Raw genomic sequence first — 57,671 nt, 5'->3', positions numbered from 1 at the left:
CACAGCATTTACTGGCCGAAGTTGGTTTGGACAAGCGCGAAAACGTTTATCCAAATCAACTTTCTGGCGGTCAAAAACAACGGGTGGCGATTGCCCGAGCCTTGGCGACCGACCCACAGATTATTATCGCGGATGAGCCAACAGGTGCTTTGGACGAGCAGAACACCCAGGAAATCTTAAAATTACTGGATACGATTGCTACTAAAGGTAAACTGGTGATAGCCGTCACTCACTCACAGGCCGTTGCTGATTATGGAACTCGGATTGTTCATTTGGACCACGGCATTCTTGACCGGGATGAAATACTGAGGAAACCATACAGCGTGGTGACTCAGAGTTCCACGTTAAAGGGCCGGCACTTTCGTTTTCGTACAATCATCCAAATGGCGTTGAAGCATATGCAACGAAACTTTGGCACCAATTTATTAATTACGTTGGGAGGCGCGGTTGGTATCTTCAGCGTTGTGCTCATGTTGGCACTCGGCCGAGGTATCGGAGGATACATTGGTCATGAAATCAGCGGAAACCTGAATCCGACGACCAGCGAGGTGACGCATAAAGCCAAAGATGGAAATGACGCGGCAGTTCAAATGACTCCCAAAGATGTTTATAAACTGAAAGGCCTCCCTCACGTCACTAAAGTCGAGAAGGGTTTCTTCATGCCTAGCGTCCAGGTTCAGTACCACGGCCGCAACGTATCGACCTCATACTCCCAGACTTTTAATCGAACATTCTTGCGCAAGAACCTCATCAAGGGGCAGAATCCGACGCGTACCAACACGATTGTGCTCAGTCGTGACATTGCTAAGAAATATAACAAGCATCACTACCAAGCACTACTTGGTAAAAAAGTGACTGTCTACGTCAACGCGACTGACATGCACCAACGGCCTGTCCTATTAAAGAAAAAGGTCAATGTGGTCGGCTTCACAAAGTCTAGTAATACAGCTGTACTTAGCTGGCAAACAGTGGCCAAAATGGCTAAGGACCAGAACGTGGAGCTCAAACCGACGTTTCTTGCCGTTACCGTCAACCAACTCAAAGATGTCAAATCATTTGAAGCTCAAGCAAAGAAGCTTAATTATAAGTTGACCGGAGTAGGTTCGTACATTAACACAATCAACCAGTATGTCACCTTAGCTTCCTACGTGCTCGCGGGGATTGCCGCGATATCACTGATTGTTTCAGCTATTATGATTATCGTTGTGCTCTACATTAGTGTTGGCACGCGAACCAAAGAAATTGGAATTCTACGGGCGTTAGGTGTCCGCAAATCAGATATCCGAACACTATTCGTCTCCGAAGCCATGATCTTAGGCATTCTGTATAGTGCTTTCGGACTCGTTTTAGCTGAACTATCGGGACTCGCAATCAATATCGTCGCCAAAAACTTCGTTCACTACAGCATCATCCAAGTCGTCCCCGGCTATATGATCTTTGCCATTTTAACTGGGGTAATCATTAGTCTGGTAGCCTCTTGGGCGCCAGCACGTAAAGCTGCTAAGCTGGATCCGATTGAAGCATTGTCGTACGAATAACATCAGTGCATTAGGCTGTGACGAAGGTAATTTAATTTGGAAATCTTTTTTAGTTAGTTTATGTTTTAGTTCAAACTAAAGGTTGAAAGTTGAATAACATACAATGACCCCGGCATGCCGGGGTTTTATTGTATAAAAATAGACATGAGCTTACTCATATCCTTATAATTAAGTCGCCAAAACCAATATATAAAGGAGTATTCATGTCCATGACTATTTTACAACATTCAAACACTTCAGTTCACCATTCGTTTCATAAATTTTCTAAATTGGTACACTTATCTGATATTTTGCGTTCCGCAAATATCAGTAAGACAAAAGGTGTTAGGGTAACTGTCTTATTAGAGTGACTTATAACGGCTGTTTTTAAATGTTATTCCATTTTTCAGAGCCGATAAAAGTAAATTATTTACAACAAAGACTGTTAGAAATTGTTTAAATAATTCCGCACTCTAACCGTAGGTTGGAGTGACGGAAATACTTTTTTGCCAATTAACTTTGCATTAATGTCATCGTCAAAAAAGAAGAATCAGTTAGGTGTTTTTAAATGCTTTGATAAACGTTCCTTGGCATATAAAAATCGTGATCAAGCACAACGTAAGATGAATGAAGTAGCTCTTGAACTAATAGATTTTGCTGTAAAAAGCGGCATAAAAGCTAAGTATGTTCTTTTTGATAGCTGGTATAGCTTCACCTCGTATGTTCTTGGAATTACTCCAACACGGCCTTTTTGCAGTGGGAATGCTCAAAAAAACTAAAAAAGTATGATGGATTGTATGGCCCTTGGCTTTCGTTGCATTTGCTTACGATGTTCTCGCCCCAAACCAGCGAGAATATATCGATGATCGAACGATAGGCGATATAATTTATGATTATAGACGAAGTTTACCTGATATTGCATTCGTTGATGCACTAAATTGGTTGATAAAGTCGATAATGGTCTAGTTGGTACTTTTGAAATGGATTCCTCAGTGTTGAATCAAATTTTTGACAAATTTATAAAAGGATTACCTAGTGGCCCTATCAGGCTAATAGATAATCCTTCACATTGAAAAAAAACTGTTTTTTTCCACCACACCTCAAGTGTCTTAAGAGGTGTGATCTATTTTCGTGCTTTCAACCTTTAGTTCAAATAAAACATTTCACTTTAGCCGATGATTTCGACAGTAGCACTAGTAATTCCATAAGAAGGAATCATGCTATTTGGCATTGCCATATCGATTTGATATGGATTGTCATAGGCGAATGTTCCGGTATCGTTAACAGTTCGATAATAGACATCCCCTTGAGCTGTAGTAATCTTCAAACGTGACCAACGTGGAATCACACTCAAATTTGTAGCAACTCCTGAATAACCCATATCTGACCCTAGAACTGCTGGATCATAAAAACTAATTTTAAATGTACCAACATTTCTACCTGTTGATTGCATTTCTACTGGTGGCTCTGCGGCCGCTTGTGTGATTGCTTGTTGTGATTCTTCGATTTGTTCTGGTTGTGAAGTTTGGAATGGTGCATGGTCAACAGTTTGGTCATCATTGGACTCAGTTGTAACGTCTCCCATATTTGGATCCTTTTCACTATTTTGAATACCAGGCATGAATTCCTTATTGTCTGATAATGATACCTTTTTATTTAGTGTATTAGCATCATCATTAACAGCTTGTTTTGTTTCCAAGTTAGTTAATGTTTTTTGAAAATCTGTTGTATTACTTACCTCGTTTGTCGATGAATCCGCAGCATAGGCAACTGAATATCCCATTCCCCCTGTGATGATCAAACTGATAATAAGTAGTGCATCTAATTTAATTTGCTTTAGCAACTAATCTCTCCCCGGTTGTATGTTTACCAAAAGCAACTATACAAGATAAATATAACAAACAGATTACAGGAACAATAAGAAAATTCATTCGAGCCGAGTTTTTGTAATAGCTTTGTAATAAGTATCAAAAAAATCTAAATATATTATCAATAATTAATCAAAAGAAGATATTTTAACATATTGTGATACTTCTATCAATATTTTTGTAACCGATTTCGTTAAAATAAGAAAATATTTGTTTGCGAGAACAAATATTTGTTGAATAATTTTTTTTGTGATAATTTAGAAATATCGAAAGTAATGGAGGTATTTTAAATGTCAAAGAAAATTGCTGTAATCGTAGGTAGTTTACGTGAAGGCTCATTCTCAAAACAGATTGCTAAAAACATGATGAAATTGTTCCCTAGTGACTACGAACCAGAATTCGTGGAATTTGGTAATTTGCCACTTTATAACGAGGATATTGATACACCTGAAAATGTCCCTACAGAATACACAGAATTCAGAAACAAGATCAAGGACGCTGCTGGTGTGCTATTTGTAACTCCTGAATATAACCGTTCAATCCCTGGTGGTTTGAAGAACGCTATTGATGTTGGTTCACGTCCCTATGGTGCAAATGCTTGGGAAAAGAAACCTGCCGCAGTAGTCAGCGTTTCACCTGGTGCTATCAGTGGATTTGGTGCTAATCATGCCCTACGTCAATCATTAGTATTCTTAGATATGCCTACATTGCAACAACCAGAAGCATATATTGGAAATGTTACAAAGATTCTTGATGACAATGGCAATGTTTCTGAAGGAACAGTTGGCTTCCTACAAAGTATTGTTGACGCTTATGTTGAGCTGTTGAATAGATATTAAAACAAGAGTTTATTGAAGTATGCCGTTTCCAGATCTGAGCGTATTCATTATGCTGCGCGGAACGGCCTGAGCCAAAATGCGGTCTCAAACCTCGGTTGAAGCCTCGCAAAAACCGCGAGTCTTCAACACGTCCGGTGGTGTAATTGCTGAAGCAATAACGCCACTTTCGCTGCATATGAATACGCTCAGCTCTTCCAACTAATTTTTTGGAAAGAATTGATTTCTGATTATTTTAAACAAAATCAACTAATAAAATAATAAAATCCAGATAACCTTAGAAGTTTTAACAACTCCTTTGATTATCTGGATTTTTATTTATATTTTTGGACAAAATAACACGAACAAAAAATCAATAATCGTAAGGGCTGAGAAATATTTGTAGGCAGTGAAAATATCGTTAATAATTTACTGTTAAGAGATAGATTCGCACAGCTCGTGAATATTTTTCAGCTCTGTAGACGGCATATTTAACTAACACTACATGTTACTTAGCTAATGATAGAACATGTGTTGCACCATTATGTCCGTTGGTTAAAAGACTAACGTTCCAATATCCATCAACTAACTCAACTTGCAAATTCTTATCGCTACTTAGTAACCTATATCCATCATCTTTAATTTTGAAGGTAGTTTCCGCTCCGATATTTTGACTGGGATCAGAAATTCCGAATAATTTTTGATTACCATTATCAATCTTTGTAACTGAAATTGGATTAGTGAATTCCATACCATCAACTTTTTCATCACTGGCATTGAAAATATTAATACCAGTGGTTGCACCATTCTTAACAATTTGGGCATCATTAGTATTCTTAATGATCCTAGGAGTTGTGATGTTGTTAAATTCATTCAAATCTACATTAGGATAGATTACGTAATTATAAGTATCATCCTTTTGAACATGGTCCTTATAAATTTCTAAGTAGGTTCTGATATATTCAGTTCTACTTTCAGCGGTATTAATTTCTGACCAAGCGCCTTGACGTTCTACTAATCCTAAATTGAGATTTTGAGGAGTAATAAACTTATAACCAATTGATTCGTCTGGCTTATCAGATTGTAAGTATATAGAAGAAACTTTTTCTAATTGCTGAGGATCATTCAATTTTGGTTCATAAATTTTGCCATCAACATAGATTGTATAATTTGAATTATCTTCCAACTTACGATTATCAATCACTGTCAAAGCCTTATTCTTCGAAGTATTGTTAATTGCACTTCCTAAGGCCACTACGCCATCATTCATCAAGAACCATGATTTATGAGCTGTTAAATCACCATCATTATTTATGAAATCCATTGCAATAGATCCAACGTTTCCGATTGAACCAATATTCCCAAATGCCGAACCGCCGACAAAACTCTTCGTTGATGCCTTAGCGCCAGCAGCATTCTTTTGAACAGCATCAGTTTCTGTAGTACCAGGAAGTTTATACGGATCAACTGTCGCCCAATAATTATCGTTATATTGATTCAAGTCATTATTATAAACGAACAACATCCCGTCACCTGTATACCAACCATGCAAATTCTCGTTGTTCAATGATTCATAACGTTTGATTCGACTAGATGACATATTGATACCAATTGCAAAATTTTTAGCACCATTCTTCAACAAAACTTTATCCATTGTCGCAAAATTATAAAGATTAGTATTTTGAAAATCAGTAGCTTCAATCTTATCATCTTGCATAATCTTAGAAATCAAATCAACATCTCGATAACTCGTTAATTGTTGAATATAATTGTCGTAGTTATTTCCATAGCTCAACCAATACTTGATCAAACTCTGAAATTTGGCTTGCTCAGCTGTTGGATAAGTGCTGATAACTCGCGTAATTGATCTGATTAAATCTGCTCCGGAATCATTCGATTGAAAATAAGGACGTGATATTGCTCGACCACGGACCATATCCATGGAATTACCTTTATAAACAAATGGTGCGAATCCCTTTTCGACCCAAAACTTGATTGAGTCCATCGAATCATCGCTCAAAGCATATGGTGTTCCTTGAATTACTGGTAATAACTGTGAAACACCATCAATCAAAACATTTCCATATGAAGCATTATACCCAACATTTTCATGTTGAATAAATGATCCATCACGATAAAATCCTTCACCATCGTCAACAAGTGGAAAGACCTTTTCCAATGCCTTGACCGCCTTTTTTAAACCAGGTTCATCTTTTTCAATCAACGCTTGAATAATCTTAACTTTGGCAATATCAACTTGGTTAGCCCCTGTTGCTTCGGCTTTAGATTGTGGATAGACACTACCACGGAAATAATCTGGATCTGGAACAAAGAAAGTAATTGCATCCATCGAATTTTGAATCTGTTCTTTAGTCAAATGTGGTTGCATAATTGTGGCAATATTATTAACAAAAAGTGGCGTTCCAATTTCCCAGTCCCACCAGTTACCATAAGCTTTGATATTTTGATTATATTTATTAACATTTAACCAATTGAAGCCGTCTACAACATCTTTCGTCATTAGAGGATCATTGTAATATTTTGAACCCGGATTAGCCGTGGCAATTGCTAATGATTCCAAATTACGATAATCAGTTGTGATATGTGCCGATGTCGTTAATTCTTTAATTCCATTCCAAAGATTTTTACGTTCGTCACTCTTGTCCATAGAATCCCAGAGTTGAGCAACATTCTTATCTTGTTGTGAACCCATTTGGTTCATCTCTTGATTGGAGTTGTCATAATAGCTGTCCCCAACGACAACATCTTTCCAAGACTGTAACATTTGATCATAGTTATCTGGGCTTGTTACATCTGATTTGGGAGAAGCCACTTTAGCAGCCGTCACCGCCGTATCTTTTTTTACTTGAGTCGCTGTGGTGGTTGTTGCATTGGTAGCGATATTTTCTTTTTGAGGAACCGATTTAGTCTGAACTAATGCATTATAAGTGGTAATTGGTTGATTATTTTGAAGTGCATTATTAACACCTGATGTTGAAATCTTTTCGGTGGTAGTTGACTGACTTTCAGATACTTTATCTGTAACAGATTCGTTTTGAATATTTTCTATCTTATTGTTATCCCCATTATCAGTTGTTGCGGCATCCACATTATTAGCTTGTAAAGCCAACACGGACAACGTAGCACTAATAAAAATCATATATCTAGTCTTCATAAATAGAATTCTCCTTCATATTCTAACGTGCAGACCAACTATGCTATCCTCAGAACTGAGAAATATTCACTTAAACAACACTAATTTATATTTTTATTATTATGCTTCGAAAGCTATTGAATAAATAAATTTCTAACTAGTACTGCACGTTATTCTACTAAAACTGTCGATTGATTTTTAAACCTGCTGAATCCTCAAAACACAATTATTTATCCCCTCTATAAATCACCATCCCTATTAATTTTGGAAGATTGCTGGACGAATAAAATCAATTGTTTTATAATTTTTGGTTCAATTATCATAATTAATTAATTTAAACGATACTAATATTTTGATAAATTATTTATTCAAAAATGCCCACAATCCCCAATTACTTTTATAATATATCTCAATGAAAGCGTTCTTACAATCAATAAGAAAACGTTCATTAACCAAAAAAATAAGAGTCATGATTTTAATTAATCATGACTCTTATTGCATTATTTATTAATATTAAATGATTTTAAATATAATAAAATTTGTTAATCAATTCTAGTATTTTTGTCAAAATTATTATCGACAAAGACGCAATATTACTAAAATTTCAATTTCAATACCAACTTCAAAACGTTAATGGCCGACTTCTGTAAATCTCCAAGATACATATCGTTGTTGTCATTCCACTTACCAGTCAACAAAATGTGGTTGTCATCAACAATCTGGGCCTCGCCACTATAAATCCAATTTTTGACACGATCATTCAATCTTGAATCACTATCGACTCTAACTTTAACAATCACGGCACCATCGGCATCAATGATAAAATCATTCCACATTTCAGTTTCAACGAATTGCTTCTTCAATAAATCATAATCCGTTCTGATTTTAACTTTACCGTTTGAATCAAATTCCGGTCCAAAATCACTGACTGCACTCATCAACTCTGACTTCGAATTTCCGGGCATAATCAAATCATTTCCCGCGTGCATGCTCTTCTTAGGGTCGGCAGCACTGAACCAATCAGTCATAACCGTTCCTTGATAATTCCATTCATCACGCAAAACGTTCGTCAACAGGTTAAAATTAGCTCCTGAGAACACACCATTAACACGATTATATGATGACATAATTGCCACTGGGTGACCAAATTTGACAGCAATTTCAAAATTACGTAAATAAATCTCACGCAATGCTTGTTCACCAATTACACTGTTACCGAAATTACGAAAACTCTCTTGATTATTTCCCAAGAAATGTTTGAGTGTCACACCAAGTTTGTCATGTGCTTGTACACCTTTAGTTTCAAAAGCCGCCATCGTTCCTGAAAGATATGGATCTTCAGCGAAGTATTCAAAGTTACGACCACCGAGTGGATCACGATGAATGTTCATCCCGGGAGCTAACCATAGATCAACCCCAAACTCTTTCATTTCAGTTCCGACTGCAAAACCAACTTTTTCTAACAAATCTTTGTTCCACGTTTGAGCCAAAGCCGTTCCAACTGGCCAAGCCGTAGCATAGTGAGTAATTGTCTGTTGATTTCTTTCAAATACAGGGTCAACTCGAATACCGGCGGGACCATCAGCCATGACTACTGACGGAATCTTCTTATTAGTGTTAGTCCCAGTCTGTCCAGCTGCACCCGGCACAATATCAGAAGAAATTCCGACCATGTTATTTTTACCACTCGACATCTGGCCTTCAACCAAATCAACTAATTCTTGCTCCGTCAAACTGGCTATAAACTCTGCCAATTCAACATCACCGTCAGCGACATCTTGTAATGACTTTCCCTCAGCATTACGAACGTGTTCAATTACTTGATCCAATCCCTTTCCAGGTAAATTTTCACGTTCAGCTACAAAGGTTGTCACATCCGAACTTTCTTGATATTGAATAAATTCTGGTTCCTTAAAATTTATGGCTTTCAAAATAAAGAATGGCACACCACTCGCTTTTTTCGAGACTACCTTAGGCTTTAATAAAGTTGTCGGATCAATTCTTGGTTTAAGAACATTCTCAACTTTCTTTAAAACTACTTTTTCATCTAATTTAAAACTAGCAACCACTTCTGTCTGTCTAGAGCTGCTACCAACACGAACTAAATAGGTTCCTGGCACCAAGACGTAGGCACCCAATTCAACATCGAAAACACTCAAATCAGTAATTGGAACTTCAAATTCCAAGGTTTGTTGCGCATGAGGACGTAGATTAGATGTCTTACTGTATTCAACTAAATCCTGATATGGAACGGGAATTTCTGTTTGTGGTTTAGACACATATACTTGGACCGTCTCCTGACCAGAAAAACTTTCAGTCATATTCTCGACATTTACTTGTAAACGAATCCTTTTTTCATTGACGTTAACCTTTTGGGTCTTGATGAAAAAATCTGCATAACTTTTACCATAACCAAACTCAAATCTAGGCTTAATATCAAAACTATCGAAATAACGATAACCTACAAAAATTCCTTCGATATATTCAGGATTGGACATTCCAAAATTTTCTGAAGTTGGATAGTCGTGATAAGAATTGGCCCATGTATCTGTCAACTTACCAGAGGGACTTCTCGTACCATCCAAAATATCAGCAACAGCCTTCCCTGTCACCATGCCAAGTTGTGAAACTAAGACAACACTGTCAAGCATTGAACATTGATCGATAAAGCTCGTATCCATCACGCCACCAACGTTTAACAAGACAATACTGTGATTGTAATACTCACTCATCCGCTTAATATTGGCCAATTCGTTGTCAGTCAGTCGAAAGTCGCCCTTATAATCACGGCGGTCATAATTTTCACCAGAGCTACGAGAAATTACGTAAATACCAGTAGTTGCATCGTCAAATTCAGCAATTTCTGGATCCTTAAAATTAAAAGCTGGCGCCAACAACGACATTGGATCATCTTTCAACTTATCTTCATAAATACTACGTTCTTTTTGATAATACCGTTGTAAACGAATCAACCAAGACTTCGAAACAATGGTAAAACCATCGTCTTCTAATCCTTGCATAATGTTGATAACATTACGTTGATTTACATCGCCTGAACCAGTACCGCCCTTAACAGTAGCAAAGGCCCCATGTCCATAAAGCGCAACAGTCTTATTTCTCAAAGGTAAGGTTTTATTCTTATTTTGCAGTAAAACGATAGCTTCCTCAGCTGCTGTTTTAGCTAATTCTTGATTTTCAAATTCACGTTGTGAAATATCGCTTTCCATCTGATCTCTCCTTTGGTGGAAATATAATTACCTTAATTTTACACTTTTACAGCCCAAGGGAGAACTTCACCGAATCAGAAAAGCAATTAATTTATTTTCAAATTTAAATATTCTGCTACCTTTTGATAATATTTGATATATAACATCTCACTGAATTTCCACCATGTTCCGGCCAACAACATACTTCCAAAAATATCACTGGCAAAATGTCCTCGTAAATAGACTCTGGCAAAGGAAATTATTAATAGCCAAATTACACATAGAACGCCTAAAGCAAAACGTGCCTCTTGATTTTTAACATATGGTAAGACTAAATAAATTACGATCAAAATCAACATTGTCATTCCAAAAATGTGACCGCTGGGAAAACTATAACCAGAATCTGGAACAATTTTATCGGTTGGACGTGCTCGGCGAACCAATTCTTTGACGATAAAAGCTAATGCATCCCCACCGAGAAAAGTTAATGCGGCCCAAATTCCATCAACTTTACGTCTTTTGGAATAAAACAGAACAGCAATAAAAATTGCTAGCAATAGTGAAACTATCGGACTACCAAGAAATGAAATAACCACGAAGATCGATGTTCTCATTGAGTTAACCATTGGCGTCATAATATTTTGAATTTGACTGTCAAAATTCATTAACAATGAATTCTTGGATGTGACTAAAACCTCTAAGATTAAAAAAACTGCTAAATAGAAAGTTGCGAGGACGGAACGACTTTTATTTTCTTTAAACATCATGATAAAAACTTCTTTCTTTCGATTATTCCCAAGTAAATAACAACTGCTAAGAAACTGACAATTGCTCCAATTTTCAATCCTGGGACTTGATACTGTAATTCAATTTGATGGAATCCCTTTGACAGCTTCAAATAACTGAGATTACCCACAGCACGTTGCAATGGAACCTTTTTGCCGTCAACATGAACTTGCCAACCTTTATCAAATGGAATACTCAAAAATACTCCTTGATTGGACTTTGAAATATCAACTGTGCCTAAAATATGACTAGCGGAGATTTTGTATAGGTTCATCTTATGTTGCTGTAATTTAGTGACTGACTTGTCAAAGGTATTTTCATCTAAAGTTGCTAATTTCTTGATTGGAATCTGCTTTGAACTGTTGATCGTCAACGTTTGATTCTGCTGAAACTTGCCTAAATTAATGACATCTCCGGTGCCAACAGAACTCGAATCAATCTTCTTATTATTAACACTCAGAGATTTCAAACCTTTAGGTTTTAATAAATACAGTTGACCGGTCTTTTGAGGCTTGATTGTTAAACTTTTTGTAGTCTTACTTTGAACTGCTGGCGTGACAAAATAACCTTGTACTTTATCTGTCAACGATTGCCAAATTCGTTCTTGATTTTGCAGAGCATTATTACCTAACGTAACCTTAAGTAATGACTGATCTGCGACTATTCCAAGTGAGAGTGCTTTATGTTCAAACAAATCATAATCATGTTTTGACATATGGAGTCGATATTTAACTGATAACAAGGCATCGGTCAATTTGGTCTCCCCAAGCGCACTGATACGGCGACTATTCAAACTGTAATAGCCTAACTTACTTAACATTTGGCGTGTTTGATCATTTAATGTTGAACTGTATAAACTGACACCGCGACTATTAAACAAAAGCGCATCATTGTAATTATTGTATTTAATATCAAAAGCACCATTAATCAATGATTTTTCATTATCAATTCGATAGAAACTACTATCAGATTTTTGAATCTTTTGGAACCATTTCTTCTCAATCCGATAATTTTTTTGATAAGAAAGCTGATCACCAAATTTTGCTCCGGTTAATCCAAAATTAAAGTTAACCAATAGCTCTAAGCAAACCATTATTACTAATGCAGCCTTGATAAAATTTGACCGCTGATAAAAGGCTAGTAATAAACCACTTACAGCAATAAATCCCAAACTTATCGGCAAAAATTTCACGCTCACATACTGTCCATCTCTGATAGCAAAGAAATATCCAATCGTTACCATTGCTAAAACTAAAATGGTTGCCAGAAAAATCTGACTGTAAAAATTCTTCTGTTGAAAAGCCTCATATGCCGCAATAATTGCTATAAAAGCGAAGAAATAAACATTACGGAATGGAAAACCTGCTGGCTGCTGAAACATATGCCATATTGTGTTGAAGGTTCTCACAAATAAACTTAAGAATAATACTAATAGTAATAGTCCTGTACTTTTCTTCTGCTGACGTGAAATATTTCGATTAAAGAAGAAAAGCAAAACTAAAATTGCTACTAAACCTGTTGCATAAAAACTAGGATTGTGAGAAATTCTCTGCGTATAGTCACTTCCTGCCACGCCCAACTGATTGAATACTGATATCCCAAAAGTTGGTGTAGGTAAAAAGCTCGCTAGTTTCAACTGTTGCTTACTTGTCTGCATCATTCCCAATAACGTTGGAATCAAAATCACAGCACTCATCAGGCCACTTAATACAGACGACAAGAGATATTTCCCAATCTTTCGACCTTGAAATTTTTTCTCTAGTAAACAGAGATATAAAAAGTAACAGACTGAAAATAAACAAGTCATGTATCCCAAGTAATAATTTGTCACAATCGTTATCAATAGACTGAAAACATATAATTTACTACGACCTTCATAAAAGAGCCTGCGGATACCCAAAGTAACTAATGGCAACATAATCAAAGCATCCAACCACATCAGATCGTAGAAATATAATGCAACGAATCCTGACATCGCAAACGCAGTTGAAAAAATCAAATTACTTAATTTTGGCTGATAAACCTTTTTCAAAAAATAACTCATGGTCAAACCAATCGTTGAAATCTTTAGCAAGATGATGACATCAATCGCTGTTGTGATTTGATTGGCTGAGAAAAAGACGAGCAACAAATTAAATGGACTTAACAAGTAATAGGCCATCAGAGGAAAAATATTATCACCCAATGACAAGCTGAATGAATAAAATGAAAAATGACCACTGACTAATTCATTGCGTAAATACGTTAAAAAGGATAAATATTGTGTTCCGGTATCACTTATCAAAAGGTTCTGATTACCAAATGGTGTCAGATGCAAATTAACAAAAACAAGCGTCACAATTATAAATGGAATCAAAAAGGCTATGGGATAATATGAAATTTTTTTTATTTTATTTAGATTCATCCCTAATTTAGCCCTCTTTTGCTGTTCAAATAATTTTTAAAACTAATAATCATGATTGGTACAAGTGAAATTACTACGATCATCAACATGATCAATGAGAAATGATTTTTAACTATTGCAATATTTCCGAAGAAGAATCCGGCGCCTATGCACAATAGCACCCATGAGAATCCTCCGATAATGTTATAAGTAAGAAAGTTCTTGTATTTCATCTTGCTACCACCGGCAGTGAATGGCACAAGTGTACGAATGATCGGCATGAATCGACCTAAGAAGATAGCAGAATTTCCATGGCGGGCAAAGAAATCTTGAGCTTGTTGAAGATGCTTAGGCTTCACAACCTTTTGCCAACGTGGGCTTTGACTAATATGTGCCCCAAAACGTTTACCAATTTCAAAATTCAAACTATCACCCATTGAAGCGGCTAGGCCTAACAAAACTATTAGCAAGACTGGATTTAACGAACTGTTAGAAATTGCCGCTAATGAACCGCAGAGAAATAACAATGAATCTCCTGGTAAAAATGGTAGAACGACAATGCCAGTTTCTATGAAAATCATTAAAAATATCAAGGCATAAACCATTAAGCCTGATTGGTTCATTAATTGAGGTAAAACGGTATCTAAGTGAAAAATAAATGTTATAAGTGTCGTTATCATAAAAAAAACCTCCACGATTAATTGATTATGGATAGTTTAATCAATTAACCATGGAGGTTAAACGTATATTAAATTAAATAATTCTGAGAAATTTTCAGAAAAGGTTTTAAGAAGGGGCCGCCTCCGGTTGTCAGAAAAAATAGTCTGCTGTGCGACCGGTGCGAGCCAAGGTCTCGCGCCTCGATTTTGAGCTTCGCACGGACCGCGAATCTCAAAATACGTCGGTGGTGTAAGAGCTGAAGCTCTAACGCCACTTGCACTGCTGACTATTTCTTTCTGACAACCTCCGACTAATGTGTTTTTTTATACATTAACGTATTTAAAACAAGACATCCAAAGGTTGAAATGTGAAAAAATGATAAAGCCATGATTGTTACATACCTAGAACTAATTTATTTAAGTAATCAGAAATCTTCATTTATTATTCCTGCTATTAAAAAAATAAACTAGTTGGAAGAGCTGAGAGTATTCATTTGCAGCGAAAGTGGCGTTATTGCTTTAGCAATTACACCACCGGGCGTGTTGAAGACTCGCGGTTTTTGCGAGGTTTCAACCGAGGTCCGAGACCGCTCTTTGGCTCGGGCCGTTCCGCGCAGCAATTGAATACTCTCAGCTCTGGAAACGACATACTATACTTAACCTTTAGACAAGACATTTAAAATCTATTTGAAAATCAAAATAAATTTAGTGCCTCGTGGTTTATTGTCTTCTACTTTAATCTTAATTTGGTTAAGGTCAGCTAGCTTTTTTACAATTGCTAGTCCTAGCCCAGTCCCTGGTATCTTCTGTGTTCTGGCCTTATCCACTCGATAAAATCTTTCAAAAATCTCGGATTTATCAGCATCTGGTATGCCCATTCCCTCGTCAATTACTTCAATTGTATGTTCCGTCAAATTGAAAGTGATTGTTGACGATTTGTCTGAATACTTGCTGGCATTATTTAACAGAGCTATTAACATTTGTTCAAGGTTATCTTGGTTTACTAAAACTGATAGTTCTGACACTCCGGTCAATATTAACTTTTGAGAAATACTCTCTTGATAAGTTTCTATAATTGCTGACATTACCGTTTTTACATCAACTTTTTCTCGTTTAACTTTAGCATTATCCATTCGCGACAATCTTAACAAACTTTCAATTAACTTCTGCATTCTTTTGGACTCGCTATCAATGAACCCAACTGATTTATCAATGATTTCGGGATGTTCCTTACCATGACGCTGAATAAATTGTACGTGTCCACGAATTGCTGTAATTGGTGTGCGCAACTCATGTGAGGCATCAGAAACAAATTGCCGATCACGAATCGCTTGATGATTTAATTGACTTAACAGTTGATTAAATTCATTGGTCAAATCCTTAACTTCCTGAGGCTTCTCAGGTATTGGCAACTGTGTATCATAAGAAATCTGTCCAGCTTGATTTATCTGATGTGTTGAGGCTGTCAGATTTTCCAACGGTTGATTGAGTTTCTTGGCTAAAATAATAATAAGCCAAATACCAATTAGAAAACTGACCAACGTTACAATCAGCAAAATATCAAAAATTAAATGAAAAATATGTGTCACACTGTGAAAACTGACCCAAATTTCATAATGAATCCCTTTTGTAATTTTTTGAACATGGTAATATGGACGCCAAAAATTTCTAATTTCAATGCTTTGATTAAATGGCAAATAATTAGTTTTTTCGCTTAAAAATTTTGTCGTGCCTGGTGAATAATAAACATGCTGCTTACTTTTTTTTGTAAAAGAAACTCGAACATGCGTATCTCGCGTATCAATATTGCTATTGCTACGCCACTGTTCCCAGTCAGGCCGATCATCAATAAATGACCGCTGTAAGCTGTCCATTAATCCATTTGCATCATCAATTTTGGATGCCGCTAAGGAGTAACCAACCCCAATTGCGAGAGATAATCCCATAATAACGGTGATAAATCCCAATATAAGAATATAGGTACGAGTTATTTGAGATGCACTTGAATTACTTTTCGCCAGTTTCATAATTATCATCCCTTAACGTATAGCCAATGCCGCGAACAGCTTTGATAATAGAAACATTATCATCTGTATCAATTTTATGGCGTAAATAACGCACATAAACATCAACAATATTCGGTTGACCGTCAAAATCAACACCCCAAACAGCATTCAATAGCTCGTCTCGGCTTAAGGTTTCATTAATATTCTTTAATAGAAATAATAATAATTCATATTCACGTTGAGTTAATTGCACTACTTTATTATTACGTTTAACTTGACGTGATTTCGTATCAAGTATCAAATCTTTAACCTGATAAACTGTAGCTGTCGACTCTTTTTCATGACGTAAAATCACTCGAATTCGCGCCAATAATTCCTCAATTTCAAATGGTTTAGTAATATAATCATCGGCTCCACTATCCAAACCAGCTACTTTATCACCAACATAATCCCTTGCTGTTAACATAATGACTGGTTTATCGGATTGTTTACGAATTCTCCGTAGAACTTCAAGACCATCCAATTTAGCAATCATCCAATCCAAGATTACTAGATCAATTTGATTCTCTTGTTTCTGATATAACTTCCAGCCCATTTCACCATCGGTCGCTGTCAAAACTTGATAATCTTCAAACTCCAACTCTGGTTGTAAATAGGCAATCAGACTCTCTTCATCTTCTACTAATAGAATTGTTTTTTTCATAATATCTCCATTATTTTTTCCAAATACGACGGAAACCAAATTTATGAATCAAAATAGTAATAAAAAGTAAAATTATTCCGATAAGAATTTCACTAAATATAAAGTTCAATCCGAATGCCTGGAAAATATTTAGTAAAGGATTATTCAATATTGAAATCAATAATATGTATAAAATTATATCTGCTGTATAAATATTCATGGATTTCCTCCTAATACTGATAAATGAATAGTATCATATAATTATGGCTGTCGCTGACGGTTTTCAGCAATGGAGTTCTGCTATGGGGACCGGTTCGAGCCTAAGAAACAGTCTCGAGCCTCGATTTTGAACTTCGCAAAGTACGCGAATCTCAAAACTCGCCCCGTGGTGTAATGGATAAAGCAATAACGCCAACTTTATTGCAGACTACGTTGCTGAAACCCGTCAGCTAGTGTATTTTTCAACTTTTTGTGTGATTATTCAGTAACTAGAATTTATTAATTAATTAGATTTAAAAGATAATAATGTCATAATAATAATATTAAAAATAATGTATTAAGAACCACTTATATAAAGACAGTAAAAAAAGATACTGCCACCACAGAATACATTAGCCAACACAAATAAAAAACTTTTGAGGTGAAAAAATGCTTAAGGATAAACACATTGCTTTATATGTTACTGGTGGAATTGCCGCCTACAAATCTTTAAATATCGTACGTAGTTTGATCAAACAAGATGCACAGGTACAAGTTATCATGACGGATGCTGCTCAAAAATTCGTTACGCCGTTAACTTTTGCTACACTCAGTCAACGACCTGTTATTACCGATAATTTTACACCACAAACTAGTCCTGATGACTTCATTCCACATATTCAACTGGCTCTATGGACTGATTTAGCAGTCGTCGTTCCCGCTACAGCCAACATTATTGGGAAAATGGCTAATGGTTTATCTGATGACATTGTCTCAACTAGTTTATTGGCAACCACTGCTCCAAAACTCGTCTTTCCTGCCATGAATACTGACATGTATAACAATCCTGCCGTTAAAAATAATTTGCAAACATTGAGAAAAATGAATGTCCAAATTGTTGAGCCTGCTGTTGGATTCCTGGCTGAAGGCATGACTGGCAAGGGTCGTTTGCCTGAATTACCAGCTATTATGGAGGCCATTGAGAAAAATTTTCAACCTCGCCCACTACTTGGTAAAAAAGTCATTGTCACGGCTGGTGGCACTAAAGAAGCTATTGATCCAGTCAGATTCATTGGAAATCGTTCATCTGGAAAAATGGGATTGGCCATGGCTAAAGTTGCTCGAGATCTTGGAGCTGACGTAACTTTAATCACGACTGTTGACACTGACCTTGGCGGTCTCAATGTTGTCAAAGTTCAAACGGCCACCGAATTGATGGCTCAAATCCAAAGTGCTTTTCCTAAGAGCGACGTCTTGGTTATGGCTGCTGCTGTAGCCGATTTCAAACCAATCAATGTTGCTGATCAAAAAATCAAAAAAAATGACGATGAAGATATCTTCACCATCAAATTAACCAAAAATCCCGATATTCTTAAAACCGTTGCCTCAACTAAAACTAATCAATTTGTCGTTGGTTTTGCTGCCGAAACTCAACACCTTTTAGAAAATGCTGAGAAAAAATTAGCCAACAAAAATGCTGACGTAATTCTCGCTAACAATGTCGCACAAAATGGTGCTGGCTTTAACGTCGACACCAATCGTATCACCCTTTTACAGAAGAATCAGCAACCGGAAACTTGGCCCTTAATGTCTAAAGTTGATGTTGCTAGAAAATTCTGGGACTTCTATTTGCATAGATAATGTAAAAAAAGCATCCCTTTAAATTTGATTATAAAAATCAACAAAATAGAGTTGTATCACACCTAATTATCAGTTTTAAGTGTGATACAACTCATTTTTTATCGTCAAAATCAAAAATTTAAATTCAGCTGAAATTGTTCTGACTAATTAAAAAAACTAGTTAGAAAAGCTGAGATTCCGGCCCAATTCTAAATCTTAAAATTATAAACTGAAGTCTGAAAAGCTGAAGGTTGAAAGGTGAAAAAGTGATATAAACGTTGTAGTTACAGACCTAGATCTAATTTATTTAAAGCTCGATTTAAATAGTCAAAAATCTTAATTTATTGTTCTTGCCATTAAAAGAATAAATTAGTTGGAAGAGCTGAGAGTATTCATTTGCTGCGAAAGTGGCGTTATTGCTTCAGCAATTACACCACCGGACGCGTTGAAGACTCGCGGGTTTTGCGAGGCTTCAACCGAGGTTCGAGACCGCTTTCTGGCTCGGGCCGTTCCGCGCAGCAATTGAATACTTTCAGCTCTGGAAGCGGCATAATGCATCAACCTTTAGATTAAAAGTGCTTTTCCTATTGAGGATTTTCACTATCACTATAATAAACCGGCTCGGGGCTATTAAAATTTTTCTGCTCCAACCAAGCCTTTATTTGTTCACCTAAATTTTTTGACATCATTGCCGAAAACATAATCTGTTTCTTAGAAATGTGATTGACGTGAACACCGGCAGTTATCGTACAACTACCTGGCAAATCAGTTTGAATAATTTTACCAATTCTAATTGCTAAAACATCATCTTTATGCAACCGGCCGTCATGACTAGGATACCTAATGGTTTCTAAATCTGTTGTTCTAGTTAAAGTTGTCACCGTTCCAATATGTGGTGTATCGCCGCCAGTAATTCTGATCAACAAATCCTTACCGATAGTTTCTACATCCGCTATCATCGTATAATTTTCTTGTGTGATTGAAAATTTCATTAAATTCCCTCCCAACGACCACTAATATCGTTTTCGATACCAAGAGCATCGAGTTCTTTCATCGTTTGGTGATCTACTAAGTCTTGAATCGTTTTGGGCTGATTGTAAAATGCTGGAATTGGTGGAATCATCTGGACACCCATTTTCGATAACTTGGTCATATTTTCCAAATGAATCGTATTTAACGGTGTTTCACGAGGGACCATAATTAGTTTGCGTTGTTCTTTTAGAGTTACATCAGCGGAACGAGAAATTAGATTATCGCCGATTCCAACAGCAATGCTGGCAACTGTTTTCATACTAGCTGGTACAATAATCATCCCATCGGTCAAAAATGAACCACTGGCAATTGTTGCACCTAAATCACTGTCACTATAAAAGTAATCAGCGAGAGCCTTAACTTCTGACAAAGACATATCAGTCTCTAATTGTAAGTTTTTTTTAGCCCAAGCGCTGAGAACGACATGTGTTTCAACATTTTTAATTGGTTGTAATTTTTTCATCAAATCGAGTGCATAAATCGTACCTGAGGCGCCGGTAACACCGATAACAATTTTTCTCATCCGCGACATATTAATACTTCCTTACTCTAAATATTTTTGCCAATCTTTCACTTCTTTAAATTTAGCTCGTTCGAACTGGTCTTTCATATCAAATGGAACCGTGCCATCAAGAATCGTCTTGGAACTCATCCCACGAACACGAATAGACTTAGGATCATATTCGGGACGCTCTGACGGATCAAGTGGATGATTACGCATTCCCGGCAGCACCATGATATCTTTGTCACCTTGGAATCGTGTATTCAAAGTCCACATCACGTCATTCATATCAAAAATATCCACATCATCATCAACTAGAATAACAGTCTTTAGCTCCTTAAAAGCTGACAATGCAAGGATAGCTGACTGTCTTTGCAAGCCTTCATCCGCTTCATCATCCTTGTGAATCTGCATGATAGTCATCAATTTACCACCACCAGCAGGAGGATTATAAACATTGGTTACTTTTCCCGGAATTGCTTTGTCAACTAATTCCAAAATTGATGCTTCAGTAGGAATTCCAGCCATTGAAACGTGTTCCTCACTAGGTCCAATCATCGTTTGAAAAATCGGATCTTTTCGATGAGTAATTGCCTTAACTTTAACAACGTTAACTGCTGGATTAGCATCTCCATCATAACCAGGAAATTCTGGCATCGCTTTACCAGTATTGGTATTGATATCCTCTTGCATCGTCTGATTTGGCATAATCTCAGCCTCAATCACATATTCAGCACGAGCAATCGCTCTTTCATCAACTGTTTTGGCGGCGACTAATTGAACTGCTTGTTGACGTAAAGCTCCGGCAATATTCAATTCATCATAACCAAGTGGCGTTGTAGGTGGTTCAAACGTTGCTCCAATCGTAATTGCCGGATCAAGTCCAATATTAATCGTGATTGGCATAGGCTTGTTGAGTTTTTCAAATTCCTTTTGGAAATGGCCAATGTGACGACCGCCAGGCATAATATACATTCCTAAAGTATTCTTATCTTCCAAAACCATACGATGAATCGTCACATCACTCATTGTTTTATCCGGATTTGAACCGAGAACTAAACCAACAGTAATATATGGGCCAGCATCATATTCAGTATTTGTAGCAGCTGGTAAAATCTTTCTAATATCGAAATCTTTATCAGTGACTTTATGCACAATTTCTTGCACAGGAGCTTGATCAGAGTCAACTATGATTGGAGCAACAGGATTTTCAACAGAGTCCTTCAAAAAGCGACCCAAAGTTTTGTAATCGTGATGCAAAATCATTCCAACACGCTGACGGCTGGCCATCGAGCCAATATAAATTCGATTATCAGGGAAACCTTTAATATTATTAAACATCATTGAGGGACCAGACTGGGTAGGACGTTGAACTGTACCACCAGCACCAATGTAACGATAAACACCGGATAATTCCGCATTAGGATCAACCTCAATATTAGTTTCGTGATATTGACCGGGTTGTTCTTTTAATTCATCGATAACTTTTCGTAAATCATATAGTTGTTCTGACATACAATTGCCTCTCTTTCTTAACAAGGTTAATTATAGAGCTCAGGCAGACATCAGAACAATTCAATATAAAACAAAAAGCATTCCATTTTGGAATGCTTTTTAAATTCTTATTTCCAGATTCGTACCGATTCTCACGGTAAGCAAAAATCTCGGTCAATTGGAAACGACATTACATAGAAAACATTGCAGCAATCAAGGAGATAATCCAGACGGTAATCATGTAACCATAAAATAATTTATTTTGTTTCTTATATTTAAGATTTCGTGATGAATTTACCATTGCTTCAATAAATGATATTACTGGAATATAAAAACTCAACCCGGTAATACTGATTACAAAAGCTGTATTCCAAGCTCCACCACTCATTCTTAATGACAAACTGTAAAAATAAATTGCTATCAGAACAAAAGTCGGGATTATTTCAATAATACGACGAATTTTCATTACTTTCCCCCATCTTTGGTATATAACTATCATACTACGCACGATGCCAGTTAATAGTTGGTTTTATCATTTAGTATCTAAAGGTTGAAAATTTAGTTAAGTAAATCATTCAATTAGTATTTGATTTATTGACTTGATTTTTTCTTTGGCAATTTCAATTCAAACAAAAGTGGATTGGAATCTGGAGCAATCCTCAAAGACAATTCCTGCTGTGCTCTTGTAACGCCAACATATAGTAAACGACGCTCTTCCTCAATAAAAGCCGAGTAATTTTCCACCTCTTTATAGAACGTATGAAACATAGCATATTCTTTAGACTTAGCTAAAGTTTTGTCCATGTTGACTGGATTAAATGCATTATTATTCGTAATTTCTTTATAGTTGTCAATATGGGCAGCCTGCAACGCGTGTTCCAAAAACTCGAAACTCTTGTTGTAAATCAGCTTCCACTGTTTGACAAACTGAGCAATCGTCATTTCTGGCGGGAACCATTCATTCAAGATTACTCCAGCACGCTCGACCTCTTTGTCAGTTAATCCATAAAGATAAACATACTTAAATTCCAACCCCTTGGCCTGATGCAGTGACAAAAATTGAACTCGATGCTCCTGCTTATCCTGTTCCATTCGACTGGAGAGAATATCCTTTTTATGTTCCTCATCAAAAAAGAAATCGTCAATACTATTATATCCCTCTAATTCATCTTCTAAATATTTCTTAATATCGTTAACTTCAACCTTAGACATAAAATTCTTTTCTTCCATAAAGCTGAAATACTTATCAGTCAACTTGGTTGAAGCTGTGTACAAATCCTTGATCAAACTCTTAGATAACTTTTGACGAGTTTCCTCATTCTCAGCATCATCCATTCTTGTCCTAAAACGTTTAATACTGTTGAAATAAACTTGAATACGTTCGTCTGTCCTTTTATAAGGAGTATTTAGTTCGGCGTTATAAGCCTCAGCAGCCAATAAATATTCGCTTAATTTATGAAGTTCATCATCTGAACGGGATTCCACTTTAGCTGTATGATCCTTATAAGCTCGAAAACCAATTCGATTAGCCTGATTACTGAAATATTGATACTCATCTTGCCAGAAAGCCTTCATTAACTCAATTATGATCCGATAAATCAAATTATTTTGCAAAATAGCACCGGAATTATTGATATTTGCGTATATTTTTTGATTGGCTAACCAGTCCGCCAGCAACATTCTTGAGGCGTTATAACGCACTAAAATAGCAATATCATTATTGTTTATTTCTGGATCATTGACCTGCTTAACTAATCGTCGCAACATCTTTGATCCACCACTGAATCCGGATTTTTTACTGCTGTAAAGCACAAATTTTCCGACATCAGGGCGACCTGATAATAATTCTTTATCCAAACGAACATGATTTTGTTTAATCAAAGGAATAACACGCTGTAAGATTTTTTCACCCGTTCGATAATTCGTCGACAAATTAAGTTTCTGGGCATCAGGTAACAACTGTTTATAATTCAGAATATATTGTGGATTACTTCCTCTAAAGGAATAAATGCTCTGATCATCATCACCAATTACAATCAAATGTTTCATTGTTTCAGGGCTTAACAATTTAGAAATAATCTCCCACTGTAAGTTGTCAATATCCTGAAACTCATCGATAACCGCAATCTTATAGCGAGACATAATACGTTGATAGTACTGTAAATATTGAGGCTGATTCATACTTTCCAATAACAATAACTTCATATCGTTAAAATCAATGTAACCATCACGACGCTTAAGTTCTTGGTATTTATTTATTACATCTAAATAATCGGCATAAAACTCTTCATCATGATTTTGTCTTGAATATTCAGACATAACTTTAATCGACTCACGCAAAGGCTTTCCTTCCGTCACAGTCGGTAAAACGCCATTACTCGTCAACCCTTGATTAATCATATAATCGTTGAGGTCAAACATTTCTGCCAACATCTCTGCCTTCGTTATAACGTTACTAGGATGTTTAATTTGATCAGATAAGTCACGCATAAATAAACGATAACTAGTTAAAACCTGAGACCGTTGATACTCAGGGTTCTGTCTTAACAATTGATAAAATAAAGCATGAAAGGTTGTGAAATTTGGTCTTCCGATTGGTAAGTCTAAACCTGATTCAGACAGTGCTTTTACGAATTTATCAAAGCGCTCACCCATATCTACTCGTGATTTGTGTGAAAAAGTAATTCCCAGTATTTCATCTGGACTAGCGTTACCTCTTGCTACAGCAATCAATGACATCAAGATAAAGATGGTCGTCTTACCGGAACCCGCACAGGCATTAACAAGTAACGGTTTAGTAAAATCATTATTTAAAATTTTAATCTGTTCAGCGGAGAACTTCATATCTAGACCTGACTCCATCAGATCAATTATTTCTTTAATTGATAATTCTTGAATTAGCTTGTCCTCCATCATTTCCAACCTGTTCTTGAATATATTTCCAAAAGAGATTGTTTGCTTTCGAATGTTGACCTTTAACCCTAATAAAACATAATTTATTCAAAATATTGGCGGTCAAAGGTATGATTGATACCGCCTGATTTTCAAATTGTTTAGCAGTTTTAGCGGCCATCACCGATACACCCATATTATTTTGAACCATTTTCATGATCAAGTCCACACGTGTTCCCTCGTAAAAAACATCAGGATTGAATCCTGCACGCTGACAAAGTTCTAAGACTGGTAAATAGAGGTTAGTTGAATTGCCTAATATCAAAAATTTTTCGTCTTTTAAATCTGCCAGATCTAATTTATTTTGTGTCGCTAAAGCATGATTATTCGGCACCATCGCAACAAATTTATCATCCTCCATAACTATGCGTTCTAGTTTAGGTTCATCGAATTCAAATGTTCTCGCAAAAATCACTTCACATTTGCCTGATTTCAAGGAGGTTATCAGATGATAACTCTCCTCTTCCTTGAGTTGCATTTGTACTGCTGGGTAATCATGCAAAAATTGACTGACAATGCCAAAACTCTGATAGTTCGGCATTGTTGGAATAGTATGCATATTAATCGTCATGTTATGAACCTGTTGATAATTCCCCAAGGCATCGGTTAATTCAGTATAATCATTTACAATTTTCTGGGCATATGGGAGAATCAGCTTCCCCTGCTCAGTCAGTTCTATCTTCCGATGTGCCCGTTTGAATAAAGAGACATCAAAATCTTTTTCTAGAGATAAGATTTGTTTGGAAATATTTCCTTGAGTTGTGAAAAGACTCTCAGCTGTTTCAGTATAATTGAGCGTTTTTGACAAATTGACAAAGGCCTTAAGCTTATTTAAATCCACAGTGATCTTCCTTTCATCTTGAAATTCAAGTGAACTCATTCTTACAGAAATTAATTGTAGCATGAATCTCACAACATTCTGTTGAAAAATACGTTTTAGAAACGTAAGGTTAAGTTACGTTATTAAAATTTCTATTTTATATTATTGGGGAGGACCAGTTTTGAACGACATTAAATTAATTGCGACCGATATTGACGGTACGCTTTTTGACACTGAACACAATTATGATGTAAAACGTTTGAATAACTATTTAAATTTATTACATCAAAAGAATATTAAGTTTGCCATTGCGAGTGGCAATAACTACGACCATTTGGAAAGAATTTTCCGAGATAGTCCTAACATTGATGCTTTTATCGCTGAAAATGGATCACAAATAATTTCACATGAAGAGACTCTTTATGAAAAATTAGTTCCTATCGAACTAGTTCACGATATGATTGCCACCCTAACAACCGAATTAGACCTCAAAGCAATTTCGCTATCAGGTAAGAAAGCTAGCTATTCGGAATCTAAGAAAAATCAGCCACTCTACCATATTAATAATCTAGAGGTTGTTGACGATTTAACAAAAGTAGATGATGAAATATTTAAGCTAAATATCCAATTACAACATGATGATTTGGACTCTGCCGTTCAACTTTTAAATAAAAAATATGGCAACAAAATCTACGCCGCAGTCAGTGGTTTTGGAAGTATCGACATCATGAGCAACAATGTCAATAAGAGCCTCGGGCTACAGCACCTTTCCGAAGGACTAAACTTATCATTAGAAAATGTCATGTCCTTTGGCGACAATACTAATGACTTAGAAATGCTTGAGGAATCAGGTATCAGCTATGCAATGAAGAACGCTAAACCTTCGATTTTAAAAGTCGCTGACCACATCACTAAAGATGACAATGATAACGATGGTGTCTTAAATACCATTGGTGAATTTTTCAAATTGTAAACTAAATAGCCATAGCAATCTATTTTTCGCAGATTGCTATGGCTATTATTATCTATAAATCAATTTTATTTAACTGAAGGTTGAAAGACAAAAAATTAACATACTAAGAAATATTCGTTTTATTGTTCCTGTTATTAAAGAAACAAACTAGTTGGAAGAGCTGAGAGTATTCAAACAACCGAGGTTCGAGACTGTTCTTTGGCTCGGGCCGTTCCGCGCAGCAATTGAATGCTCTCAGCTCTGGAAACGGCATCCTTAACTAAACTTTCAACCTTTAGTATTTAACTAATCTTCGTCAGGTTTTTCCATCAATAACAATAGAATCAAGTAAACAATGATTCCGGGAAACATTGGTGTCATTGAAAGAACCACGTAAAGAACCCGGCCAATAGCTGGATTCCAATCATATTGCTCGCAAAAACCGGCGATAACCCCACCTAAAATTTGATTGTCTTTCGATCTCTTTATTGGAATGTGCATTGTCTTAACCTCTATTATTAATCAGGATCTTCCATTAACATCCAGAGTACCAAGTAGCCTATGATACCTGGAAATGGTGTCATACTTAAAATCACCCACAAAACTCTCGCAATCGTTGGATTCCATTGAAAATGTTCAGCTAATCCACCAATTACCCCAGCAAAAACATAATTACTTCTCGAACGTCTAATTGAAATATGCATAAGCTACTCCTCCTCTTTATCTTCATTTACATAATAATTGATTCTGTACAAATAGTACATAGAATTCGCTTACAACTAACTTACATTTTTGTCACTTGGAGCTCTAACAAATTCTTTAACGAATGCAGATTTTTGTTGAAGGCATTTTTAACAATGGGAGAAAATAACCCCAAAGGTAATTTTAGATTATTAGTTGGATAAAGTTCTTCAGTAACTCTAGTGTAGCCAGACTCCTCACTCAATCTGAAAATAAGTTGATATTCCAATTTTCCAGTAGTACTTTGAAAAATAATTTTATCTTTATTATCTTGTCTAATTTCAACAATCTCATCTTTATTCAAAGCATCAACATCTCGATGGATTGCATAAGTATCTTCATTGATTTCCTTAATACTTCCAATAGCCCAATTCCATTGCAATAAATTAGGTGCTTTCACCAAGAAATTTTTAACGGTATCTTTATCAGCTTTAATTAAGATTTCATTTTTAAATAATTTTTGCATGCCTGTTTCTCCTTTGATTTGATAAAGCAATCATATGAAAAAACAGACTTATTTAAAAATCAGTGTCCTGATATTTAGAAATCTTTAAAAATTTGTTCACCATATAATTCGGAGAATAAATCCTTTCGTTGATTAGCTTCCAAACGTTCATCATCATTGTGGGCCTCTTGAGCTAAACGAGCCATTAGAAAATAACAATTTGCCAACATATAATGTGAATCATGTTTAGCAATAAACGCAATGCCGTCAACTAAATATGCTGTCGAATTTTGATAATCATTCAATTTAAAATAAATTAATGCCGCTAAATAATAAATAATATTTTGATTCTCGTCATATGCAAATTCATTCCAATTGCGAAAAGCCAGATCAATATTATCGATTGCTCCCGTTTTATTATTCTGCAAAACATCTATCATACCCATTGCCAAATAGGCTAATCGAGAAATCGTGTTCAAGTGTAAATGATTTACTTCTGCCAAAGATAATTTGAATGAGCTTAAACCGGCATCAAGCGAACCCGTTTGTAACTGCGCCACACCCAAATAATAGTAATAGGCTTGCATTTGTTGTGAAGTTTCCACAAAATCTGCTACCGTGTCATCTTCCAAGAATTCCAATAATTTTTGATATTGATGACTATTGCACAGCTTATCCACTGTTTCGTTAAAATCATTATAATCACTAATACTGTAATTGGCAGCCAAACTAATTTCATTCAAATCAACGTCTAATTTATTAGCCAAATTGACCAATAGGTTAGCATTGGGAATATAAACATCATTCTCAATCGCCGACAACATTGACTGTGCACAAACACCTTCAGCTAATTCTTTTTGTGTTAAGCCTTTTTCTTTTCGTAATTCTTTTAAGACAGCCCCTAAATTTTTCATATACAATCCCTGACTTCTCTATTTAATAACCTACTTCAATTTTAAGGTAAAAATAGAATAAATGCATAGAAAAGGAATTGTTTTCACATTTATTTATAAACTAACTAAAGGTTAAAAGGTGAAAAACTAATATAACCATTGTTGTTACAGGCATAGAACGGATTTATTCAAATAAGCAGAAGTTTTCATTTTATTTGTTCCTGCCGTGAAAAGATAAACTAGTTGGAAGAGCTTAGAGTATTCTTTTGCAGCGAGGTTCGAGACCGCTTTCTGGTTCGGGGCGTTCCGCGCAGCACTTGAATACTCTCAGCTCTGGAAACGGCATACTTAACTATACCTTCAACCTTTAGTAAACTTAATAATTTAAAGTTAAGTATTAGAATTTCTTCAAGTGAATAAATTTCATATAAAAAGGCAATCCAGATGGATTGCCCTTTTATATGAAATTATAATTCCTGTGAAATTTTTACTACCGAAGTTGTTATTCGTGTCGTAAATGCGGCATCTGGATTTAACGATTGTAGCGCTAAAATAGCTGGTTTCCCGACTTCAATCTTAAAATCATTCAAAACTTCAATATCTTCCGAATCCTTTCGTAACTCTCGCCCTCGTACCTTATCACGTGTCCTGTTTAGGACGACTTTGGAATCGGAAATCGTGATTCGGTAAATGGATCTGCTCATTGTAGTGAAGATATATGTTCCCTTAGGAAAATTATATTCCAACGTCTGCATGGATTATTACTCAGCCTTTTTTTGATTGATTAACTTTTTAGTGAAAGTCTTTCCGAAATTCTTTGCCATTGCTCCAATCATAAAACATACTATTACCATCGTTATCAACTTGTGAAGCCATATATTCATATATTGTAATTAATTTTTTTACGTATTCAAATCCTACTTTTTCTTGTTCAATTTCTTTTTTTATAAATAGTGCTAATTCCTCAACATCTGAATCAAGTATTAGGTAATCAAGTGGTAATTTACCACCTTCTCTTGACAGAGCCTTAATACTTTCCTTATTATCTCTAATAAAATTTTTTAATTCCTGATATTTATATTTATCTTCCATGATATATTTCCTTCCAATCATTTACTAATCGCACTATTATAATGCCAAATTTAAAAGTCAGAATTTTTTCTAACCATAGAATGACATTTCAATATCTGCTCATACATAAAAATTACGAAGGTTTTACAGAATTTTTCCTTTTATATGTAAAAAAAATTAATTTTTTACTGTAAGACTTTATATGTCCAAGCTGCTTTTTCGTAACCGTGAAATTCTTTCTTAACGACATCAGCAACTTCTTGTGTGTGGTAGGCTTTGACGATTTTTTTAAATGTTGGATTATTTTTGTCCTTAGCATTAGCTGACATAATATTGACATAAGGCTTTGATTTGGCAGTAATCTTTTCGCGATAAATAGCATTTTGAGGGTTCAGCTTAGCATCACTGGCAACCCCACTGTTAACACAGGCCGCAGTCACGTCATCGAGTGATTTAGCAGTCTGCCCAGCATCAAGTGACGAAAGCTTGATACCGGCTTTATTTTCGGTGATATCACGTAAACTTGGGATTTTAGCATTATCAAGTTTGATCAAACCGGCGCTCTCTAGTAATTGTAAAGCTCGACCTTCATTTGTTACGTCATTTGGAATAGCGACCTTATCACCTTTTTTCAATTGATTAATATTCTTAATCTTCTTAGAAAAGAGTGACATTGGCGCAATCACGGTAGTTCCCATGGTTACAATATTAGTCTTGTGTTTCTTATTCCAATCACTTTGGAAAGTAAATGTTTGAAAATCGTTCATATCAATTTCTCCGTTAGCCAAAGCGGTATTAGGTTGACTATAGTCGGAAAACTCGACAATTTTGATGTTAATTCCCTCTTTTTTAACAATCTTGGCGACTTTCTCCAGCTCTGGATCATTGGCACCAGTAATACCAATTTTGACTGTCTTACCAGAAGCACTCTTTCCGCAACCGGCTAAAATAAATAAACTAAGTGTGGTAATGAATATTAGAAATATCCCCTTAATTCGACTCTTCATGATTTTCCTCCTCAAATTGAAAAGGACGCTTCTATCAGGCAGTGTTTGCCAAATAAAAGCGCCCTTTTTTGACGCGGTATTTATAAGCAAACTTTTTCATATCTACTTTTCAAAATACCTATCAACTTAATTACTATTGTGGTAGTTGTAATTAAATTAATGTTCTAACTTACGAACTGCAAAATCTCCCAGTCCTTGAATAATGAAAACTAATACTAAAATGAATAACATGGAAACAATGGTAACGTCATTTTCAAATCGTTGGTATCCGACTGAAATAGCCATGTTACCAAGTCCACCACCACCGACAGCACCGGCCATGGCTGTTAAACCAATCAAACTGATAATTGTCAAAGTTCCCGAACGAATCAATTCTGGCAATCCCTCACGAAGATAAACTCTGAAGATGATCTTCATTGGCGACAATCCGATAGCCTCAGCCGCTTCAATGACACCAGGGTCAACTTCAACTAATGCTAATTGAACTTGTCTGGCAAAGAATGGTGCAGTTCCGATAACTAAAGGCACTAATGCACCAGTAGGTCCGATGGTTTGACCGACAATCAATTTAGTGAACGGTCCGATAACCGCTAGCAAAATGATAAATGGAATTGATCTGAATAGATTGACCAATTTATCTAACCAATAGTAGAAATTCTTATGTGGTGTGATACCGTCTTTTGCTGTGACGACCAAGAGAATTCCCAAGATAATACCGATAATACCAGCAAATAATGCACTGACAAAAGTCATATAAAGTGTTTGCCAGATTGCGGTAACAAAGCCATTATCGCCTTCCCAGTTAGCAACAACGTTGGGTAAAAACTTATTTACTAATCCTGCCATGAATTATTTGCCTTCTTTCTTCAAATCAATTTCTTTAACATTAACTTTCAAACTATCTAAATACTTAATTGCTTCCTCAACCTTGTCATCATCACCTGTTAAAGCGAAAAGCATGATACCAACAGTCGTATTCTGCAATCTCTCGATATTACTGAAGAGAATATTGGCCTCAACTTGGAAACGTTTGTACAATTCAACGACAATTGGTTCATTGGTAGAGTCACCGATATAGTTAAGCTCAATCAAACGTCCCGATAACTTATCAACAATGCCACTATCACGGATCTCGTCCAACACTGAACCAATATGAGTTGAAGTATTAACAAAATCTTTCGTCAATTGTTGTTTTGGTTGACCAAAGATCGACAACAAATCGCCCTCTTCAATCACACGTCCATTTTCCATGACGGAAACACGATTACAAATTTGCTTGATAGCGTCCATTTCGTGGGTAATGATAACGATTGTAATTCCAAGTTCTTTATTCAAGCGACCAAGTAGATCCAAAATTTCTGTGGTAGTCTTTGGATCCAAAGCGCTGGTTGCCTCATCGGAAATCAGAATTTCAGGGTCATTGGCAAGTGCACGAGCAATCGCAACACGTTGTTTTTGACCACCAGATAGTTGTGAAGGATAGTTGTTAGCACGGTCAGCTAAGCCAACAATATCCAGTAGACGGTCGATTTTTTGCTTACGCTCAGCCTTGCTCAATCCAGAATCACGTAGTGGAAAATCAACATTTCCATAGACGGTCAAGGAATTCATTAAATTAAAATGTTGGAAAATCATCCCAATATTACGACGAGCTTTACGTAAATCTTTTTGACTTAATTCGAGCATATTTTGGTTATTAACGATAACTGATCCAGCAGTTGGTTGTTGCAACAAGTTAATAACTCGAACCAAGGTACTTTTACCAGCACCAGAGTAACCAATCACCCCGAAAACGTCACCTTTCTTAACATCAATTGAAACATCTTTAACAGCTTCAATTGTTTTACCTTCATTATGAAAGGTAACGTCGATATTCTTAAGCTGAATTATCCCATTTTGTTCTGCCATTTAATAATTACTCCCTTAACTTAAAATCTTTGAACTATTGTCGCTCACTACGTTTAATTAATATCCTTTATAAACTATATCTAAAAAACATTACGTAAGATATCAAATTAGAGCAAAAACTAAACTTTATTTCCTATATTAGTACTAAAGTTTTGCGTTCCAGGCTGGAATTTCGTTTCCGCCATAAACTTTCTTGATTTCTTTTTCAACAGCTTTAGTTTGGAAAGCTTTAACAACTTTCTTGTATGTCTTGTTATCTTTGTTCTTCTTTTGAGCAACAATGATGTTGATCCAAGGAATTGAGTTCTTGTTGATTTTTTCTGTTACAACAGCCTTCTTAGGGTTCAATTTAGCATCGTTAGCAACATTACCATTAACAACTGCGGCATCAACATCATCTAATGAACGGGCTGTTTGAGCAGCATCAAGTGTTGTGAACTTCAAGTTTAGTTTATTTTCCTTGATATCTTTTGTTGAAGGTAAAGTCTTACTATCGTCAAGCTTTATTAGACCATTGTATTCTAGCAATTGTAATGCACGGGCTTCATTTGAAGCATCATTAGGAATAGCAATTTTGGCACCATTCTTTAATTCGCTAAGCTTAGTGATCTTGTGTGAATAAAGAGCCATTGGTTGAATAACTGTCTTACCAATTGAAACTAAATCTGTCTTGTGAGCTTTGTTCCAAGCGTTCAAGAAATCCGTGTGTTGATAAGCGTTAATGTCAACTTCCCCTTGAACTAGTGCTGTATTAGGTTGATTGTAATCGTTGAATTGCACGATTTTCAAATCAATTCCTTCACTCTTAACATTCTTTTGAACGACTTTCCAAATTGGAGCATCTGAAGGATTGATTCCCACTTTAACTGTTTGTGTCTTACTTTGATTACCACAACCAGCTAGTACAAAAATAAATAATGCTGTGAAGGCTAATAAAATAACCTTACCAAATTTCTTAAATTTACTCATATCTTTCTCCCACCTTAACTAATACTTAATCGACTAAAAATATTTATAGAAACAAAAAAAGTCGCTCCAAAACTGAACATCTCTGTTCAATCTTAGAAGCGACTCCTCGCGGTACCATTCTAATTCGGAATAAACTTACACTTATCCCCTTAACAACATACAAACACTCTATATGCGTGTACTGTAAAGGGTACCAACCATTGCATCTTTATCCGAAGATTCAGCGCACCAATCACGGGTCATTTTCATTCAAGTCGTTGCCCTCATCTCAGCAAATAGAGGTTTTCTGTACAAACGAAAGTGAATTACTTCCCCCGATCAAATTGTTTAATAAATATCTTTTGTTAATCGTTGGTTAGATAATACAATCTAATTTTTGAAATGTCAATCAATAAAATTAAGATTTTCCGAAGTACTTTCTAATTTTAGATTTATATGCCAAGTATCATTTATAGCATGATATGGAGTAGAAACCTGTCATTTCAATGTTTAGTTAAGTTTGACGTCAAAGGTTTTGTAACGATGTAGCAATATATTTTTAAAAATAAAAAGTTTTTAAATACCATTTTCATTTACTGATTTACATTAGTAAAATTAGAATTTTGTTAATTTAGAATATCTAATCAAGTTAATCTTATTTTTATGCATTAAAATATTAAGTGTACTTTTTAAATGAGATACTAAGAATATAAATATGACCATTAAGGAATCAACTAATGTCACTTTCAATCGAACAGTTTAAAAATCATCAAATAACTCAATCCGACTTTGAAAAAGAGTATTTCTACAAAACTGATTTGCAGAAAATTTGTAGAAGTCTTAAATTAAATACCTCAGGAACCAAGTATGATTTGAACCAACGAATAATTAAATATCTGAATCATGAAACTCAAACTTCAATTATAAATACAAAGAACAAGGTTATTAATTCTGATTTAACTCTTGATTCTAAAATCATCGATGGTGTGAGATTAAACCAGAAATTACGAGATTTCATGTCCAAATATTATCGGACAGATTCCTTTAAATTCTCTAAAGAAATGGCTGTTATTATACGTAACGCAAGGACAGATAACAATCCTGATATAACTATTCAATCACTAATCGATATTAATGACGGAAAAATCAAAGTTAACACACAGAAGGACGACGTCAGTTATCAGTGGAATCAATTTGTCAAAGATTTTTGTGCTGATCCAGATACCAACAAATTTAGTAATAAATTAAGCACAGCAGCATCGTTATGGAATATTGTTAAATCTAAAGCAGATAAAAAATATTCTAATAGCCTTCTAAAATATTTGCCATAAGAAAACCGATTCTTGATTCAATTTAAAATTTGGCTTTAAAAATTACCCTTTAAAAGTATCTCAATAATTGCTTTTAAAACTTTTATGACAATCATTAAAATCAACCAAAATGAGTTGTATCACACCTAATTATTTAATTCATTAAGTGTGATACAACTCATTTTTTGTAATTTCCCTATAATTATAAATCTAAATAAAAATTTATTCTAAATAAAACTAGTCGGAAGAGCTGAGAATATTTACCCGCTGTGGGTGTGGCGTTAGGACTTTACTGTTACACCACCGGGCGTAGGAAACCGAGATTCGAGACCGCTTCTCAGGCTCGAATCGGTCCGCATAGCAGGTGAATATTCTCAGCTCTGGAGACGGCATACTTTAGTCATCTGTTAAAATCCATTATTTTCACTTAACTTCTCATACCACTGACCAGATTTCTTAATTGTCTTAGTCTGTGTATGAATATCATTTCTAATCAATCCGTAACGATTACGATAGGCATTCTTCCATGACCAACAATCGATTCCGGTCCAAACAAAGTATCCATGACAGTTTGAACCTGCTTCAATTCCACGATGCAATTCCGTTAAATGATCCTTGATAAATTTAATTCGATAATCATCTTGAACAACGCCTTTATCATCCAAATAACGTTCTTCTCGTGACACTCCCATCCCATTCTCAGATACAAACCAAGGTAAGTTACCATAATTATCTCGAATATTAATGGCAATATCGTATAGTGTCTTCGGATAAATTTCCCAACCTTTATCAACATTCATAACGCGACCAGGCATTTCATAATTGTCAAAGTAAATATCGGGCATCCAATCTTGTAAGCTATCAGGTGAAACGCTAGGACGCATGACACGCTCTGGATGGTAAAAATTAACGCCTAAAACATCGATTGTATTATCAGCAATTATCTGCAATTCTTCTGGTGTGCTGTCAAACAAAACATTGGCATCGTCCAAAATTTTAACTAATTTTTCTGGGAAATGTCCTTTAACAGCGGGATCCAAATACATGTTATCATCCCAAAGTGTTGCAAATTCAGCAGCGGCAACATCCTCTGGATCATTTGTTGCCGGATATGCTGGCGTTAAATTCAAAATAGTCCCAATTTTAGCATCCGAATTATTCTCTTCACGCCACTTTTTAAATCTTGCAATGGCTTTGGCGGAGGCTAAATTGATGTTATATGCAACCTGCACAGCTGCTGAGCCATCAACCTTTAATGGATAATGGAATTGATACAAATATTCCCCATCCAAAATCACCTTTGGTTCGTTAAATGTAAACCAGTTATTAACTTTATTGCCGAATAATTCGAAACACTTTTCAGCATAATCAGCAAACAAATCGGTAACATGTTTTGATTCCCAACCGCCGTACTTCTTATATAAATCAATCGGTAAATCAAAATGGAACAAATTGATATAAGGTTCAATTCCATTATCCAATAGACAATCAATCACATTATTGTAAAAGTCTACTCCATCTTGATCGACGATACCCTTGTCAACATCAGCCATCAACCTAGTCCACTGAATCGAAGTACGTAGTGAACGAATTCCAGCCTTTGCCATCAGAGGAATATCTTTTTTGTAATCATTATAAAAGTTAGAAGCTGTATCAGGGCCTACGCCATCATAGAAAGCCGCTGGATCCTTTTCATACCAGTAATCAAATACATTTTGATTTGGTTTGTGAAAGTTACCTTCAGATTGGGGACCAGAAGTTGCTGCTCCCCATGCGAAATCTTTTGGAAATTTAAGCATTTATTTTATCTCCTTAACAAAGAATGGCTCAAGTGACATTCGGTGCCCCTTGAACCATCTTTTCATTTTTTAACTCAAGTCCTCTATTGATCAAAGATTGATATAGAAAAGTTTAATATAACCGTTGTCTTAACAACCTCAACCTTAATTTATTTGAATAAATTATTTTATTTTAATTAAAAAACTATTTAAAAATTAGATTAGTTGGAAGAGCTAAGAGTATTCATTTGCAGCGAAAGTGGCGTTATGGCTTTAGCCATTACACCACCGGGCGTGTTGGAGACTTACCGGTTTTTGGTGAGTCTTCAACCGAGGTTCGAGACCGCACTTTGGCTCGGGCCGTTCCGCGCAGCATATGAATACTCTTAGCTCTGGAAACGGAAAACTACACTGACTTTTCAATCCTTATTTTTCTATTGATTAAAATCTACCAATGCACCGCGTAAATTGGCTTCATCAGTATAATGACATGCAACAATTTGCGGTTTTATCGATGCAATTTCAACTATATTTCTAATTTTTTCAATTTCTTTATTAACCGCCGGAATCAAGTCAGGATTATTAGAAACTGCTCCTCCAAGTACAACTAATTCTGGATCAAAACTATATTGTAAATTGTAAATACTCTTAGCCAAGGCGTAATACATTGTGTGTACTTCTTTTTGAGCACGCTTATCGCCTTGCTTGGCTAAATCGAACACTTCTTTACCAGAATAATTTGAAATAGGCTTTGAATTAACATTATATCTGTTGGCAACACTTACAGAGGTTCCCAGATTGCTCAATGTATTTTGATTGTCTGATAGCATGAATCCAAATTCGCCACCGAATAAGTGAGCACCATGCCAAATTTTATGATCAATAATCACTGAACCACCGACACCAGTTCCGACAATTAAGAAGACTAAACTATCAACATCTTTGCCAGCACCCGAATCCAATTCAGCAAGGGCTGCACAATTAGCATCATTTTCAATACTTACTGGCAATCCAAACTTTTCTTCCAATGCTTGTTGAATTTTGAAATTATGAATATAAGGAATAGCTGACGCACCCTCAATTACACCAATCTTCTTATTAACAGCACCAGGTGAACTAATTCCGACACCAACAATCTGATATTGTTTCATTTTTTCTACTTGATCAGTTAGAACATTATAAAATTCTCCTAATGTTGAAGGCGTTGGTACTGGTTTTAATTTCTTTAATTCATTATCTTTCCATACGGCAAACTTGATCGAAGTTCCACCGATATCAATCAATCCTAAATTCTTCATAATCAGTCTCTGCCCACTTTCATTTCGAACGGTGACAATGGTGCCCCGTACTCATTAAATATCGTACATTTAGGAAAATTCTTATATTCGTATCTGATTTCAATTGCATGTTCAGCATTAGGAATCATCACTGTATTGCCCTGGGTATATACTTCTTGCTTGATCCACTCCTGATTATTTCTGATGGAAATATAAACATTACCTCTGGAGTTCAAAGTTGAGGCATTTTTGACAAATAGTAGCAACCCATTATTAACGATTTCTTGTTTATATACTGTCGGTGTATCACGGTATTGAATACCGGATAAAATCTCTCCCAAACGAGTACCGGCGATTCGTTTTGATTCAGGATGAATGTTGTGCATATCACCCGTGTCTGAAATTGAAACTAAGTGCACATCATTTATTGTTTGAGATGCATGCAATTGACTCTGACGAATCATTGGCCATGCATCTTTTGGTTCATCAAAATATCCTGGAAGTTGAACAATATAAAATGGCAACGAAGTATTGTTAAATAATTTTCGCCAACTAATAATCAATCCGCGCAATAATTTCTCATAGACTTTAGGATTTGGAGCATCATTTTCACCCTGATACCAGACAACTTCATTGAATGGATAGTTCTTAACTTTTTCAATCATTGTATGATACAAACCGTTTGGCCTTAGAAACGACGTTGGCGTCATTGGAGGTGGCCATGGCGTGTGCCCTACTTTATCCTTGGCATCACTCAGAGAAACCTCCGGATACTTTTTGGTAAAGGCACTCAACTTAGTATTGTGGTCATCAACTTCTGCATTATAAGCAGCAAACTCTTTCTTAAAGTCATCTGTCGTTTTACCATCAATTGCTTCATGGAATGGTTTGATAAAAGTCGCCACTAATTCATCGTCACTTTGCAAAACATCCTCTGGTACCCATGAAGAAGCCGAAGTTCCACCTTTATAACAGTCAATGATTCCAACTACTTGGTCTGGATATATTTGCTTCAGACGTTTCAACATCCAATAACCAACTGCCGAGAGACTGCCAGCCGTGGTATCTTTTACCGATTTCCATGCCGGGATTGGCAAGTCAACAGGTAAAGTTTGGTTCTCGTCATGATATTCAAGTTTGGGCACGTTATAGTAATAGGCGTCTTTAAAGTTGATACTTTTTAATTGTTCTTGATATTCACAATCATTTTGAAATTCATATTCAATATTTGATTGCCCTGTTAGAAGAATAACTTGTCCAGTTTTAACGTTGTTAACAACTATTTCTTCATCCAAACTTTGTACCTTCAAAGTTGTTTCAACCATACTTTCAATTGGAGCAACTTCAATTAACCAACTACCGTTAGCATCAGAAGTAGTACGCAAAACCTGATTATCTATTTCTGCATAAACGTCGGTATTACTGGCTGCAGTACCACTTATCTTAAAGGCTTTATTAGCCGGTATGACCATATTATTTGAATATAATGGATCAAGTTCTAATACTTCTGTTGCCATAAAATCATTCCTTAGCCTTAAGAGTATTTAATTCTTCATGTAAATTAATGACTTTTTCAGCAACAGTCATCATAATATCTGCAGAAATAAAGTGATCTTGGGAATGGATCAACATAATTGATTTTTCGACCTTTTCACCATTCATTTCATCAGTCATCCATTTTGTTTGAATATTATGTGCTTCATGCAAAGTCTTATGTGCTGTCTTCAATTTTTCTCTTGCGCCGTCAATATCACCAGTTTCAGCAATGGTCATAGCTTCAACACATTGTGATTTTGCGGTACCAGCAACTGAGATCAACTCCATTGCTCTTTTTAATTGTTTTTCATCCAAGATATTTTTTCTCCTTTGCCATCTCCAAATTTGAGAAACATTTTTCAGTTCTGGAGACTCGTTAAAGCTAAGCTATATTTATGCTTCTGCAACTGCAGCTGCATTTTCCATTTCTTTATCAGGATTATCAGGATTCAATCTGTTATCCATTTGAATGAATGGGATGTAAATTGCTGTTGTAATTGCAACGATAACTGCTTGTACGATCAATCCATTGATTGAACCTGTGTATAGTAATCCAGATAGTAATGTTGGTACTGTCCATGGAACATTATTAACGATAGGTCCGATGAATCCTATTTTTGTAAAGAATAGTCCGATATAGAATGCCAATGGTTGAGCAACTAGCCATGGAAGGAAGTACAAAGGATTCAAGATAATAGGTAAACCGAATGTAACTGGTTCTGAAATATTAAAGATAGCAGGCATTAAAGCAATTTTTGAAACTTTCTTTGCAGCAAGTCTCTTTGAAAATAGCATCAATGCTAGAACTGGTGATACTGAACATGATCCAGCAGCAACAGTTGAAAAGTTCATGAACAATGTTGAATAAACGTGATGTGCTTGTCCTAACATGTTTTGTGTATCATTGATATTCCATGTTAATCCAAAGATTGGTCCCCAAATTGATGTTGGGTGAATACCGAACCATTGAAGTAGACTCCATGTTATTTGTGATACAAAGGCGAATAATCCTGTACCAGAAATAGCAAGAGCTGGCTTTTGCAAAGCTGTTAGTAATAGTTCTGGCATTGTTTCACCAGTTAATGTTGTACTGATACCAGTAAGAATAATGAAGACACCCATTGTAATAACACCGGGAATCAATGACTCAAAACTACGAGCAACTGCGGGTGGAACTGAGTCTGGCATCTTAATAGTAAAATTCTTTTCCAAAACTTTATTGTAGATCCAAACAGAGAATCCAGAAATTAGTAATGCGGCGAAAACACCTTTAGTTCCGAAGAATGTAGTATCCATATAATTAAGAACATTGATAGCTTTCTTAGAACCATCTGGTATATATTGGAATTTCCAAGGCATACAGATGAAGAATGCACCTAAAGCGTATAGAACTGAAGTCATATGCTCCTTACTCTTTGGAAAATACTTACGTGAAAATGTGTGTGAAAAAATAACTACAAGTAGAATAGCAAAAGTATTTAGAGAACCATTAGAAACCAATCCAATTAAGTTCCCAGTCGTTGTTAAACCATTGAATAATCCCGATGCGGCCCAAGCTTTCCAAGAACCACTGATCATTTTACCAAGTCCCAATCCTTGTTGACCGAAAATAAGTCCGTTAGTAGGATCGATAAAAACGTTTTGAATCATGATAGCAAATCCAGCAATCATTGAGGTTGCGGCAACTATGATGAAGGAATCACGTAATGTTAAAAGTAATTTGTTCGCAGCGATTTTACCAGCAGTCTTGGTAAATTCAGCCTGGAACTTTTGCCAACCTTTTCCCTTAGCCATATTAATCTATTCCCTTCTCTTTCAAGACATCTACTAAGACTTGACCATCCATGCTACCAAATTGTTGCATTGTCAAAAGAATAACCTTTGTATCGGGATGACCCTCTTTGGTTTGGTCAAAGGCCCAGCCAATTTGTGGTGCTAATAAAATGACATCAACGTCATCCCCAACTTCATCAACCATACCGAAGTCATAAGCATCAACTTTTACATCCTTTCCCTCTGCGTCATATACCTTTTGCATTTTGGCACCGATTAGACTTGTTGAAAATCCACCGCTACAAAAAATAGCAATTTTTAACTGTTTCATAATTGAAACCCCCTTCTTCTTGTTAACGGTTACATTATAAGTTCAATTTCATTTCTAAGTCAATACAAAATAATAAATTGTTATAACAAATTATTCAATACAATAAAAAAGAACAATGAATTATCATTAAATGATAATTCATTGTTCTAAATTGACTCATGTATTGAATATTGTGACGCCCTCATATATGTATAAGAGTATTCAAAAATCTGTCCGTTACTTAAAAATGATCGCTGTTCCATTGTTATCAATGGTTCTGGCTTATCTAAGCCCAACTTCTTAGTTACTTGATCATCAGAAATTTCACTTGATATAGTTCTGATTGCGGAATCAATTTTCAGATCTAATTCCTTATCCACAAAGTCGTAAATCGAACCTTTCAAAGAATCCATCTGCATACCCTGAATAATTTTCACCGGCATGAACGTCCGTTGTAACGCTATAACAGTGTTCTTATCCTTGATTAAGCGCTCTATTCCATAAGTGAAATCAAACTTATTAATATTCAACTGATCCATAATACTTTCACTTGGCTTATCAACACCAAACTCTAATAAATCAACTTGATACTTATTGAAATCAAATATTTCCAAAGATCTCTTACCATGACTGAAGCCCGTATTTGCTTGATTGTCTTTGACAAAAGTTCCTGATCCCTGGATCCTATATATCAATCCTTCCTCTACCAAGATGTCCAATGCTTTTCTAACGGTGATTCTACTGACATTAAGAGAACTAGCAATTACTGTTTCTTGTGGCAATTGCTCATTGATTTGATATTGCTTTTCCAGGATTTGTTGTCGTAAATGATTTGCTACCACCACATATTTGGGTGTTTCCTTCATAAAATTCCCTCCGACATCATTCCTTGGCATCTAAAATTTGTTATAACTAATTATTAAGGTGTCTTCGCATATTATAACGCACTTATTAAAAACTTCTACATCATTTCCTATTATCAATATTAAACCATTTTAAAACCGATATATACCCAAAAAACAAGGATAAAACAAAAAAAGAACCCTCTAAATTAATAGAAAGTTCCCTTTTCTGCAATTGTTCATTGCATTTAATTTTTAAATTATGATAAAACTTCAACTGAAGCTGTAGTTACACCATATGAAGGGATTGAAGAACTAGGCATAGCAACATCTAATTGTTGTGAATTAGTATTGGCAAATGTACCTGTATCATTAACAGTTCTGTAGAGTACAGTTCCGTCTGATAAAGTGATCTTCAATTGTGTACCCTTAGGGAATACTGAAAGGTTAGCGGCGACACCACTGTAACCCATGTTTGAACCTAGAACGGCTGGATCATAGAAAGAAATCTTGAATGTTCCTTGTGAAGTACCAGTTGTACTTGTTGATTGTGTTGTAGCTTGTGAAGTTGTATCAGTTGTTGTTTGAGCATCTGTAGTAGCTGTTGAGGCTGTATCTGTTGAGGCTGTACCTGTTGAGGCTGTACCTGTTGAGGCTGCAGTTGTATTTGTTGTATCAGTAGATGTATCAGTTGTTGTATTTGAAGTACCAGGTAGTGTAACGGTTTCTCCTGGGTAGATTAAGTCAAATCCGCCAACTTCACGTCCATTAGCTTGTTCCAATGCAGAAATACTGATTCCATTAGCCTCAGCGATACTCTTGTAAGAATCCCCTTTTTCAACCGTAACTGTGTTGCCATTAGTTACAGCAGCTTGAGCTGTATTTGTTGAAGCTAGAATTCCTGTCAATGCCATGGCACTTACTAAAGCGATAGATAAAACTTTTTTCATAAATTAATTACATCCTTAATGTTTAAAATTTAATTTCTCTCAATTGCTATGGTGCTATACTAACAGCTCAATATTACATGACGACCACTTAGAAGTTACATTTTCGCCGTTTTATGTAATCTTAGTAATATTTTTGAAATAATGGCATTTAAGGTACTTCAGACTTTTATTGTCATGAAGGTATGTTCATGCTATAGTATATATATGAAGAAAAAGAATAAAAAAAGATTGTCCGCAAAACTACTAATAATGTTAGTCGCTTTGGAACTTATCGCATTTAGTCTAAATATGTTCTTCGAGCCGCACAGCATAGCAGCCGGTGGAGCTACCGGAATCGCTATCTTGTTGCAAGCAGGGTGGAAAATCCCAACATTCATCTCGGTTCTTGTCATAAATATTGTGATGTTAGTACTGGCTTACTTACATTTAGATCGTCAAACAACGGTCAAATTAGCACTTGGGAGTTTCATGCTTCCACTGTTGTTATATATAACACCGGTTTACAACCTAATCCCTGACAGTAGAATTATTTCTATAATAGTTGGAAGTATTATTTTTGGAATTGGTTTAGCAATTTTATATACCTTAAATATGTCGAGTGGTGGGACAACGGTTCCCCCAATGATCATCCATAAAAACTTTGGAGTCGACAAATATATCAGTCTATTCATTATTGATGCAATTGTCTGTTTAGGAAATATTGCATTAACTGATATCTTCTCATTTCTTCTGGCAGTTATGTCAGTTGGAATTTCAAGTCTTTCGATTAAAGGCTTCGGTATCATTCATGCCAGAAGATTGGCACGCTAAAAGGCGCACATATCAAAGTATCGAAATTCGAACATTTTGACATATGCACCTTTTTTATTTTTCTTTATTTAAGATTTTGCTGTTGCGTATAGATTATTTTATTATTAGAAATCTCAATTTTGATTAGAGCATCAGCTGTTGAATCAGCTTCAAGTAGGTCTGAATTGTAAGTTAACGTTTTAACTCCATTTGTATCAGAGTAATCATCGGGATCCCCTAATGTATTAATGACCTTGTTGTAACTATCACCACTCTGTAGCTTGTCAAAGTCTTGAAGTGTTAAGAGCTTCTTTCTATCTATAGTTAAGCCCTGAATTGATTTAGATACTGCTCGATTCTTTTCAAAAGTGATTTGAATCAACACATTTTGATTTCCGTCAGCTCCATTCCAAATGAGTGTTGCAATGGGATTTTTAGCATCTAGCTGCTGAACAGAACTTGGTTGATCTAATAATTTAACAACTGCATCTTTACTGAAACCCTTTTTACCGGTTTTAATGGAATTATACTTCGCTACTAATGAAGGATTCTCTTCCATTTTCTTTTTTTCAGTTAAACTTTTACTTTGACTAGTTGTCGCCTTATCGGCTTGACCCTTGTAAAACGAGAAATTAGCAACGTATGTTGTGGCTGACACTACAATAAAGATAGAAAATATTGTAATCCAAAACCAGTTTCTTCTATAGAAAGGCTTACTGTTATTTTCATCCATAATTTTCATACCTCCATTCACACCTAGTATTTTAACAAGATTCATGCCAAGTAGCACCTTTAAAGCATTACTTTTTTTATAAAAATAAGCTCATATTGTTTGCTATATAATGGAAAATTAGCTATTATATTAAGGTGAACATTCATGGGGGTGTTCTGGATTCGACATGTGTAGTAGCGTGCAAGCTGCACTTAGGGTTTCGTGTCCCTCTAAAAACACACAGTTTATTATAACTGCAAAAAATAATAATTCATACGCATTAGCTGCCTAAAAACAGTCTAAGCGTGATCCAGCCTAGCTTTGCTCAAGGGTTAGAATTGGGTCTCAAATTAATTGGGCTACGTTTGACTGTGCATTCTGAATAGTTAAAAAGAGATTGTCGGAATAGCTACTATGGCTAGCCTGGTTGTATGGCGTACATAGTGGCGAAACATTAAATGATACAACTATGAGTGTAGATGCTTGCATAGCATTATGCTTGGACAGGGGTTCAATTCCCCTCACCTCCATTATATAAATTCTAGCCAATTGTATTAAGGCATAAAAGCCTTGGTATGACTGGTTTTTTTATTTTCATGAATCAATTACAGCTTAGTCAAAAGCAGTTTTACTTAGTCAAAACTTAATCAATTTAAAAATAAATAATATTACTGGTCGGGCGGTTGTCATCACATTCTCATGTGGTGGCTTTTTTACTTTGAAGAATTTCATACTAACATCATTAGATTACTTATTACAGTAATTTACATCAATGTTAAAACCCAATATCTCTTCAAGGGCTTAGTATTCAATATTAACAGTAATCCAGCATAAAAATATACATACTAAAAAGACGGTGTTTATTAGTCATTTTATGCATAACTCTGATTAAATAACCAACAATGACATTTTTATTAAAAATTGTATAAGTATCTTTCATTAATCATATTGTTATTGGATAATAAAACGTGATAGTAAGTTACAAAGACGGTGGCTAACTTCAAGAAAATTTGAGGTGATGCCTATGATTAATAATGTGTTACCTTTCGAAAGGATAACCATGAGTGTTTTTGAAGCTCTCTCGTTGATGATCTCCTTTGCAACGTTAGTAGTTATAATGCTCAAATTTAATCAAAAAAAATAACCGTCTAAACTTTTGGCATAGTTTACGGTCATTTATTATTAAAATAAGTTTATAAACAATAGCCACCGTCTTAAACCGGCTATCGAATTACTGAGGGATGCTACAACATCCCTCTTTTTTATTGCACGAAAGTAACTATTAGTTACCTTTGAGCTATAGCTCAATTATAATCAAAACCTCTATTTGTTGCAATAGGGTGTCATCCAAATACGACACGGAATATAAAATCACCTCAATGGTTAACCTAAAAGATTATAAGGTGTCATTAATTTCAACGAATTTAACATCACTAATATCACGCACTAAACCAATATCTAAACCAGGTAAAATCATATTGCCTTTATCATTCAAGATATCCATATTCGTTTTAATTCTCCATTCATGCTGTTTAGCATAACTAGGATCTTTTTGAAGACCGTTTCTTTTACCCTTATTATTCTTTAAATATTCTGCATCTCCATACGTAATACTATATCCTTTACCGTTTTTCTTATTCTTTGTAGCAAAATCATTAATTGCTTTTATTAATTCATCTTCCGGAAATAATAGCAGACGTCTGTTATTAGATATCTCACTAATATCAATTATGAAACTTGATTTCACTTGTCCATTTTCCACATCTTTATAAGGATCAATAACAGTAAAACACGAAATTCCATACATTCTATCTTCATCAGGGTAGCTAGTTCTCCAAGTCGCTTTTCTATAGGGTAACAACTTTGCTCCCGTAAGATTATTGGAACCCAAAGACGGTTCATCCTTACTTGATATCCTATAAAGTATTATATGATCCTTCGGTTCGTCAATCTCAAACCCGGCGTTCTCATTTTTATCACTTTTTCCTTTGTCTTTAGTTCCCTCTTCTAATTTCTTAAAATATTCATATGATGAAAAATGAATATTGCCATTCATAGTTGATAATATAAATTTATCGTCAACAAATTTAACCAATAATCTATGATTTAGTATTCTCAATAATGTGTCCCCTTAATATGGTTCTAGATTCGTACAATCTAAATACAATTAAAAATGAATATCAATACTATATAACGAATAATTCTGCCATTTTGAATTCTATAACTATTGATGTTACTGGCTTTCTTAAAAACCATTTTTCATTCAAAATAGCACTCAATCAAATTCACGATTAAGTGCTTCTAAATTACTTCAATAGATTTTATTTCAAATAGGAATACTTCAAACTCACTATCTTTTGGCATGTGTAGTGTGTCTTTAAGAGCTATCACAGTAATAGCTTCACCACCGTAGGTTTCCATCATCATCGGGCTCATTATCCTCTGCTGAGGTATAATTGATGACTTTTGCATAAATGGTTTCATCGTCAAAAACAATCTTTACTTTTTTATCAAGATATTTAATTAAATCCATTTATTTCCCCTCTCTAACTGGAACAATATGAGTTCTCTTTTTTGAATGATGTATTTTAATTCCCGAAACTTTATTGCCTGTACTTCCTTCTATACCAATGGACTTATCAAGATAAACCACTTCAGCATTCGTTCTTCTACCATTTCTATCTTGTAAAACTTTTCCCGTTCCAGAATATTCATCTAATAATTTTTGAACATCAACATTATCATCAAAATAACTTTTACCATTAATCCTAGTTGAAGCCATATGTGCAGCTTGCTTCTCTGGATTGATTACATTACCAAAAGTTCCATCTTTAATTTGGCTCTTAACGAAATAATGATCTTCAAGTTACTTCCACTCTTCAGAATCATTATATTTTAACTCTTGAAATTGTGATAGCGAAACAGGTACGGATTCATTGCCTAAAACATCTAAATATTTTTTAAATTGAGCTGAATCAACTTTTCGATTGTTACTTTTAAAATCACCCAGTCTGTACTCAACAATACAACGACAGTGTTCATGTCTTCGATAAACATCTGTAGGTGTTCACTTAAAGTCGGTTAAACTCTAACAACACTTATAAGACTTTCCAATAAACAGTACATGCAATCCTGAGTTTCAAGACTTTTTTAAATTAAATGCCCTACTTGATATAAATTTTGTGTATTCGATATTATATTTTCCTGTTTCCATGTTTTAATATTTAACCATCTAGTTTTAGAAACTTAACTCGCTATTACCCTTCACTAAAGTAAATCAAAATAACTATTAGGAATTCCTTTATAAGCAAAATTTTTAACTTTAAATCTATGCTTAATCATTTTAAACCAATTCATTTTTATTAGTCTTCCAGACATATCAATAATATATGGTCTTACGTACATTTTTTTATTCCATCTATCATTAAATTCTTTTAAACCAAAATATGCGTTAGCTTTACGAGAATATATTTCTCTAGCCTTAGAAGTTTCCCCGCTGTTTTCATCAAAGAATTTAAAATCTCTATAAATCGGCTTTCCAAAAGGGTTCGACATGAATTCTATCCCAACCTGTTGGATTCCAATATCAAATTCATTTGCGCTAGTAACACCATACTCTATTTTCTTATAGTCGTTCTGGCTTAAAACTCTATCACTTTGATTAACAAGTTTACAAAAGAAAGAATACTTAGTTCTTGATTTTGCCCTCGAATAATATAGCGATATTAAAACGCCTGCTGAGGTTGCTATCGTACTTATTATTTGAACCCAAAGTTTTACCATTTCCAACATTACGAATACTTCCTTTTTTCTAACTGGAATTGATTAAGGTTTCAAGGTACCTAGTGGAACCCATCTACTAGATAAAATCCAACTCAATATCGTTAATTAATTGAGCCATTGACTTACCACAAAAAAACTTATCATTCATTAGATCATCAATATTGTAGTAATATTTATTACCCTCTACATACCAAGCGCCATAAACTGTCTTACCATTTTTGTAATCAGGCTCCATACCGCAAGGATTACCATTTAATGTGAAAGTAAAACCTGAACCATCATCCAAAATCTTTGCTTTAAGTTGTTCTATATTCATGGTGGTCACCTCTCATAACATTCATGACTTAAATGAAATCTAATTCAATATCATTATTATTAAGTAATTCCTCAATTGATTTTCCTGAATAAAATTTATCAGTCATCAAATCATCAATATCTGCATAATCTTTGTTCTTATCGCCTGACCAAGCGCCAAAAGTAAATACTCCCTTTTCCACTATCGGTTCCATACCGCAGAGTTTCTCACCATACCTAAAAGTATAACCAGACCCTTCATCTATGATTTTCTCTTTTAACTCATCAATTGTCATTTATTCCACCTTAGTTTTTCCAGTATTTTTGTAATTTTTATACCAAATCAATAATAGTCTACGCTATATCAGACCGCCCCATTAAATTCATGAGAAAAAACGTACAGTGACGGCGTGAACTCCGGCTGTGAGTCCGTAGGGGTCTCATTCCCCCTTTGAATTTCTCTTTCAATAATATTTCACTGATTAAGTTTAAAACGGTGCTACTGCCTGTATTTAGACCAATTAATGCTTTATTTTTATAAACTCTACCCGGATTATTAATAGTTCTAATAAAAAATGCGCAACTTCATGACTTGCATGAGGTTGCGCATTTCGTGTTTTTCACCCATTGGGTGTGCCTTCGTGATATTGTTATAGTCTACGAAAACGAAACAATCGGAGGCTCAACACAATGTCTACTTTACTATCTACTAAACTTCAAAGCAATTCAAATATTTCAATTTCTGCTGATGGTGGTCTTTTGACCAACGATGCAGGCATTTCCCTCATATTTGAATTCTTTCATAAAATCAAGTTAGATTGTCTTATTGCTTCTACTATGAATATCATTGATCCTCGAAAATTCTGTCGTGCGTCTTTTAATGAGATATTAACGCAAAAAAGTCCTTCAGAACATTGCAGGTTATTTGAATGATAGTGTAGCTAATGATTGGTGTAGAGACCCCCTGTTTTGATGAAGATTATTGGACGTGAGAAACTTGTTTCTCAACCGTCCATCTCTCGGTTCTTTTCCATAATCACAAGCGATAACCTTGATGAGTTTCGTCAATTACTTTGGGACATTGCTCAACTTTTCTTTGAAAAAAGTAATCAACGTCAATTCGTTGTTGACCTTGATTCGACCCACTCCGATACATTTGGCCGTCAAGAATCTTCCGCCTTTAATGCACACTACATGGCTTATGGTTATCATCCACAGGTGGTTCTTCGACCGCCATTCTGGTATGCTACTGGACGCATTAGTTCGTCCAGGAAATGAGTACACCGGTAAGGATGCCGATAAATTTATTATTCACACGCTGGATCATATCCAATCATTTGCTCCTGGAGCCGACATCGTCATTCGTGGCGACTCCGGCTTCGCCGCACCCGCATTTTACGATGTGTGCTCTAAGCGAGATATCTACTTTATCGTTCGTCTTAAATCTAACGCAACCTTAAACGACAGAGCCAATGATTTATTTGCAGATACTAAATTGAATATTTATGATGACGTTTCTATTTCCAAAGAATTAAACTATCGAGCAAAGACATGGAGTACACCATATCGTGTGGTTGTGAATGCAAAACATAAGGCAGGAGAATTAGCCTTCTGGACATATACTTTTGTAGTCACAAACATGGATAGCTTATCCTCAGATTTATTGTTTCCTGTATATCATGATCGCGGTAATGTTGAAAATGATATAAAAGAACTTAAGAATGGTTTTGGCTTTGACAAAACCAATAGTTCTACTTTTATAGCCAATGCTGTTCGAGCTCTTATAGGCGGTATCGCCTATAATTTAATGCAGCTTTTTAAGTGTCTTCTGGTGCCTAAAGGCACCAGAATAACGGCAAAAAGCCTACGTTTCAAACTATTCCACATTGCCGGTCGCGTGACTAATCATGCTCACCTCGTGCAGATTCATCTTGCTTCAAACTATCATTACAAAAACTGGTTCTTTCGATTGCTCCACAATATTCAAAAATTAATTTTATAACTTTTATAGCCAAATAAATTTGTCAGTCGAGTGATTAAAAATCAGTCGATTTTATTTGCGTACTCAAAATCAAACGACAAATAATAAAAGACACCAAAAGCCATTTAATTATCAAACAAAAAATCATTTTCCCATGTGAACACAGAAAAATGATTTTATGAATAATTCGTGAGGGATTACTGTGACTTAAATGTATTAGAATTTTGCAGGCGTGACTAGTCACGCGCCCGGCAATATGGAAAAGGTAAAAACGTATCGTATTAACAGTTTTTGTCCGCATACTCTTTGGAAGTACCATATTTTTAAATAACAATGTTATCGTATAACTCAAAATGGCTAACCACATACGAACTTGATTAGCTTGAAAATTATGACTGTTGGTATTATCAAATCCAAATCCACGTTTGGCTTCTTTAATAAAATTTTCAGCAACACCTCTGTTGTTATACATATGAAATAATTTAGAAACTGACAGCTCGGTTAGGGTCGTAACCAAAAATTCATAACGACAAAATAACTCACCATTATGACGAGTTGCCTTTAAAACTACCCTTGGTCTTATATCATCGGACCATGATGATGCTCGATAGTTAAGATTAAAATAATGTGATTTGAAATCATCCAAAGCAATGTTTTGGGCATATTTGTCAGCTAATACATCAAGCCTGGCGTTAGCCTTAAGCTTGATGAGAAGATTAACTTTTTGAGATAAACATAATTGATAAAGTTCCGGTGTCGCAAATCCACTGTCTCCTCGAATTAATACATTCATGTCACAAGTAAATCTTTTATAAAAATCGATAATTGGTCTTAAAAAATCAACTACACCCGTTGAAGTATAAACATTTCCGGGCCTAAGTTGTGCCCCCAAGAACATTCCAGATAGACCATCAAAAGCAACCAATGGATGGAAACCAACAGATGAATAGTGAGCATTGTAGGACGACTCATTTTGATCACCGTAGGTGTCACAATGAGTTGAGTCGACATCAATCAATTGTTCAGTCTGATTTTTTTGCATAATTAATTTTTGATTTAGATCCATGTTTAACTCATTAAAACTATCAATGGCTCTAGAATCCAAGCAATTAATAAATCTAGAGATTGTAGGTTGAGATGCCAAGTTATTTGGCCCTAGGCAAAGTTTAAAGACTGGATCTTCCTTTAATGAATTTGCCATAGAATCATTCGGATATCCGGCAATCTTTTGAAGTACTATTTGTGTCAATAATATTGGACGATGATATCTCGGGTGGCTCCGCCACTCAACATCAGAAAAGTCATCTTTAATCATCTGTTCAAGATTGATTCGGATTAAATGGTCTTTCAATAAAAGTAATCCAGCGTCATTAGTAAGTTCTGTGCCATCATCGCAAAAAGAAATATTGTGATTGAAATCTAGTGTATAGTCTAGTATATTGTTCATTAGGAACTCCTGCTCTGCTTATTGTTTTGTTTCGCAACTTCACAATAACATTGTGGGGTTCTTTTTTTATTATTTTTTTGATAAATTATTTTTTCCATTCACATTTTATTACACCTGATGGGTGTAATAAAAAAAGCCAGAATATCTTGTGACCGCAGAGATGGTCAAGATATTCTAGCTTTCAAATGAATATTCCGAGATCTATTAAGATTTCAATAAATGGATTTCATTAATCTAATTGATATTAGATCATATTAAAGATAGCAAGTCAATGGCGATAGTTAACTTCATGATACTGTGAGGTGATGCCTTATGAGATTAATAAAATGGCTTTACCTCTCGAAGGATAACCATGAGTTTTTTACCGGACTTTAACGTTGATGATCTCTTTTACAACGTTGGTAGTTCTAATACTCGAATTTAATCGAAAAAAATAACCGTCCCTAAACTTTGGCGAGTTTAAAGGTTATTTAATTAGTAATATTTTAAAGTAGCCACATGAAAATAAGCTGTTAAAACTCGTGAAAATTATTTATTTAAATATATTTTCACGAGTTTTAACCATATATAGCGATATAAAATTAAAAAAATCTATATCTTATATCGCATGGTAAAATAGCCATTTATCAATGTTTCCAAGCGCTTTACTCCTGTACGGTATCAATATGTTTGAAATTGCAACCGACAAATTAGTTAAAAACCTTGATATAATAGGAACCATAGTAAATCAATGGCAAAACCAAGAAAGTGAGTGATGTCAATGTTCAATCAAAACATCATTTTCCTTAGAAGGGAACTGCCTTAGAAACACTGGTTGGTGTGATTATATTGGTAACAATATTTATTGGATCTCTAGCTTATCTAATGAACTCTATTTCACAGTTATTAAATGAAACTGCGAATACTTTAGATGGCATGAGGAAATTAATTATTGCTATTGATAAATTTAAAGATCTAATAAAAAAATAGACCTCTTAAAATTAACTTCTGCAAAAGTTAATTAGGCCTATCAAAATAGTAATACAAAAGACCGAAAAGATAGATTTAACCACTGATTTACTATATCTTTTGTGTTTACTACAAACATATATAATTGAGAGATGTAACTATTGCATCTCTCTTTTTGTATGTCCATAGTATAACAGGTTATTTTTAATCAGGCACGTTCCAATTTTTAACATATCAAAAACAATGAATCAATAATTTAGTATCTTAATCTTTTGTTTTTGAAATTCTTCTTCTGTTAGAACTCCTACATCTAATAATTGCTTTATTTTTAATAACTCATCTACTGTACTTGAAACTGGCTGATTATCAGATGACTTGCTAAAAATAATTTTTTCAATATTTTTTTATCAACCATATCATCATAGTATTTCTTTGAAAACATTACAGTATTCTCATCTTGAGTAGCATTGAATACATCAGACTTTGATTCTAAGCCACCTAAAACACCGAATTGAATATATAACCATTTGTCATACTAGGATTTTTAAGTTGAATTGATGTAATTGACTTCAAGGGTATTGTTTTTGTCCCTTTAATGCCTTGATTCATAAAATTTAATGCACCCTTTCGAGTGATGGTAATTTTATCACTATCATAAGCGATAATAGTTTTGCCCAGATACTTTACAATAATCTCTTTAGATTCCATTATGATTCTCTATACATATTTATAGATAAAATATATCAAAGTATACTTCAAATAGTACTTTAATATAGGACTCTTCCATAGTTAATCTAAAAAATTATGACGAATCATTTAATTTTAACAAATTTAATGTCTCTAATATCACGTACTAAGCCAATGTCTAAAGCAGGCAAAACCATATTTCCTTTATCATTCAAAATATCCATATTTGCTTTAATTCTCCACTCATGCTGTTTAGCATAACTAGGATCTTTTTGAAGGCCATTTCTTTTACCAACATTACTTTTTAGGTATTCCACATCTCCATATGTAATACTATACGCCATATCATTTTCCTTACTCTCCGTGACAAAATCTTCAATTGCTTTTATTAAATCATCTTCGGGAAATAATAGCAGATGTCTGTTATTGGATATCTCACTAATATCATTTACGAAACTAGATTTCACTTCTCCATTTTTCGAATCTTTATAAGGATCAATAACAGTAAAACATGAAATGCCATACATTCTATCCTCATCAGGATAACTAGTCCTCCAAGTTGCTCTTTTATAGGGTAACAACTTTGCTCCTTTAAGATTATTAGCACCTAAAGACGGTTCATCCTTATTTAATATTCTATAAAATATTATATGATCCTTCGGTTTATCAATCTCAAATCCAGCATTTTCATTCTTATCACTTTTTCCCTTATCGTTGGTCCCTTCTTCTAACTTCTTAAAATATTCATATGATGAGAAATGGATATTACCATTCATGGTTGATAGTACAATTTTCTCATCAACAAATTTAACCAACAATCTTCGATTTAGTATTTTCAATAATATGCTCTCTTGATATAGTTCTAGATACATACAACCTAAATACAATAAAAAATAAATATCAATCCTATATGACACATAATTCTGCCCATATACCACCATTTTTGGTTTTATATCTATTGATATTACTGGTTTTCTTAAAAATAATTTTGAAGCCAAAAAATAGCACTCAATCAAGTTCACTATTAAGTGCTTCTAAATAACTTCAATAGATTTTATTTCACTTTCATCAAATTCGACATACTTACTTTTTGGTGTTTGAATAGTTATCTCATCATAAAGTTCATCATCCGTATCTAATTTTGGAGTGAATGTATTACAAGTTCCTTCTAATATCTGATCATCAATAAATATTACTCTTATTTTCTTACCCAAATATTGTTCTAAATTCATAAACTTCACTCCCTTCTTTTAATTGGAACGACATGAGTACGTTGCTTTGAATGATGGATTTTAAAAGTACTAGTAGTTTGTTCACCATTCATACTTACTGCAGTACAAAAGAAATCATTTGTATTCACAATTTCAATATTCTTACGTCTTCCATTACCCAGTTTGTACTCCACAATACATAGACATCTTTTATTTATTCGGTAGATATCTTTAGGTACTTCACTATAAAGATTGGAGCCTGTGAAACTCTAACAACACTTACAAGGCTTTCCAACGAACTGTGCATGCTATCAGCAGTTTCCAAGCCTTCTTCAAATTAAATGCCATGCTTGATCTAAATATTGTGTATTCGATACTATATTTCCCTGTTTCCATGTTTTAATATGTAAAATTCTTAAACACAGGTATATCCAAATTACAATCCGTAGCTTAAAGTATACTATCTGACAGCACGAGTCGCATAAGCATCTCCAAACTGATTTTTATCAATAGATGGATCTAAAGCCATAATCCAAGATAACGCTTGAACAAAATCATATCCTAAACTAAAACCTGGATTGGCAACAATTTTTCCTGAATCACTAACCGTGCCTGGATGAAAATAGAAATCCCTTGCATCATGTCCATTAGTCCTAATCCTTACACAATCAGGTATATTGTCTAGATCCACATGACCATTAACAAAATAAATATCATGTAGTCCAATACGTACGGTAACCTTGTCATTATTTTCTGTTGATGGCGCATAAAATAAAATGAAAGAATTAGTAATATACAGTGTTCCTATAGCAATGGCACTCCAGTCATTATGAATTTCATTACTAGAGACCTGCTCCGTTACTGCAAAATTTCCAGAACTGAAAGTTCCATATGTTGGTGATTCTTGCCACTTAACATTATCGTAGAATATTATACCGTCCAATTTATAGTAAATAGTGTTATCAGAATAAACTATTTCTGCTCCATCTAAATCCATGTGTACGTCTAAAGGCAATATTTCTCTTTCTGAATTAGGTAATGAATTTCTATCTAGAACATCCTCATACTTTTTATAATTAATTTCTCCAAAATTTCTCAGCGCTTCTAACATGGACTGCTCTTTTCTATCTAAATAAATTTGTCTAGCAAATTCCAAAATCACCATATTAAGAATAATAGATGGTATCGTGGGAATTAATGCATCCATATCCCCTTCTAATCCAATCATATTCCCAGGAAATAGTAAGAATATTGCAATAAACCACTCTATCAGCAATGCAATAATTATATTTTCAAAATGAAATCTCTTTATCATATTAGCCTCCTCGAAAAAAAATCACAAAACAATTATTTTTATATTCTTCACTCGAATATCCTTTCGTTTACTTAGCATTACTATCATCATAATTATTTGTATTCAATTCTTTAACGTAAAACGTGCTATTATCGTAAAAATTTGTAATTTTTTACCAAGTACGCATAATATTTCTTATATTTGAATTTGAACTACATCCTGTTCCCCCCATTAACAACAAGGACACAATAAATAACGATTCGATATTGGTTACTGTCATCACTAACGTTATTAAGATTCATTTCCATATCTATGCTAATCAAACTATCAATACAACTAGATGATTCGGTAATAATTTCTCCCCTTATTGGCAATGTGAAAATAAATATTAAGCAGTTTTAATTATCATATTTTAATTCGTCATTTAACCATTCTTCCGAAATACCTGAATAATATAAATAATAGTTTGAAATAGTATATTGATAGTCTTTTTTTGCAGGGTTATCATTCTCAATACTTGCCACTCTTTTTTCGATCATTCTGGACCAGTTATCATGATCAATATCTGTGGCCATTTTAGTTTCATATCCGGTGGTACTTACATATGAAGCCAAATAGCAATAATGTGTTTTTCCAGTATTTTTATCCCTGATTGGAAAAACAAATCGTTTCGTTCGTTCATTTTTATAAATAAAGATTCGATACTCATTTACATCTTCACTAAAGCGGTCCGAATTATATTGCATGTCAATTCCAAATAAAGTATCAATTGAATATGACATTTTTTCCATAATCTGATCCTTACTAGTGGTACCTTTTGGCATTCTAGTATTATATTTATATATTCCAAAAAACACTAAAGTAGCTAACACCACTGTTATTACTATCTTATTTCCTTTACCCTTCATAACTTTTCACCCAAATAAAATTTGCCATTTAAATTTCTATTAGAAAAATCTCAAATATAAATAAAACTTGATGATTTCAAACAATTTGCGGATAAAAACCAACTATCTATCTAAAATTATCTTCTCTTTTATTAAAGAGCATCAGTATCACTGGATATATAACAGCAATTGGTACAATGGCT

General features: G+C 34.8%; 57 protein-coding genes, 1 other RNA gene and 1 pseudogene (2 of these 59 cut by a window edge). 12 read left to right on the top strand and 47 right to left on the bottom strand.

Annotated features, from left to right (window positions below):
- Together FFM71_RS02910 and FFM71_RS13885 are read left to right on the top strand one after the other, a co-directional pair.
- Positions 1–1,538: the 3' portion of an ABC transporter ATP-binding protein/permease gene (locus FFM71_RS02910; RefSeq protein WP_137610693.1), read on the top strand. 373 nt of this gene lie to the left of the window's left edge; the window shows 1,538 of its 1,911 coding nt (coding positions 374–1,911); its start codon lies off the left edge, out of view; the stop codon is at positions 1,536–1,538.
- Between the two features lie 443 nt (positions 1,539–1,981).
- Positions 1,982–2,303 (top strand): annotated as a pseudogene (locus FFM71_RS13885) (transposase); the annotation flags it as partial.
- Positions 2,304–2,685: 382 nt separating this feature from the next.
- Here FFM71_RS13885 and FFM71_RS13520 read toward each other — a convergent pair.
- On the bottom strand, positions 2,686–3,360 hold the full coding sequence (locus tag FFM71_RS13520; RefSeq protein WP_179951373.1) for an RlpA-like double-psi beta-barrel domain-containing protein: 675 nt from the start codon (positions 3,358–3,360) through the stop codon (positions 2,686–2,688).
- A gap of 315 nt (positions 3,361–3,675) precedes the next feature.
- Here FFM71_RS13520 and FFM71_RS02895 point away from each other — a divergent pair, with 315 nt between their 5' ends.
- Positions 3,676–4,224 carry an NADPH-dependent FMN reductase gene (locus tag FFM71_RS02895; protein ID WP_137610692.1) on the top strand — a complete coding sequence of 183 codons (549 nt, stop codon included), beginning with the start codon at positions 3,676–3,678 and terminating at the stop codon, positions 4,222–4,224.
- 484 nt (positions 4,225–4,708) lie between these two features.
- Here FFM71_RS02895 and FFM71_RS02890 read toward each other — a convergent pair whose 3' ends face one another.
- The 7 genes from FFM71_RS02890 to FFM71_RS02860 form a co-directional block, all read right to left on the bottom strand.
- The gene (locus FFM71_RS02890) at positions 4,709–7,375 is read right to left on the bottom strand and encodes a polysaccharide lyase 8 family protein (RefSeq protein WP_137610691.1); all 2,667 of its coding nucleotides are present in this window, start codon (positions 7,373–7,375) and stop codon (positions 4,709–4,711) included.
- 575 nt (positions 7,376–7,950) lie between these two features.
- Entirely contained in the window at positions 7,951–10,581 is a 2,631-nt protein-coding gene (locus FFM71_RS02885; protein WP_137610690.1) for a glycoside hydrolase family 3 protein, read from the bottom strand.
- A gap of 86 nt (positions 10,582–10,667) precedes the next feature.
- A complete protein-coding gene (locus FFM71_RS02880) occupies positions 10,668–11,327 on the bottom strand; it encodes a phosphatase PAP2 family protein (RefSeq protein WP_137610689.1) in 660 nt (219 codons plus the stop codon).
- Positions 11,324–13,750: a YfhO family protein gene (locus tag FFM71_RS02875; RefSeq protein WP_137610688.1), complete on the bottom strand. Its 2,427-nt coding sequence runs from the start codon at positions 13,748–13,750 to the stop codon at positions 11,324–11,326. Before FFM71_RS02875 ends, FFM71_RS02880 begins: the two co-directional genes overlap by 4 nt.
- Positions 13,751–13,752: 2 nt before the next feature.
- Positions 13,753–14,409, bottom strand: a complete 657-nt coding sequence (locus FFM71_RS02870) for a VTT domain-containing protein (RefSeq protein WP_137610687.1) — start codon at positions 14,407–14,409, stop codon at positions 13,753–13,755.
- Between the two features lie 662 nt (positions 14,410–15,071).
- Positions 15,072–16,415, bottom strand: coding sequence for a sensor histidine kinase (locus FFM71_RS02865; protein ID WP_171000452.1), 1,344 nt, complete (start codon positions 16,413–16,415; stop codon positions 15,072–15,074).
- Positions 16,396–17,097, bottom strand: a complete 702-nt coding sequence (locus FFM71_RS02860; protein WP_137610685.1) for a response regulator transcription factor — start codon at positions 17,095–17,097, stop codon at positions 16,396–16,398. Before FFM71_RS02860 ends, FFM71_RS02865 begins: the two co-directional genes overlap by 20 nt.
- Before the next feature lie 627 nt (positions 17,098–17,724).
- Between FFM71_RS02860 and coaBC the strand changes: the two genes are divergently transcribed.
- Positions 17,725–18,915: a bifunctional phosphopantothenoylcysteine decarboxylase/phosphopantothenate--cysteine ligase CoaBC gene (gene coaBC / locus FFM71_RS02855; RefSeq protein ID WP_137610684.1), complete on the top strand. Its 1,191-nt coding sequence runs from the start codon at positions 17,725–17,727 to the stop codon at positions 18,913–18,915.
- Between the two features lie 563 nt (positions 18,916–19,478).
- On the opposite strand, the gene lpdD is transcribed toward coaBC, so the two are convergent.
- The 6 genes from lpdD to FFM71_RS02825 form a co-directional block, all read right to left on the bottom strand.
- Positions 19,479–19,886 carry a prenylated flavin chaperone LpdD gene (gene lpdD, locus FFM71_RS02850; RefSeq protein ID WP_137610683.1) on the bottom strand — a complete coding sequence of 136 codons (408 nt, stop codon included), beginning with the start codon at positions 19,884–19,886 and terminating at the stop codon, positions 19,479–19,481.
- Complete coding sequence (locus FFM71_RS02845) at positions 19,886–20,458, bottom strand: UbiX family flavin prenyltransferase (protein ID WP_223876461.1); 573 nt, start codon at positions 20,456–20,458, stop codon at positions 19,886–19,888. Before FFM71_RS02845 ends, lpdD begins: the two co-directional genes overlap by 1 nt.
- Before the next feature lie 12 nt (positions 20,459–20,470).
- Positions 20,471–21,943 carry a UbiD family decarboxylase gene (locus tag FFM71_RS02840; protein ID WP_137610682.1) on the bottom strand — a complete coding sequence of 491 codons (1,473 nt, stop codon included), beginning with the start codon at positions 21,941–21,943 and terminating at the stop codon, positions 20,471–20,473.
- Between the two features lie 169 nt (positions 21,944–22,112).
- On the bottom strand, positions 22,113–22,388 hold the full coding sequence (locus FFM71_RS02835; RefSeq protein WP_137610681.1) for a LasU family protein: 276 nt from the start codon (positions 22,386–22,388) through the stop codon (positions 22,113–22,115).
- Positions 22,389–22,513: 125 nt separating this feature from the next.
- Positions 22,514–24,838 (bottom strand): UvrD-helicase domain-containing protein, encoded by a 2,325-nt coding sequence (locus FFM71_RS02830; RefSeq protein WP_137610680.1) that lies wholly within the window; start codon positions 24,836–24,838, stop codon positions 22,514–22,516.
- Positions 24,801–25,715 carry a LysR family transcriptional regulator gene (locus FFM71_RS02825; RefSeq protein WP_137610679.1) on the bottom strand — a complete coding sequence of 305 codons (915 nt, stop codon included), beginning with the start codon at positions 25,713–25,715 and terminating at the stop codon, positions 24,801–24,803. The genes FFM71_RS02830 and FFM71_RS02825 overlap by 38 nt, the downstream gene beginning before the upstream one ends.
- Positions 25,716–25,875: 160 nt before the next feature.
- Between FFM71_RS02825 and FFM71_RS02820 the strand changes: the two genes are divergently transcribed.
- A complete protein-coding gene (locus tag FFM71_RS02820; protein WP_171000451.1) occupies positions 25,876–26,667 on the top strand; it encodes an HAD family hydrolase in 792 nt (263 codons plus the stop codon).
- Positions 26,668–26,952: 285 nt separating this feature from the next.
- Here the strand turns inward: FFM71_RS02820 and FFM71_RS02815 are convergent, their stop codons facing one another.
- The 10 genes from FFM71_RS02815 to FFM71_RS02770 form a co-directional block, all read right to left on the bottom strand.
- Entirely contained in the window at positions 26,953–27,147 is a 195-nt protein-coding gene (locus tag FFM71_RS02815; protein WP_137610677.1) for a PspC domain-containing protein, read from the bottom strand.
- Between the two features lie 17 nt (positions 27,148–27,164).
- A complete protein-coding gene (locus tag FFM71_RS02810; RefSeq protein WP_137610676.1) occupies positions 27,165–27,350 on the bottom strand; it encodes a PspC domain-containing protein in 186 nt (61 codons plus the stop codon).
- An 80-nt stretch (positions 27,351–27,430) separates the two neighbouring features.
- Complete coding sequence (locus FFM71_RS02805; protein WP_137610675.1) at positions 27,431–27,853, bottom strand: SRPBCC family protein; 423 nt, start codon at positions 27,851–27,853, stop codon at positions 27,431–27,433.
- A gap of 74 nt (positions 27,854–27,927) precedes the next feature.
- Positions 27,928–28,746 (bottom strand): helix-turn-helix domain-containing protein, encoded by an 819-nt coding sequence (locus tag FFM71_RS02800; RefSeq protein WP_137610674.1) that lies wholly within the window; start codon positions 28,744–28,746, stop codon positions 27,928–27,930.
- 446 nt (positions 28,747–29,192) lie between these two features.
- Positions 29,193–29,480, bottom strand: coding sequence for a hypothetical protein (locus FFM71_RS02795; protein ID WP_137610673.1), 288 nt, complete (start codon positions 29,478–29,480; stop codon positions 29,193–29,195).
- 37 nt (positions 29,481–29,517) lie between these two features.
- A complete protein-coding gene (locus tag FFM71_RS02790) occupies positions 29,518–29,817 on the bottom strand; it encodes a hypothetical protein (protein WP_137610672.1) in 300 nt (99 codons plus the stop codon).
- 164 nt (positions 29,818–29,981) lie between these two features.
- Positions 29,982–30,803: a MetQ/NlpA family ABC transporter substrate-binding protein gene (locus FFM71_RS02785; RefSeq protein ID WP_137610671.1), complete on the bottom strand. Its 822-nt coding sequence runs from the start codon at positions 30,801–30,803 to the stop codon at positions 29,982–29,984.
- A 156-nt stretch (positions 30,804–30,959) separates the two neighbouring features.
- A complete protein-coding gene (locus tag FFM71_RS02780) occupies positions 30,960–31,649 on the bottom strand; it encodes a methionine ABC transporter permease (RefSeq protein ID WP_137610670.1) in 690 nt (229 codons plus the stop codon).
- A 3-nt stretch (positions 31,650–31,652) separates the two neighbouring features.
- Positions 31,653–32,711: a methionine ABC transporter ATP-binding protein gene (locus FFM71_RS02775; protein WP_137610669.1), complete on the bottom strand. Its 1,059-nt coding sequence runs from the start codon at positions 32,709–32,711 to the stop codon at positions 31,653–31,655.
- A 144-nt stretch (positions 32,712–32,855) separates the two neighbouring features.
- Positions 32,856–33,680: a MetQ/NlpA family ABC transporter substrate-binding protein gene (locus tag FFM71_RS02770; protein ID WP_137610668.1), complete on the bottom strand. Its 825-nt coding sequence runs from the start codon at positions 33,678–33,680 to the stop codon at positions 32,856–32,858.
- A 716-nt stretch (positions 33,681–34,396) separates the two neighbouring features.
- On the opposite strand from FFM71_RS02770, the gene FFM71_RS02765 reads away from it, so the two are divergent.
- Positions 34,397–34,990: an SAP domain-containing protein gene (locus tag FFM71_RS02765; RefSeq protein ID WP_137610667.1), complete on the top strand. Its 594-nt coding sequence runs from the start codon at positions 34,397–34,399 to the stop codon at positions 34,988–34,990.
- A gap of 386 nt (positions 34,991–35,376) precedes the next feature.
- Here the strand turns inward: FFM71_RS02765 and FFM71_RS02760 are convergent, their stop codons facing one another.
- The 8 genes from FFM71_RS02760 to FFM71_RS02725 form a co-directional block, all read right to left on the bottom strand.
- A complete protein-coding gene (locus FFM71_RS02760; RefSeq protein WP_137610666.1) occupies positions 35,377–36,768 on the bottom strand; it encodes a glycoside hydrolase family 1 protein in 1,392 nt (463 codons plus the stop codon).
- Positions 36,769–37,181: 413 nt separating this feature from the next.
- A complete protein-coding gene (locus tag FFM71_RS02755) occupies positions 37,182–38,045 on the bottom strand; it encodes an ROK family protein (protein WP_137610665.1) in 864 nt (287 codons plus the stop codon).
- A 2-nt stretch (positions 38,046–38,047) separates the two neighbouring features.
- Positions 38,048–39,541, bottom strand: coding sequence for a sialate O-acetylesterase (locus FFM71_RS02750; RefSeq protein ID WP_137610664.1), 1,494 nt, complete (start codon positions 39,539–39,541; stop codon positions 38,048–38,050).
- Between the two features lie 4 nt (positions 39,542–39,545).
- On the bottom strand, positions 39,546–39,875 hold the full coding sequence (locus FFM71_RS02745; protein WP_137610663.1) for a PTS lactose/cellobiose transporter subunit IIA: 330 nt from the start codon (positions 39,873–39,875) through the stop codon (positions 39,546–39,548).
- A 78-nt stretch (positions 39,876–39,953) separates the two neighbouring features.
- On the bottom strand, positions 39,954–41,354 hold the full coding sequence (locus FFM71_RS02740) for a PTS sugar transporter subunit IIC (protein WP_137610662.1): 1,401 nt from the start codon (positions 41,352–41,354) through the stop codon (positions 39,954–39,956).
- Position 41,355: 1 nt separating this feature from the next.
- On the bottom strand, positions 41,356–41,664 hold the full coding sequence (locus tag FFM71_RS02735; protein ID WP_137610661.1) for a PTS sugar transporter subunit IIB: 309 nt from the start codon (positions 41,662–41,664) through the stop codon (positions 41,356–41,358).
- A gap of 146 nt (positions 41,665–41,810) precedes the next feature.
- Positions 41,811–42,509, bottom strand: a complete 699-nt coding sequence (locus tag FFM71_RS02730; RefSeq protein ID WP_171000450.1) for a GntR family transcriptional regulator — start codon at positions 42,507–42,509, stop codon at positions 41,811–41,813.
- A gap of 236 nt (positions 42,510–42,745) precedes the next feature.
- Positions 42,746–43,435, bottom strand: a complete 690-nt coding sequence (locus FFM71_RS02725; protein WP_137610659.1) for a LysM peptidoglycan-binding domain-containing protein — start codon at positions 43,433–43,435, stop codon at positions 42,746–42,748.
- Positions 43,436–43,639: 204 nt separating this feature from the next.
- Here FFM71_RS02725 and FFM71_RS02720 point away from each other — a divergent pair, with 204 nt between their 5' ends.
- The gene (locus FFM71_RS02720; protein ID WP_171000449.1) at positions 43,640–44,245 is read left to right on the top strand and encodes a YitT family protein; all 606 of its coding nucleotides are present in this window, start codon (positions 43,640–43,642) and stop codon (positions 44,243–44,245) included.
- Positions 44,246–44,309: 64 nt separating this feature from the next.
- Here the strand turns inward: FFM71_RS02720 and FFM71_RS02715 are convergent, their stop codons facing one another.
- Positions 44,310–44,957 (bottom strand): DUF3862 domain-containing protein, encoded by a 648-nt coding sequence (locus FFM71_RS02715; RefSeq protein WP_171000448.1) that lies wholly within the window; start codon positions 44,955–44,957, stop codon positions 44,310–44,312.
- Between the two features lie 146 nt (positions 44,958–45,103).
- Here FFM71_RS02715 and ssrA point away from each other — a divergent pair.
- Positions 45,104–45,469: a transfer-messenger RNA gene (gene ssrA / locus FFM71_RS02710) on the top strand.
- A gap of 485 nt (positions 45,470–45,954) precedes the next feature.
- Complete coding sequence (locus FFM71_RS13880; protein WP_373278784.1) at positions 45,955–46,080, top strand: putative holin-like toxin; 126 nt, start codon at positions 45,955–45,957, stop codon at positions 46,078–46,080.
- A gap of 252 nt (positions 46,081–46,332) precedes the next feature.
- On the opposite strand, the gene FFM71_RS02705 is transcribed toward FFM71_RS13880, so the two are convergent.
- The 6 genes from FFM71_RS02705 to FFM71_RS02685 all read right to left on the bottom strand — a co-directional run bounded on the left by FFM71_RS02705 (position 46,333) and on the right by FFM71_RS02685 (position 49,309).
- On the bottom strand, positions 46,333–47,055 hold the full coding sequence (locus FFM71_RS02705) for a hypothetical protein (protein WP_137610656.1): 723 nt from the start codon (positions 47,053–47,055) through the stop codon (positions 46,333–46,335).
- Between the two features lie 282 nt (positions 47,056–47,337).
- Positions 47,338–47,469 carry a hypothetical protein gene (locus FFM71_RS13765; protein WP_263390683.1) on the bottom strand — a complete coding sequence of 44 codons (132 nt, stop codon included), beginning with the start codon at positions 47,467–47,469 and terminating at the stop codon, positions 47,338–47,340.
- Positions 47,470–47,745 carry a polymorphic toxin type 50 domain-containing protein gene (locus FFM71_RS02700; RefSeq protein WP_223876464.1) on the bottom strand — a complete coding sequence of 92 codons (276 nt, stop codon included), beginning with the start codon at positions 47,743–47,745 and terminating at the stop codon, positions 47,470–47,472. It lies immediately after the preceding gene.
- A 458-nt stretch (positions 47,746–48,203) separates the two neighbouring features.
- Positions 48,204–48,728, bottom strand: coding sequence for a hypothetical protein (locus FFM71_RS02695; RefSeq protein ID WP_137610654.1), 525 nt, complete (start codon positions 48,726–48,728; stop codon positions 48,204–48,206).
- 67 nt (positions 48,729–48,795) lie between these two features.
- Entirely contained in the window at positions 48,796–49,035 is a 240-nt protein-coding gene (locus tag FFM71_RS02690) for a hypothetical protein (protein ID WP_137610653.1), read from the bottom strand.
- Between the two features lie 28 nt (positions 49,036–49,063).
- Positions 49,064–49,309 carry a hypothetical protein gene (locus tag FFM71_RS02685; RefSeq protein WP_137610652.1) on the bottom strand — a complete coding sequence of 82 codons (246 nt, stop codon included), beginning with the start codon at positions 49,307–49,309 and terminating at the stop codon, positions 49,064–49,066.
- 394 nt (positions 49,310–49,703) lie between these two features.
- On the opposite strand from FFM71_RS02685, the gene FFM71_RS02680 reads away from it, so the two are divergent.
- From FFM71_RS02680 to FFM71_RS02670, 3 genes are read left to right on the top strand one after another with little or no spacing between them, the layout of a single operon-like run.
- A complete protein-coding gene (locus FFM71_RS02680; protein WP_137610651.1) occupies positions 49,704–49,946 on the top strand; it encodes a transposase in 243 nt (80 codons plus the stop codon).
- A 39-nt stretch (positions 49,947–49,985) separates the two neighbouring features.
- On the top strand, positions 49,986–50,291 hold the full coding sequence (locus tag FFM71_RS13760) for a transposase (protein WP_263390686.1): 306 nt from the start codon (positions 49,986–49,988) through the stop codon (positions 50,289–50,291).
- Positions 50,257–51,015, top strand: a complete 759-nt coding sequence (locus FFM71_RS02670; protein ID WP_171000447.1) for an IS1380 family transposase — start codon at positions 50,257–50,259, stop codon at positions 51,013–51,015. Before FFM71_RS13760 ends, FFM71_RS02670 begins: the two co-directional genes overlap by 35 nt.
- A gap of 34 nt (positions 51,016–51,049) precedes the next feature.
- On the opposite strand, the gene FFM71_RS02665 is transcribed toward FFM71_RS02670, so the two are convergent.
- From FFM71_RS02665 to FFM71_RS02625, 8 genes are all read right to left on the bottom strand, one after another.
- Entirely contained in the window at positions 51,050–52,441 is a 1,392-nt protein-coding gene (locus FFM71_RS02665; protein ID WP_137610648.1) for an IS1380 family transposase, read from the bottom strand.
- A 1,446-nt stretch (positions 52,442–53,887) separates the two neighbouring features.
- Positions 53,888–54,097: a DUF4429 domain-containing protein gene (locus FFM71_RS13565; RefSeq protein WP_137610647.1), complete on the bottom strand. Its 210-nt coding sequence runs from the start codon at positions 54,095–54,097 to the stop codon at positions 53,888–53,890.
- Between the two features lie 104 nt (positions 54,098–54,201).
- Positions 54,202–55,074: a hypothetical protein gene (locus FFM71_RS02650; protein ID WP_137610646.1), complete on the bottom strand. Its 873-nt coding sequence runs from the start codon at positions 55,072–55,074 to the stop codon at positions 54,202–54,204.
- Between the two features lie 36 nt (positions 55,075–55,110).
- Complete coding sequence (locus FFM71_RS02645; RefSeq protein ID WP_137610645.1) at positions 55,111–55,308, bottom strand: hypothetical protein; 198 nt, start codon at positions 55,306–55,308, stop codon at positions 55,111–55,113.
- A gap of 5 nt (positions 55,309–55,313) precedes the next feature.
- Entirely contained in the window at positions 55,314–55,481 is a 168-nt protein-coding gene (locus FFM71_RS13875) for a polymorphic toxin type 50 domain-containing protein (RefSeq protein WP_171000446.1), read from the bottom strand.
- Positions 55,482–55,747: 266 nt separating this feature from the next.
- A complete protein-coding gene (locus tag FFM71_RS02635; RefSeq protein ID WP_137610644.1) occupies positions 55,748–56,602 on the bottom strand; it encodes a hypothetical protein in 855 nt (284 codons plus the stop codon).
- Positions 56,603–56,979: 377 nt separating this feature from the next.
- The gene (locus FFM71_RS02630; protein ID WP_137610643.1) at positions 56,980–57,489 is read right to left on the bottom strand and encodes a hypothetical protein; all 510 of its coding nucleotides are present in this window, start codon (positions 57,487–57,489) and stop codon (positions 56,980–56,982) included.
- Between the two features lie 106 nt (positions 57,490–57,595).
- Positions 57,596–57,671, bottom strand: partial view of a zinc-ribbon domain-containing protein gene (locus FFM71_RS02625; RefSeq protein WP_137610642.1) — the 3' end only. Its footprint extends 506 nt past the window's final position; the window shows 76 of its 582 coding nt (coding positions 507–582); the start codon falls outside the window, past its right edge; the stop codon is at positions 57,596–57,598.

It is taken from the genome of Companilactobacillus huachuanensis (assembly GCF_005404815.1).
Classification (GTDB): Bacteria; Bacillota; Bacilli; order Lactobacillales; family Lactobacillaceae; genus Companilactobacillus; species Companilactobacillus huachuanensis.
The sequence above is the reverse complement of the archived record's forward strand: the minus strand, read 5'-3'. Positions and strand labels throughout refer to the sequence as shown.

Bases quoted from the DNA above. Each gene is read 5' to 3' on its own strand.
- FFM71_RS02670 (WP_171000447.1), top strand. From the start codon at position 50,257: ATGCTACTGGACGCATTAGTTCGTCCAGGAAATGAGTACACCGGTAAG.
- FFM71_RS02735 (WP_137610661.1), bottom strand. From the start codon at position 41,664: ATGAAACAGTTAAAAATTGCTATTTTTTGTAGCGGTGGATTTTCAACA.
- FFM71_RS13760 (WP_263390686.1), top strand. From the start codon at position 49,986: ATGAAGATTATTGGACGTGAGAAACTTGTTTCTCAACCGTCCATCTCT.
- FFM71_RS13765 (WP_263390683.1), bottom strand. From the start codon at position 47,469: ATGGATTTAATTAAATATCTTGATAAAAAAGTAAAGATTGTTTTTGAC.
- FFM71_RS02690 (WP_137610653.1), bottom strand. From the start codon at position 49,035: ATGAATATAGAACAACTTAAAGCAAAGATTTTGGATGATGGTTCAGGT.
- FFM71_RS02860 (WP_137610685.1), bottom strand. From the start codon at position 17,097: ATGAAAAAAACAATTCTATTAGTAGAAGATGAAGAGAGTCTGATTGCC.
- FFM71_RS13565 (WP_137610647.1), bottom strand. From the start codon at position 54,097: ATGGAATCTAAAGAGATTATTGTAAAGTATCTGGGCAAAACTATTATC.
- FFM71_RS02840 (WP_137610682.1), bottom strand. From the start codon at position 21,943: ATGTCAGAACAACTATATGATTTACGAAAAGTTATCGATGAATTAAAA.
- FFM71_RS02890 (WP_137610691.1), bottom strand. From the start codon at position 7,375: ATGAAGACTAGATATATGATTTTTATTAGTGCTACGTTGTCCGTGTTG.
- FFM71_RS02665 (WP_137610648.1), bottom strand. From the start codon at position 52,441: ATGAACAATATACTAGACTATACACTAGATTTCAATCACAATATTTCT.
- FFM71_RS02695 (WP_137610654.1), bottom strand. From the start codon at position 48,728: ATGTTGGAAATGGTAAAACTTTGGGTTCAAATAATAAGTACGATAGCA.
- FFM71_RS02685 (WP_137610652.1), bottom strand. From the start codon at position 49,309: ATGACAATTGATGAGTTAAAAGAGAAAATCATAGATGAAGGGTCTGGT.
- FFM71_RS02715 (WP_171000448.1), bottom strand. From the start codon at position 44,957: ATGGATGAAAATAACAGTAAGCCTTTCTATAGAAGAAACTGGTTTTGG.
- FFM71_RS02780 (WP_137610670.1), bottom strand. From the start codon at position 31,649: ATGGCAGGATTAGTAAATAAGTTTTTACCCAACGTTGTTGCTAACTGG.
- FFM71_RS02895 (WP_137610692.1), top strand. From the start codon at position 3,676: ATGTCAAAGAAAATTGCTGTAATCGTAGGTAGTTTACGTGAAGGCTCA.
- FFM71_RS02630 (WP_137610643.1), bottom strand. From the start codon at position 57,489: ATGAAGGGTAAAGGAAATAAGATAGTAATAACAGTGGTGTTAGCTACT.
- coaBC (WP_137610684.1), top strand. From the start codon at position 17,725: ATGCTTAAGGATAAACACATTGCTTTATATGTTACTGGTGGAATTGCC.
- FFM71_RS02885 (WP_137610690.1), bottom strand. From the start codon at position 10,581: ATGGAAAGCGATATTTCACAACGTGAATTTGAAAATCAAGAATTAGCT.
- FFM71_RS02815 (WP_137610677.1), bottom strand. From the start codon at position 27,147: ATGCACATTCCAATAAAGAGATCGAAAGACAATCAAATTTTAGGTGGG.
- FFM71_RS02830 (WP_137610680.1), bottom strand. From the start codon at position 24,838: ATGATGGAGGACAAGCTAATTCAAGAATTATCAATTAAAGAAATAATT.
- FFM71_RS02795 (WP_137610673.1), bottom strand. From the start codon at position 29,480: ATGCAGACGTTGGAATATAATTTTCCTAAGGGAACATATATCTTCACT.
- FFM71_RS02765 (WP_137610667.1), top strand. From the start codon at position 34,397: ATGTCACTTTCAATCGAACAGTTTAAAAATCATCAAATAACTCAATCC.
- FFM71_RS02720 (WP_171000449.1), top strand. From the start codon at position 43,640: ATGAAGAAAAAGAATAAAAAAAGATTGTCCGCAAAACTACTAATAATG.
- FFM71_RS02835 (WP_137610681.1), bottom strand. From the start codon at position 22,388: ATGAAAATTCGTCGTATTATTGAAATAATCCCGACTTTTGTTCTGATA.
- FFM71_RS02645 (WP_137610645.1), bottom strand. From the start codon at position 55,308: ATGAATTTAGAACAATATTTGGGTAAGAAAATAAGAGTAATATTTATT.
- FFM71_RS02845 (WP_223876461.1), bottom strand. From the start codon at position 20,458: ATGTCGCGGATGAGAAAAATTGTTATCGGTGTTACCGGCGCCTCAGGT.
- FFM71_RS02725 (WP_137610659.1), bottom strand. From the start codon at position 43,435: ATGAAAAAAGTTTTATCTATCGCTTTAGTAAGTGCCATGGCATTGACA.
- FFM71_RS02635 (WP_137610644.1), bottom strand. From the start codon at position 56,602: ATGATAAAGAGATTTCATTTTGAAAATATAATTATTGCATTGCTGATA.
- FFM71_RS02760 (WP_137610666.1), bottom strand. From the start codon at position 36,768: ATGCTTAAATTTCCAAAAGATTTCGCATGGGGAGCAGCAACTTCTGGT.
- FFM71_RS02755 (WP_137610665.1), bottom strand. From the start codon at position 38,045: ATGAAGAATTTAGGATTGATTGATATCGGTGGAACTTCGATCAAGTTT.
- FFM71_RS02775 (WP_137610669.1), bottom strand. From the start codon at position 32,711: ATGGCAGAACAAAATGGGATAATTCAGCTTAAGAATATCGACGTTACC.
- FFM71_RS02770 (WP_137610668.1), bottom strand. From the start codon at position 33,680: ATGAGTAAATTTAAGAAATTTGGTAAGGTTATTTTATTAGCCTTCACA.
- lpdD (WP_137610683.1), bottom strand. From the start codon at position 19,886: ATGAAATTTTCAATCACACAAGAAAATTATACGATGATAGCGGATGTA.
- FFM71_RS02730 (WP_171000450.1), bottom strand. From the start codon at position 42,509: ATGAAGGAAACACCCAAATATGTGGTGGTAGCAAATCATTTACGACAA.
- FFM71_RS02740 (WP_137610662.1), bottom strand. From the start codon at position 41,354: ATGGCTAAGGGAAAAGGTTGGCAAAAGTTCCAGGCTGAATTTACCAAG.
- FFM71_RS02680 (WP_137610651.1), top strand. From the start codon at position 49,704: ATGTCTACTTTACTATCTACTAAACTTCAAAGCAATTCAAATATTTCA.
- FFM71_RS02810 (WP_137610676.1), bottom strand. From the start codon at position 27,350: ATGCATATTTCAATTAGACGTTCGAGAAGTAATTATGTTTTTGCTGGG.
- FFM71_RS02790 (WP_137610672.1), bottom strand. From the start codon at position 29,817: ATGGAAGATAAATATAAATATCAGGAATTAAAAAATTTTATTAGAGAT.
- FFM71_RS13880 (WP_373278784.1), top strand. From the start codon at position 45,955: ATGCCTATGATTAATAATGTGTTACCTTTCGAAAGGATAACCATGAGT.
- FFM71_RS02750 (WP_137610664.1), bottom strand. From the start codon at position 39,541: ATGGCAACAGAAGTATTAGAACTTGATCCATTATATTCAAATAATATG.
- FFM71_RS02805 (WP_137610675.1), bottom strand. From the start codon at position 27,853: ATGCAAAAATTATTTAAAAATGAAATCTTAATTAAAGCTGATAAAGAT.
- FFM71_RS02800 (WP_137610674.1), bottom strand. From the start codon at position 28,746: ATGAAAAATTTAGGGGCTGTCTTAAAAGAATTACGAAAAGAAAAAGGC.
- FFM71_RS02785 (WP_137610671.1), bottom strand. From the start codon at position 30,803: ATGAAGAGTCGAATTAAGGGGATATTTCTAATATTCATTACCACACTT.
- FFM71_RS02865 (WP_171000452.1), bottom strand. From the start codon at position 16,415: ATGAAACTGGCGAAAAGTAATTCAAGTGCATCTCAAATAACTCGTACC.
- FFM71_RS02875 (WP_137610688.1), bottom strand. From the start codon at position 13,750: ATGAATCTAAATAAAATAAAAAAAATTTCATATTATCCCATAGCCTTT.
- FFM71_RS02870 (WP_137610687.1), bottom strand. From the start codon at position 14,409: ATGATAACGACACTTATAACATTTATTTTTCACTTAGATACCGTTTTA.
- FFM71_RS02880 (WP_137610689.1), bottom strand. From the start codon at position 11,327: ATGATGTTTAAAGAAAATAAAAGTCGTTCCGTCCTCGCAACTTTCTAT.